This is a genomic window from Bacillus sp. Je.9.29.b (assembly GCF_051129925.1).
Lineage (GTDB): Bacteria > Bacillota > Bacilli > Bacillales > Bacillaceae > Bacillus > Bacillus safensis.
Window position 1 is genome coordinate 1 of record NZ_JBCPSO010000009.1, and the last position, 57,671, is coordinate 57,671.

54 protein-coding genes and 1 other annotated feature (1 of these 55 running past the window's edge) are annotated in these 57,671 nt (G+C 41.1%); of the genes, 37 read left to right on the forward strand and 17 right to left on the reverse strand.

Going from position 1 to position 57,671, the window contains the following annotated elements:
- Positions 1-33 precede the first annotated feature (33 nt).
- From AAZR19_RS16890 to AAZR19_RS16905, 4 genes are all read left to right on the forward strand, one after another.
- A complete protein-coding gene (locus AAZR19_RS16890; protein WP_421727775.1) occupies positions 34-87 on the forward strand; it encodes a hypothetical protein in 54 nt (17 codons plus the stop codon).
- A gap of 412 nt (positions 88-499) precedes the next feature.
- On the forward strand, positions 500-1,186 hold the full coding sequence (ftsE, locus tag AAZR19_RS16895) for a cell division ATP-binding protein FtsE (RefSeq protein WP_024423601.1): 687 nt from the start codon (positions 500-502) through the stop codon (positions 1,184-1,186).
- Entirely contained in the window at positions 1,179-2,069 is an 891-nt protein-coding gene (ftsX, locus tag AAZR19_RS16900; protein WP_024423600.1) for a permease-like cell division protein FtsX, read from the forward strand. Before ftsE ends, ftsX begins: the two co-directional genes overlap by 8 nt.
- 110 nt (positions 2,070-2,179) lie before the next feature.
- Positions 2,180-3,442: a murein hydrolase activator EnvC family protein gene (locus AAZR19_RS16905; RefSeq protein WP_076840145.1), complete on the forward strand. Its 1,263-nt coding sequence runs from the start codon at positions 2,180-2,182 to the stop codon at positions 3,440-3,442.
- A 49-nt stretch (positions 3,443-3,491) separates the two neighbouring features.
- On the opposite strand, the gene AAZR19_RS16910 is transcribed toward AAZR19_RS16905, so the two are convergent.
- Positions 3,492-4,232: a sulfite exporter TauE/SafE family protein gene (locus AAZR19_RS16910; protein WP_024423598.1), complete on the reverse strand. Its 741-nt coding sequence runs from the start codon at positions 4,230-4,232 to the stop codon at positions 3,492-3,494.
- A 153-nt stretch (positions 4,233-4,385) separates the two neighbouring features.
- On the opposite strand from AAZR19_RS16910, the gene ctpB reads away from it, so the two are divergent.
- From ctpB to AAZR19_RS16925, 3 genes are all read left to right on the forward strand, one after another.
- Entirely contained in the window at positions 4,386-5,834 is a 1,449-nt protein-coding gene (gene ctpB / locus AAZR19_RS16915) for a carboxy-terminal processing protease CtpB (RefSeq protein ID WP_434703802.1), read from the forward strand.
- Positions 5,835-6,178: 344 nt separating this feature from the next.
- On the forward strand, positions 6,179-6,532 hold the full coding sequence (locus AAZR19_RS16920) for a swarming motility protein SwrAA (protein WP_007500014.1): 354 nt from the start codon (positions 6,179-6,181) through the stop codon (positions 6,530-6,532).
- 68 nt (positions 6,533-6,600) lie between these two features.
- On the forward strand, positions 6,601-7,788 hold the full coding sequence (locus AAZR19_RS16925) for a PDZ domain-containing protein (protein WP_041107980.1): 1,188 nt from the start codon (positions 6,601-6,603) through the stop codon (positions 7,786-7,788).
- A gap of 10 nt (positions 7,789-7,798) precedes the next feature.
- Here the strand turns inward: AAZR19_RS16925 and AAZR19_RS16930 are convergent, their stop codons facing one another.
- Entirely contained in the window at positions 7,799-8,164 is a 366-nt protein-coding gene (locus AAZR19_RS16930; RefSeq protein ID WP_024423595.1) for a winged helix-turn-helix transcriptional regulator, read from the reverse strand.
- A gap of 227 nt (positions 8,165-8,391) precedes the next feature.
- On the opposite strand from AAZR19_RS16930, the gene AAZR19_RS16935 reads away from it, so the two are divergent.
- A complete protein-coding gene (locus AAZR19_RS16935; protein ID WP_041107976.1) occupies positions 8,392-9,066 on the forward strand; it encodes an NAD(P)H-dependent oxidoreductase in 675 nt (224 codons plus the stop codon).
- A gap of 89 nt (positions 9,067-9,155) precedes the next feature.
- Positions 9,156-9,381 (forward strand) — a binding site (T-box leader).
- Between the two features lie 75 nt (positions 9,382-9,456).
- Positions 9,457-10,806 (forward strand): amino acid permease, encoded by a 1,350-nt coding sequence (locus AAZR19_RS16940; RefSeq protein WP_041107974.1) that lies wholly within the window; start codon positions 9,457-9,459, stop codon positions 10,804-10,806.
- A 44-nt stretch (positions 10,807-10,850) separates the two neighbouring features.
- Here the strand turns inward: AAZR19_RS16940 and AAZR19_RS16945 are convergent, their stop codons facing one another.
- The 8 genes from AAZR19_RS16945 to AAZR19_RS16980 form a co-directional block, all read right to left on the reverse strand.
- Positions 10,851-11,843 carry a glycosyltransferase family 2 protein gene (locus tag AAZR19_RS16945; protein WP_076840141.1) on the reverse strand — a complete coding sequence of 331 codons (993 nt, stop codon included), beginning with the start codon at positions 11,841-11,843 and terminating at the stop codon, positions 10,851-10,853.
- Between the two features lie 31 nt (positions 11,844-11,874).
- Entirely contained in the window at positions 11,875-13,989 is a 2,115-nt protein-coding gene (locus AAZR19_RS16950; RefSeq protein WP_076840139.1) for an ArnT family glycosyltransferase, read from the reverse strand.
- Positions 13,990-14,196: 207 nt separating this feature from the next.
- Positions 14,197-15,612: a HAMP domain-containing sensor histidine kinase gene (locus AAZR19_RS16955; protein ID WP_076840137.1), complete on the reverse strand. Its 1,416-nt coding sequence runs from the start codon at positions 15,610-15,612 to the stop codon at positions 14,197-14,199.
- Positions 15,609-16,295 (reverse strand): response regulator transcription factor, encoded by a 687-nt coding sequence (locus AAZR19_RS16960; RefSeq protein WP_076840136.1) that lies wholly within the window; start codon positions 16,293-16,295, stop codon positions 15,609-15,611. Before AAZR19_RS16960 ends, AAZR19_RS16955 begins: the two co-directional genes overlap by 4 nt.
- Positions 16,292-17,275 carry a surface antigen gene (locus AAZR19_RS16965; RefSeq protein WP_041107964.1) on the reverse strand — a complete coding sequence of 328 codons (984 nt, stop codon included), beginning with the start codon at positions 17,273-17,275 and terminating at the stop codon, positions 16,292-16,294. The genes AAZR19_RS16960 and AAZR19_RS16965 overlap by 4 nt, the downstream gene beginning before the upstream one ends.
- Positions 17,276-17,547: 272 nt before the next feature.
- Positions 17,548-18,882, reverse strand: coding sequence for an MFS transporter (locus AAZR19_RS16970; protein ID WP_076840134.1), 1,335 nt, complete (start codon positions 18,880-18,882; stop codon positions 17,548-17,550).
- A 40-nt stretch (positions 18,883-18,922) separates the two neighbouring features.
- The gene (locus tag AAZR19_RS16975; RefSeq protein ID WP_046313085.1) at positions 18,923-19,495 is read right to left on the reverse strand and encodes a TetR/AcrR family transcriptional regulator; all 573 of its coding nucleotides are present in this window, start codon (positions 19,493-19,495) and stop codon (positions 18,923-18,925) included.
- Positions 19,496-19,585: 90 nt separating this feature from the next.
- Positions 19,586-22,117, reverse strand: a complete 2,532-nt coding sequence (locus tag AAZR19_RS16980) for a PEP/pyruvate-binding domain-containing protein (protein WP_434703807.1) — start codon at positions 22,115-22,117, stop codon at positions 19,586-19,588.
- Between the two features lie 281 nt (positions 22,118-22,398).
- On the opposite strand from AAZR19_RS16980, the gene AAZR19_RS16985 reads away from it, so the two are divergent.
- The 3 genes from AAZR19_RS16985 (at position 22,399) to uvrA (ending at position 27,807) form a co-directional block, all read left to right on the forward strand.
- On the forward strand, positions 22,399-22,644 hold the full coding sequence (locus tag AAZR19_RS16985; protein WP_034281059.1) for a CsbA family protein: 246 nt from the start codon (positions 22,399-22,401) through the stop codon (positions 22,642-22,644).
- Positions 22,645-22,937: 293 nt separating this feature from the next.
- A complete protein-coding gene (gene uvrB / locus AAZR19_RS16990; protein WP_024423583.1) occupies positions 22,938-24,923 on the forward strand; it encodes an excinuclease ABC subunit UvrB in 1,986 nt (661 codons plus the stop codon).
- Between the two features lie 7 nt (positions 24,924-24,930).
- Positions 24,931-27,807, forward strand: a complete 2,877-nt coding sequence (gene uvrA / locus AAZR19_RS16995; protein WP_034623782.1) for an excinuclease ABC subunit UvrA — start codon at positions 24,931-24,933, stop codon at positions 27,805-27,807.
- 31 nt (positions 27,808-27,838) lie between these two features.
- Here uvrA and AAZR19_RS17000 read toward each other — a convergent pair whose 3' ends face one another.
- Positions 27,839-28,069: a hypothetical protein gene (locus AAZR19_RS17000; protein ID WP_024427654.1), complete on the reverse strand. Its 231-nt coding sequence runs from the start codon at positions 28,067-28,069 to the stop codon at positions 27,839-27,841.
- A 197-nt stretch (positions 28,070-28,266) separates the two neighbouring features.
- On the opposite strand from AAZR19_RS17000, the gene AAZR19_RS17005 reads away from it, so the two are divergent.
- From AAZR19_RS17005 to AAZR19_RS17025, 5 genes are all read left to right on the forward strand, one after another.
- A complete protein-coding gene (locus AAZR19_RS17005) occupies positions 28,267-28,602 on the forward strand; it encodes a hypothetical protein (RefSeq protein ID WP_087976098.1) in 336 nt (111 codons plus the stop codon).
- Positions 28,603-28,613: 11 nt separating this feature from the next.
- Positions 28,614-29,705: a DUF4097 family beta strand repeat-containing protein gene (locus AAZR19_RS17010; protein WP_041107952.1), complete on the forward strand. Its 1,092-nt coding sequence runs from the start codon at positions 28,614-28,616 to the stop codon at positions 29,703-29,705.
- Between the two features lie 6 nt (positions 29,706-29,711).
- Entirely contained in the window at positions 29,712-29,906 is a 195-nt protein-coding gene (locus AAZR19_RS17015; RefSeq protein WP_024423578.1) for a PspC domain-containing protein, read from the forward strand.
- Positions 29,907-30,293 carry a phage holin family protein gene (locus tag AAZR19_RS17020; protein ID WP_024423577.1) on the forward strand — a complete coding sequence of 129 codons (387 nt, stop codon included), beginning with the start codon at positions 29,907-29,909 and terminating at the stop codon, positions 30,291-30,293. It abuts the gene before it with no gap.
- 94 nt (positions 30,294-30,387) lie between these two features.
- Positions 30,388-34,242: a metallophosphoesterase gene (locus tag AAZR19_RS17025; protein WP_163115063.1), complete on the forward strand. Its 3,855-nt coding sequence runs from the start codon at positions 30,388-30,390 to the stop codon at positions 34,240-34,242.
- A gap of 30 nt (positions 34,243-34,272) precedes the next feature.
- Here the strand turns inward: AAZR19_RS17025 and AAZR19_RS17030 are convergent, their stop codons facing one another.
- Genes AAZR19_RS17030 through nagA form a run of 3 tightly spaced genes read right to left on the reverse strand, consistent with a single transcriptional unit; the run spans position 34,273 to position 36,932 of the window.
- Positions 34,273-34,998 (reverse strand): GntR family transcriptional regulator, encoded by a 726-nt coding sequence (locus AAZR19_RS17030; protein ID WP_087976100.1) that lies wholly within the window; start codon positions 34,996-34,998, stop codon positions 34,273-34,275.
- Positions 34,999-35,016: 18 nt separating this feature from the next.
- Positions 35,017-35,742, reverse strand: coding sequence for a glucosamine-6-phosphate deaminase (gene nagB, locus AAZR19_RS17035; RefSeq protein ID WP_087976101.1), 726 nt, complete (start codon positions 35,740-35,742; stop codon positions 35,017-35,019).
- On the reverse strand, positions 35,742-36,932 hold the full coding sequence (nagA, locus tag AAZR19_RS17040; protein ID WP_076840125.1) for an N-acetylglucosamine-6-phosphate deacetylase: 1,191 nt from the start codon (positions 36,930-36,932) through the stop codon (positions 35,742-35,744). Before nagA ends, nagB begins: the two co-directional genes overlap by 1 nt.
- Before the next feature lie 177 nt (positions 36,933-37,109).
- On the opposite strand from nagA, the gene hprK reads away from it, so the two are divergent.
- From hprK to AAZR19_RS17070, 6 genes are all read left to right on the forward strand, one after another.
- The gene (gene hprK / locus AAZR19_RS17045; protein ID WP_024423572.1) at positions 37,110-38,042 is read left to right on the forward strand and encodes an HPr(Ser) kinase/phosphatase; all 933 of its coding nucleotides are present in this window, start codon (positions 37,110-37,112) and stop codon (positions 38,040-38,042) included.
- 11 nt (positions 38,043-38,053) lie between these two features.
- Entirely contained in the window at positions 38,054-38,878 is an 825-nt protein-coding gene (gene lgt / locus AAZR19_RS17050) for a prolipoprotein diacylglyceryl transferase (protein WP_041107942.1), read from the forward strand.
- A 20-nt stretch (positions 38,879-38,898) separates the two neighbouring features.
- The gene (locus AAZR19_RS17055; protein WP_041107940.1) at positions 38,899-39,843 is read left to right on the forward strand and encodes a nucleoside recognition domain-containing protein; all 945 of its coding nucleotides are present in this window, start codon (positions 38,899-38,901) and stop codon (positions 39,841-39,843) included.
- Positions 39,840-40,490, forward strand: coding sequence for a pyrophosphatase PpaX (gene ppaX / locus AAZR19_RS17060; RefSeq protein WP_041107938.1), 651 nt, complete (start codon positions 39,840-39,842; stop codon positions 40,488-40,490). The genes AAZR19_RS17055 and ppaX overlap by 4 nt, the downstream gene beginning before the upstream one ends.
- A 1-nt stretch (position 40,491) precedes the next feature.
- A complete protein-coding gene (locus tag AAZR19_RS17065) occupies positions 40,492-41,010 on the forward strand; it encodes an acyltransferase (RefSeq protein ID WP_024423568.1) in 519 nt (172 codons plus the stop codon).
- A 69-nt stretch (positions 41,011-41,079) separates the two neighbouring features.
- Entirely contained in the window at positions 41,080-41,508 is a 429-nt protein-coding gene (locus AAZR19_RS17070; RefSeq protein WP_024423567.1) for an Rrf2 family transcriptional regulator, read from the forward strand.
- Positions 41,509-41,885: 377 nt separating this feature from the next.
- Here the strand turns inward: AAZR19_RS17070 and AAZR19_RS17075 are convergent, their stop codons facing one another.
- The 3 genes from AAZR19_RS17075 to AAZR19_RS17085 all read right to left on the reverse strand — a co-directional run bounded on the left by AAZR19_RS17075 (position 41,886) and on the right by AAZR19_RS17085 (position 44,535).
- A complete protein-coding gene (locus AAZR19_RS17075) occupies positions 41,886-42,914 on the reverse strand; it encodes a serine hydrolase domain-containing protein (RefSeq protein WP_434703814.1) in 1,029 nt (342 codons plus the stop codon).
- A 70-nt stretch (positions 42,915-42,984) separates the two neighbouring features.
- The gene (locus AAZR19_RS17080) at positions 42,985-43,551 is read right to left on the reverse strand and encodes a MarR family winged helix-turn-helix transcriptional regulator (protein ID WP_041107934.1); all 567 of its coding nucleotides are present in this window, start codon (positions 43,549-43,551) and stop codon (positions 42,985-42,987) included.
- Positions 43,552-43,746: 195 nt separating this feature from the next.
- Positions 43,747-44,535 carry a C39 family peptidase gene (locus AAZR19_RS17085; RefSeq protein ID WP_041107932.1) on the reverse strand — a complete coding sequence of 263 codons (789 nt, stop codon included), beginning with the start codon at positions 44,533-44,535 and terminating at the stop codon, positions 43,747-43,749.
- A 233-nt stretch (positions 44,536-44,768) separates the two neighbouring features.
- On the opposite strand from AAZR19_RS17085, the gene AAZR19_RS17090 reads away from it, so the two are divergent.
- The 14 genes from AAZR19_RS17090 to AAZR19_RS17155 form a co-directional block, all read left to right on the forward strand.
- Entirely contained in the window at positions 44,769-45,944 is a 1,176-nt protein-coding gene (locus AAZR19_RS17090) for an ATP phosphoribosyltransferase regulatory subunit (RefSeq protein WP_041107930.1), read from the forward strand.
- Positions 45,937-46,581, forward strand: coding sequence for an ATP phosphoribosyltransferase (gene hisG / locus AAZR19_RS17095; protein ID WP_041107928.1), 645 nt, complete (start codon positions 45,937-45,939; stop codon positions 46,579-46,581). Before AAZR19_RS17090 ends, hisG begins: the two co-directional genes overlap by 8 nt.
- A complete protein-coding gene (hisD, locus tag AAZR19_RS17100; protein ID WP_041107926.1) occupies positions 46,578-47,864 on the forward strand; it encodes a histidinol dehydrogenase in 1,287 nt (428 codons plus the stop codon). Before hisG ends, hisD begins: the two co-directional genes overlap by 4 nt.
- Positions 47,864-48,448 (forward strand): imidazoleglycerol-phosphate dehydratase HisB, encoded by a 585-nt coding sequence (gene hisB / locus AAZR19_RS17105; RefSeq protein WP_024423560.1) that lies wholly within the window; start codon positions 47,864-47,866, stop codon positions 48,446-48,448. The genes hisD and hisB overlap by 1 nt, the downstream gene beginning before the upstream one ends.
- Positions 48,448-49,086, forward strand: coding sequence for an imidazole glycerol phosphate synthase subunit HisH (hisH, locus tag AAZR19_RS17110; RefSeq protein WP_434703818.1), 639 nt, complete (start codon positions 48,448-48,450; stop codon positions 49,084-49,086). Before hisB ends, hisH begins: the two co-directional genes overlap by 1 nt.
- Complete coding sequence (hisA, locus tag AAZR19_RS17115; protein WP_087976109.1) at positions 49,083-49,820, forward strand: 1-(5-phosphoribosyl)-5-[(5-phosphoribosylamino)methylideneamino]imidazole-4-carboxamide isomerase; 738 nt, start codon at positions 49,083-49,085, stop codon at positions 49,818-49,820. The genes hisH and hisA overlap by 4 nt, the downstream gene beginning before the upstream one ends.
- Positions 49,817-50,575, forward strand: a complete 759-nt coding sequence (gene hisF, locus AAZR19_RS17120) for an imidazole glycerol phosphate synthase subunit HisF (RefSeq protein ID WP_434703820.1) — start codon at positions 49,817-49,819, stop codon at positions 50,573-50,575. Before hisA ends, hisF begins: the two co-directional genes overlap by 4 nt.
- Entirely contained in the window at positions 50,572-51,201 is a 630-nt protein-coding gene (gene hisIE, locus AAZR19_RS17125; RefSeq protein ID WP_024423556.1) for a bifunctional phosphoribosyl-AMP cyclohydrolase/phosphoribosyl-ATP diphosphatase HisIE, read from the forward strand. The genes hisF and hisIE overlap by 4 nt, the downstream gene beginning before the upstream one ends.
- Before the next feature lie 131 nt (positions 51,202-51,332).
- On the forward strand, positions 51,333-52,790 hold the full coding sequence (locus AAZR19_RS17130; protein WP_434703823.1) for a tetratricopeptide repeat protein: 1,458 nt from the start codon (positions 51,333-51,335) through the stop codon (positions 52,788-52,790).
- A 364-nt stretch (positions 52,791-53,154) separates the two neighbouring features.
- Complete coding sequence (locus AAZR19_RS17135) at positions 53,155-54,540, forward strand: PcsB-like coiled-coil domain-containing protein (protein ID WP_041107916.1); 1,386 nt, start codon at positions 53,155-53,157, stop codon at positions 54,538-54,540.
- A 234-nt stretch (positions 54,541-54,774) separates the two neighbouring features.
- Positions 54,775-55,725, forward strand: a complete 951-nt coding sequence (gene trxB, locus AAZR19_RS17140; protein ID WP_024427675.1) for a thioredoxin-disulfide reductase — start codon at positions 54,775-54,777, stop codon at positions 55,723-55,725.
- A 357-nt stretch (positions 55,726-56,082) separates the two neighbouring features.
- Entirely contained in the window at positions 56,083-56,547 is a 465-nt protein-coding gene (locus AAZR19_RS17145; RefSeq protein ID WP_024423553.1) for an 8-oxo-dGTP diphosphatase, read from the forward strand.
- A 39-nt stretch (positions 56,548-56,586) separates the two neighbouring features.
- Positions 56,587-57,474, forward strand: coding sequence for an RNase adapter RapZ (gene rapZ / locus AAZR19_RS17150; RefSeq protein ID WP_202738692.1), 888 nt, complete (start codon positions 56,587-56,589; stop codon positions 57,472-57,474).
- Positions 57,475-57,671: the 5' end (the start) of a gluconeogenesis factor YvcK family protein gene (locus AAZR19_RS17155; RefSeq protein ID WP_024423551.1), read on the forward strand. 763 nt of this gene lie beyond the right edge of the window; the window shows 197 of its 960 coding nt (coding positions 1-197); its start codon is at positions 57,475-57,477; its stop codon lies off the right edge, out of view.

A 57,671-nucleotide genomic window follows, 5' to 3' on the forward strand; every position in this document is an offset into this window, starting at 1 on the left:
TATATTGATTATTATAACAATATCCGAATTCAATTGAAATTAAACAGCCAGTCACCAAAAGAGTTTCGGCAACTGGCTGTTTTATAAAGGTGTTTTGATCCCTGTCTCAAAAACGGGGGTCAGTCCCAATCGACAAGGTTTTTTTGTTTTTTTATATGTAGAAAAAGACTTTTGGATAGTATGAAAACGCATTATATTAAATTTTATTTAAAAAATAAGGGTATAAAGGCACGTTTTTCGGTTTTGATTGTTCTATTTACCTTTTATTTATAAGTTTTGAAATATAAATGTAATACCATTGCGTCGATTCATGACGTATAATTGGAGTTGTTGAAATTTAGACGATTCAATTTTTTCATCTTTTTGGATGAAAAGGACATAAATTGTTAGTAAGTATCGAAGGGTATGTGCGTGACCATACATAACGTTTTTTGACGAGAAGTGTCAAAACATCATGATAAGCTGTTAGTCAGCGAATAAGAAAAGATTAGGTGATTACATGATTCAAATGAAGGAAGTCTACAAGATCTATCCTAATGGCGTAAAGGCGATCAATGGAATCAATGTCTCTATCCATCCAGGAGAGTTTGTGTATGTTGTTGGTCCCAGTGGTGCTGGTAAATCCACTTTCATCAAAATGATGTATCGTGAAGAGAAGCCAACCAAAGGGCAAATCTTAATTAATAACAAAGATTTAGGCTCAATGAAGGAAAAAGAAATTCCTTACGTAAGAAGAGAAATTGGCGTAGTATTCCAAGATTTCAAGCTGCTTCCAACTCTTACTGTGTTTGAGAACGTAGCATTTGCGCTTGAAGTGATTGGTGAACAGCCTCATATCATTAAGAAAAAAGTGCTTGATGTTCTCGATCTGGTTCAGCTAAAGCACAGAGCGCGTCAATTTCCTGACCAGCTGTCCGGCGGTGAACAGCAGCGTGTGTCTATTGCCCGCTCGATTGTCAATAGCCCTGAGGTCGTCATTGCAGATGAGCCGACAGGAAACCTTGATCCAGACACTTCTTGGGAAATCATGAAGACGCTCGAAGAGATTAATAACCGCGGGACAACAGTGGTTATGGCGACACACAACAAAGAAATTGTAAACACCATGAAGAAACGCGTCATCGCAATCGAAGATGGAATGATTGTGCGTGACGAAGCAAGAGGGGAGTACGGAATTTATGATTAAAACTCTCTCGCGGCATTTACGTGAGAGCTTCCGTTCACTTGGAAGAAACACGTGGATGACATTTGCATCAATTAGTGCGGTTACTGTCACATTGATTTTAGTTGGGGTTTTCCTTGTGATTATGCTCAACTTGAATAACATGGCATCGAACGCTGAAAAAGAAGTAGAAGTAAAAGTATTAATCGAATTAACGGCGAATCAAAAGCAGCAGGATGAATTAAAAGCAGAAATTGAAAAGATTCCTGAAATCAGTGATGTGAAGTACTCATCTAAGGATGACGAACTGAAAGCACTGATTAAAAGCTTTGGAGAAAATGGACAATCCATGGGGCTTGTTGATCAAGAAAATCCATTAAACGATGCGTTTATTGTGAAAACAACAGATCCTCACGATACACCAAAAGTAGCGAAGAAATTAGAAAAACTAAAGGGTACATATAAAGTAACCTATGGAAAAGAAGAGGTCAGCCGACTCTTTAATGTAGTCGGAGTAGCACGTAATGTCGGTATTGTGCTCATTATTGGGCTGTTATTTACAGCTATGTTCTTAATCTCCAATACGATCAAAATTACGATTTTTGCTAGACGTAAAGAAATTGAGATTATGAAGCTGGTAGGTGCAACGAACTGGTTTATCCGCTGGCCATTCTTCATTGAAGGATTATTGCTTGGTGTATTTGGTTCCATTATACCAATTGCCCTATTGCTTGGCACGTATCAATATGCAGTAGGCTGGGTCGCACCGAGAGTACAAGGCTCATTTATTTCAATGCTTCCATACAACCCGTTTGTCTATCAAGTATCACTGATCCTGCTAGTGATCGGTGCAATCATTGGTGTATGGGGAAGCTTAACGTCTATCCGTAAATTCTTAAAAGTATAAATATATTTTGATGGCAGCATTCGAGGATTCTATAGAAGATGTGACCGGTTGATCTGATTCATCCGGTCGGCTCTTCATGTCGACAGTTGTCATGGGAGGGGAATATCGTTTTGAAAAGAAAGCTGATGATGGCTGGAATGGCAGCGTTTATTGGAACGACGTGGCTATACATTCCAGGGAACGAGAATCGTGCATTCGCATACGAAGACCTAGATCAAAAACGTCAACAAATCGAAGAGAAATCATCGAAGACTGAATCAAGCTTGAAGAAGAAGAAGTCAGAGCTGGCAAAACTTGAAAAGAAAGAATCAAAGCTCAAGAAAGAAATTGAACAAATTGACCAAAAGGTAAGTACTGCAACTGAAAAAGTCGCTGAAAAAGAGAAAGAAGTTAAAAAAACGAAGCAAGAGATCAAGAAGCTAAAAAAAGACATTCAGGTCATCAATGAGCGAATTGAAAAAAGAAAAGCCATTTTCAAAGACCGAATTCGTTCAATGCAAAAAAGCGGCGGGACGATCAACTATTTAGATGTGCTGCTAGGTGCTCGCAGCTTTAGTGATTTTGTCGGTCGTGTTGGGGCTGTCACAACGATTGTCGAAGCAGACAAAGACATGATTACAGAACATGAAAATGATTTAAAGCTGGTGGAGCAAAAAGAAGCAGAGCTAAATAATCAGCTAAGCGGACTTGAAACATCTCTGAAAGAGCTAGAAGCACTGAAAAAAGATTTATCTAAGAAGCACAAAGAAAAAGAACACATTTTAGGTGATGTGACAGATAAAAAGAATCATGCACATGATGAACTAGGCAAGCTTGAGAATGAACAAGAAATCCTAGCGAATCAAAAAGCGGCTGTGAAGTCTGAGGAAGCACATCGACAAAAGGAAGAAGCGAAGAAAGCTAAACAAGCAGCTGAAAAAAATGCACCTGCACCTCACAGCGGCGGCTCAGATCAAGTATCTGATACACCAGCAAGCAGCTCAGGCTTTATTAAACCAGCTGCAGGGCGTTTCTCATCTGGCTTTGGCGGACGTTCTGGCGGAAACCACTTCGGATTAGATATTGCAGCAAAGGGCACAGTTCCTGTCTATGCAGCAGCATCTGGAACCGTCACAAACTCAAGCTACTCATCGAGCTATGGAAATGTTGTGTTCATTACGCACAATATCAATGGACAGACGTATCAAACTGTATATGCCCATCTGTCTACAAGAAGTGTGTCAACAGGACAGAGAGTCGAACAAGGACAATTCCTTGGCTATATGGGAAATACCGGCCAATCGCATGGTCAGCATCTTCATTTTGAAATTCATAAAGGATTATGGAATGGCGCAAAATCAAATGCAGTCAATCCAGCGCAATATATCCGCTAATCAAAAAGCCGATAACATGATGTTATCGGCTTTTTTGGTCTAGATAGCATTAAAACAGCAGCAGTAATCCGGCAATAATAGGTGTTAATAAAACAGCTGATTTCAATAAGAGCTTCGGTGCAAGGCGTGTGAATTTCGCGCCGATAAATGCGCCTAATACGGTTCCAATTAATATTTGGATCAGCAAGATAAAATCAACATAGCCCTCTGAAATATATCCAATTCCACCGCCGATGGAAATCGGAATAATGACAAGCATGGTCGTGCCAACGGCTTGCCTAATCGACAGCTTCAGTAAAATCAAAAGTCCTACTTGAATGAATGGTGCAGACCCGATACCAAACATGCCTGACAGCATCCCAGACACAAGGCCTAAAATAATGCCTCTTGTCATCAGCTGACGTGAAGAAAGCGGCTGCTGTTCAGCCTCTTCATTAAGAACAAATAGTTTGATCATCATAAAAACAGCGGATAAAAAAAGCATCCCTGCTGTTAAATAGTGCAGACTCTCTTCTGGAATAAAAGGAGCAACCTTAGCCCCAGCAAAAGAAGCGATACAAGCAAGAGCCCCGACAATCAAACCAGATTTCAGCTGAATGTTCCCTTCTCGGTAGTGGCTGTATGCACCTGATAGTGTCGTAAATGCCATAGCGGCTAATGATGTCCCGAGTGCGGTATGGATAGGGATATCAAAAATTAATGTAAGCAATGCGATGACAAATCCCGCCCCGCCTGCTCCTACAAAACCTAATAAAATTCCTAATAAAAGCATCGTCAAGATAATATACATAGCGAAGACTCCTTCTCAATCATAACAAAATAAAAATTACACCTAATAAAATGATTCGTCAAGCCTTCACGGGAGAATGTCATTACATGAAATCCCTTCTTCTGGCATATAATAACTCAGGTCATCAGGAAGAGTTGAAGAAGGAGGCCAAATATGAAAAAACAAATCGCATCTATTATGGCAAGTGTCGTTCTCTTAATAAGTGCAGGTGTGATGACGCATAAAGAGGGAACTCATGCGGAGTCACCGCAAGCAGCCGCTGCAATGGCTGGACAAGCTCAATCAAGTGATAAGGCGAAAGAGAATGGGATGGAAAAGATCGAGAAAGCCTATGACCTTATTTCAAATGAATATGTAGAGGAAGTGGATCGGCAAAAGCTGCTTGAAGGCGCGATCCAAGGAATGCTTTCGACGTTAAACGATCCGTATTCAGTATACATGGACAAGCAGACCGCAAAGCAATTTTCTGATTCGCTTGATTCTTCCTTTGAGGGAATTGGGGCAGAAGTGGGGATGGATGAAGGAAAGATCATTATCGTCTCCGCCTTTAAAAAATCCCCTGCGGCAAAAGCAGGTCTAAAGCCAAAGGATGAGGTCATCAGCATTGACGGTGAGCCGATGAAAGAAAAAAGCTTAAACGATGCTGTACTGAAAATAAGAGGAAAAAAAGGAACGTCTGTCGCCTTAACAATCAAACGAAACGGGATTGAAAAAGAGCTGACGTTCCATATCAAACGAGAAGAAATCCCGCTTGAAACAGTGACTTCCTCTGTAAAAGAGGTCAATGGTCATAAAACAGGCTATATTGCGATCTCCAGCTTCTCTGAAGATACGGCGAAGGATTTCACGTCAAGCCTGAAACAGCTTGAGAAAAAGGGCATAAAAGGTCTTGTACTGGATGTGAGAGGAAACCCTGGCGGCTATCTGCAAAGTGTGGAAGATATTTTGAAACATTTTATTACGAAGGATCAGCCTTATATTCAAATCGCAGAACGAAATGGCGACCGGAAACGATATTTTTCAAAACTGAAAGAACAAAAGCCTTACCCAGTCAACGTCTTAATTGATAAAGGCAGTGCTTCCGCTTCGGAAATACTTGCTGGAGCCATGAAAGAAGCTGGAAAGTATGAAGTCGTCGGTGATGTCTCCTTTGGAAAAGGAACTGTGCAGCAGGCGGTTCCAATGGGAGATGGAAGTAATATTAAATTAACGCTGTATAAATGGCTCACGCCAAAAGGCAATTGGATTCACAAAAAAGGCGTCGTACCGACAATTGCGATTCATCAGCCGGATTACTTTACCGCAGGTCCGCTTCAGCTGAAAGAACCCCTTCAGCTTGATATGAACAATGAAGAAGTGAGACAAGCGCAGACGCTGTTAAAGGGATTGTCATTTGACCCTGGCAGAGTAGATGGATACTTTGATGAAGAAACGAAAAAGACCGTACTTGCCTTCCAAAGCACATACAATCTCGATAAATCAGGTGTCATTGATTTGAAAACAGCGGAAATGATGAACAAAATGGTGGATGAAGTGAAATCTTACGAAAAAAATGACCTTCAATTACAGACTGCACTAAAAGCACTATATCTTAAAAAATAAAGAGGCGAATAATAGCCTCTTTTTTTTGGTTCATAAGTGTCATGAACATGTAATAATTTATGATTAAAAATAAATTATATCGAGAAATATATTCATTTATTTTACAAAAAACATAACATTCCTTCAATTTTACCCGATAACATATGTATATAAGAGACTTTCTGTTGATTTAAACATGTCATGAAAATGAAACTTTTGAAAGTTGTATGTTACATAAATAATTCTTACAATAAAAAGTAGCACTCATTTTAAATATTTTATTTTTTGCGGATATTCAGCTTGAGCATTAAGCTGTACCGAGGTTTGCGCTTTTCTTAAAAGAACTAGTAAATGGGGGTACACAATTGAAAAGGGCAAGTATTGTGAGAGAGAAAAAATATTACGAGTTGGTAGAGGAACTTAAGAGTCGTACGAAAGATGTGACGTTTTCCGCTACAAAGGCATTAAGTCTGCTCATGCTGTTAAGCAGGTACTTGGTCAATTACACAACGGTAGAATCAGTCGACGAAATCGATGAAGACTGTGCTGAGATATACTTCAATTATTTAATGGATAATCATAAGAGACTTGGTATAAACTTAACCGACATCAAGAGGTCGATGCAGCTGCTCGGCGGCATACTAGATGTAGATGTCAATCACTACTTAAAAGATTTTTCACTGTCGAATGTCACACTTTGGATGAATCAGGAGAAATAAACCTGATGTCAAGCATCGATTTATTTGATAGAATAAGAGAAAATGCTTGACTTGGGCGGTGAACGATAATGAGCTCGGAGTGGATGGGAGCCGGATTAAAAGCGGTCGGTCTGTTTTTAATCCATCCTCTTTTTTATTTCATGATATTAATCAGCCTATTGCATGGCTACATCCGCGTAAAGCGGGAGAGAAAAGCGTTTCAAACAAGAATAGAAGATGTATACGATGAACTTAAATTTACATATTCAAAGGGATGGATTCTAGGGATTTGCCTATCCGTTATTTCAGTAGGCTTAGGGATTGCCCTCCCCCCTGGATTCATCGTGCTGATTGCAGCGATGACCATCGTTTTCTCTTTATTCTTTAAGGCGAGTGCGCTTTCGTCTGCATACACACTCGGTTTCAGTTTTATTGCGGCACTTGGACTAATTCATTTCCAAGTGAGTCATTCTTGGCTGCCGCAGCTCTCAATGATGAATGCATCAGCCGTTGTCATTCTGCTAGGACTTCTATTAATGACCGAGGGAATTCTAGCCTATCGAACGGCGCATTTACGTACATCGCCTGCTATGGTGATGAGTGCGAGAGGACTTTTAATTGGTCAGCAGCGGGCAAACCGTCTGTGGCTTTTACCGCTTGTTTTGCTGATGCCGGCAGGTGAATTCACTTCTTCTCTGCCATGGTGGCCGGTGCTTCAAGTGCATGATCAAAGCTTTTCATTTATTTTGATTCCATATATCATCGGATTCGGTCAGAGAATTCAAGGCTCACTGCCAATTGTTAGTATTCAAATTACAGCGCGGCGTATTCTCATGCTCGGACTCGCTGTCGCCTTATTAGGTGCTGCAAGTATTTGGTTTGAACCGATTGCTTGGGGAGCTGTATTGATTGCGGTGATAGGAAGAGCCTTTCTCTCATGGAAGCAGAGGGTCAATGACAATGCTGCCCCGTTCTACTTCTCTAAGCGTAATCAAGGGCTGATGGTGCTGGGGATTATTCCAAATACACCAGCGGCTGATTTAAAGCTTGAGATCGGAGAAGTCATCACAAAAGTGAATGGAATTGAAGTCAAAACCGTTTCGGAATTTTATGAAGCCCTTCAAACCAATCGTGCTCTAACAAAACTCGAGATCATTGGCTTAAATGGTCAGACAAGATTTGAGAAACGTGCTTCTTACGAAGGGGAGCATCATCAGCTTGGCATCCTGTTTGTGAAGGATGATCCACAGCAAGAACCAACGGCAATTTCATCTTAAAAAAAAGCTGCTAGAGATGGCAGCTTTTTTCTTTTGGGCGCGCTTCTTTCCCGTAGGATTCGCCCCATTCACGCATGGCGAAGATGATAGGCTTTAATGTATTTCCGAGAGAAGTGAGGGAATATTCGACACGAGGGGGGACCTCCTCATAGACTTCTCTATGGACAACGCCGTCTTGTTCAAGCTCACGCAATTGCAGTGTGAGGACACGCTGAGAAATTCTTGGCAGCAGCCGGCGCAATTCATTGTAGCGTTTTGGTCCGCAAGTCAAATGATAAAGGATCACTCCTTTCCATTTCCCTCCGATGACACTTGTCGTCACTGAAACGGGACAGCCATGATTGACAATACTGACTGGATTGGATGGTGCACTCATCTTAACACTCCTTTCTAAGACAAATTTGGTGATACACGAACAAGATGGTAACTAACGAACAAAAATGTGCGTACTTGAATCACTCGAAGCTTTTCTTATACCATAGAGATATCACATCACACATTCGGGCTGTTGTTTTTTTATCATAACAATTTCTATATGGGAATGGAAAGAAATTGGATTGATGAAACTAACGCCCTAATTGGTTAATAGAAAGGATGAATACAATGCGAGACAAAGAGCAATTAAAAAAAGAAATCATTGAGGCGTATGAGTTCCGCCATGCGACAAAAGAGTTCGACCCAACGAAAAAAATATCAGAGGATGATTTTGCATTTATTTTAGAAACAGGAAGACTTTCCCCAAGCTCTGTAGGGTTTGAGCCTTGGAAGTTCCTCGTTGTTCAAAATGAAGCATTTAGAGAAAAATTAAAAGAGTATACATGGGGAGCGCAAAAGCAGCTTCCTACTGCCAGCCATTTTGTGATCATCTTGGCAAGAACAGACGCCCGTTATGATTCAGCATATGCAGAATACATCAACAAGCAAATCAAAGGAATGTCAGACGAAACGTTCGAGATGGTGAAGGGACGCTACCAAGAATTCCAAGAGAATGATCTTCATCTGTTAGAAAATGAACGTACGCTCTTTGATTGGGCTTCAAAACAAACGTATATTGCCCTTGGAAACATGATGACAGCCGCTGCACAAATTGGCATTGATTCATGCCCGGTCGAGGGATTCAGCTACGATGAGATTCATCGCATTCTAGATGAAGAAGGGCTGCTTGAGGATGGTCAGTATGATATTTCTGTCATGGCAGCCTTTGGTTATCGTGTCACCGAGCCGAAGCGCGGCAAAACGCGCCGTCCGATGGATGAAGTAGCTGTTTGGATTCGTTAAAAGAGAATGTCTGAAAAAGGATGTTGACAATTGCGTGGTTAGTCAGTATATTTAAAAAATAAAATCTTTGATAAATATACAAATTGACTATAAACGCTTTGACTTGAGAATAGTAGATGAACATCCGTTTTTTTAAGAGAGCTGCGGGTTGGTGCAACGCAGTAAAACGAATCATTGAACTCGCTCAAAGAGCGGTAAGACTGAATGAATAGTAAGTCTTTACGTGTGACCTCCGTTAACGGGTTTTAAGTTGGATTCAGCTATGGCTGAATCAATTAGAGTGGTAACGCGGTTGCAAGGTCAGTCGTCTCTTCAAGGAGATGACTGGCCTTTTTATATGCTTTTATCCTATATTTGTCTGAAGATTCAAATTTAAAGGAGCTATAGAAAATGGAAAAGGAACATGTGCAGTTAAAACGAACAATGACGTCAAGGCATATTATGATGCTCGCACTTGGCGGAGCAATTGGTGCTGGTCTGTTTAAAGGAAGCAGCTCTGCTATTGATATCGCAGGTCCTGCTGTCATTTTGGCATATATGATTGGTGGTCTTATTTTATTATTTATTATGCAAGGACTTGCCGAAATGACGGTTGCACGACCTGGCGCAAGAACATTCCGTGATTTAATTGAACCGGTGTTAGGCAAATATCCGGCTTATTTCTTAGACTGGATATACTGGAAAATGTGGGTGCTGAACATTGCAGCAGAAGCAATCGTATCTGCGATCTTTATTCAGTACTGGTTCCCACAAGTGCCGATTTGGATACTTGTGTTAATCATTTCACTTGTTGTGACATTGATCAATGTTTGTTCTGTTAAAATGTTTGCTGAGACGGAGTACTGGTTAGCTTCTATTAAAATTGCTGTCATTCTTTTATTTATTATCATTGGGTTAACCATGTTGTTTGTCTCATTTGGTCAGCATGCAGCACCGGGATTATCCAACTTAACAGACCACGGAGGATTTTTCCCGAATGGAACAGGCGGCTTAATTGCGGCCATGCTTGTGGTGGTGTATTCATATGGCGGGACTGAAATGATCGGGGTCACATTAGCAGAAACAAAAAACCCTGAAAAAGTCATCCCAAAGGCCATTCAAAGTACATTTGTACGAATCATCGGCTTCTATGTACTGCCGTTCTTTATCATCGTCAGCTTGATTCCTTGGAATCAAGTAAACAATGAGCAAGTGAGTCCATTCGTCACCGTGTTTGCAACGATTGGCGTGCCATATGCAAGTGACATCATGAACGGTATCATTTTACTAGCAATCTTGTCTTCTATGAACTCTGGGCTGTACGCATCCTCAAGGGTACTTTATACGCAAGCGATGGATGGGCGTGTATGGAAGGGCTTCTCAAAGCTATCAAAACAGCAGGTGCCTGTTAGAGCGATCCTAGTGTGTACATCTACATTGTATGCTGCTGTATTGATTTCTCTTTTTGTAGGAAGTCAAACCTTTAATTATTTAATGGGATCTTTAAGCTATACGGTCTTATTCATCTGGTTTATTATTGCTGTCGGGCATTTAAAATCTCGAAGTGTAGCAGAACCAGGAGGATATCGCGTGAAGCTGTATCCTTTCACAACATGGTTTTCTGTGATTGCGATCATTGCCATTTTCATCGGCGTTGTGTCAACAACTCCAATTGTCCAAACGATGGTCACGATGGGCATTTATCTGATTATTACTCTTTCTTTCTTCATCAACAGAAAGCGGTTTGAAACAGCCGCTTAATACAAAAAGCGTGCGGGACCTTTAAAGAGGTCTCACACGCTTTTTTAATGCTGTTTGTATTGCTTGAAATGAACAGGGGGTTGAACAGGATGTGGCTTTGACTGAAGCCCGTAACTCTCTCTTACGATGTAAAGTGGTCGATCTTTTGCCTCGTCGTAGATTCGGCCGATGTATTCCCCGATCATTCCTAGCATAAAGAGGATGATACCACTAAAGAACAGCTGTATGACAATTAACGAACTCCATCCTGTAATGGTGCTGTTTGTAAAAAGCTTTAAGTAAAGTACAAGAAACATTGAAATGAATCCGATAGCGGAAAGGGCAATTCCTGCTATACTCGCTAGCTTCAAAGGTTTATAGGAAAAGGAAGTGATTCCATCCATCGAGAGCTTGAGCATCTTTTTGAGCGGGTATTTTGTTTCTCCTGCTAGACGTTCATCTCGAACGTACTCTACTGCAATTTGTTTGAAACCTACCCAGCTGACTAGGCCGCGAACAAATGGATTTTTTTCTCGTATTTTTCTCATTTCATGGCACACTCTACGATCCATTAACCTGAAGTCACCGGTGTCGATTGGGATATCTACTTCGGTGATTTGACGTAAAACGCGATAGAAAAGGGAAGCGGTTTGCTTTTTGAAAAAAGTCTCGCCTTTTCGTTTGGTGCGCACGGCGTATACGACTTCATAGCCTTCTTTCCATTTTGCGATCATCTCTAATATCAATTCAGGTGGATCTTGTAGGTCTGCATCTATCACGATGACCGCTTCTCCCTTTGCATAATCCATCCCAGCTGTAATGGCAATTTGGTGTCCGAAGTTACGTGAGAAATCAATGAGTCTTACATTCGGATCGTTTTGGGAATACCCTTTAATTAGTTCAGCTGTTCGATCCATACTACCGTCATTGACGAAGAGAAGCTCGTATGCTTCTCCCGTCGAAGCCATGACTGTTTTCAGTCGCTGATAGGATTCATGAATCACAAGTTCTTCATTATAGACTGGGACTACAATAGAATATCGTATGTTCTTTTCCATCAGTCATTCTTCCTCCCTTTTAATAGATGAATTAATCAACGGATAGTTCATAAAGAGTGCCGCTCTCCATTCCGCCCATTCTTCTATTTGACTGATCATTTTGTTCTGATTGTTGGCTGTCTGTTTGCTGGTTCGTTTTGGATGTAGAGCTGTTCTGCCATTTAGAAGCAGGTACTTCTTTGCCATTTTTTCGAATCCAAGTGAGAATGTCAGAGCTGCCGCCTCTCATACCAGAAAGATAGAAGTATTTGATTTTGCCGTCTTTGAGGAGCTGTTTGAATTCACTAAGCGTGAGAATGTTATCAGATCCACTAAATCCACCTAATGCCATAACAGCTTTTCCTGTTTTAATAATGTAAGGTGAAGCAGTGGTTGCATCTGTTGTTCCGAATAGGAATTCTTCTCCCGTATTATTTTTCTCAAGATAGCTGATCAACTTTTCATTGACTTGTGAACTCATGCTGCCACTTGAAGTTGCAAGCTGAGGGCCAGCCTCTGGAAGCATACTGTTTCCCCCATAAAGAAGAGGTGTGCTTGCCCAGTATAGTGGTGCAATCAGCATGCCAAGGATGGCGATAAGAGACACGAATTGTTTTAGTTTTTCTTTTCCTGTTATCAAAAGCAGAGAAAGGATTGTTCCAACACCAATGATACCGACTGCAATGCTTAGTCCAAGACCGATCGTGCTTGTAAAAGTAGATAGGATAAAGATTTCAAATGCTGTTGTGACGAATATCGCAATTGGAAGCAGCCATTTTTTAAACCCAGTTCCTGTTTGGAACAATTGTGTCATAGAAACCCATCCGGCTCCTGCTAATACAGCAATTGGCGGTGCCAGCATGATCAAATAATAATGATGGAAAAATCCTGCTACACTGAAAAATGCAGCAACAGGAATAAGCCATGCTAACCAAAATAGTGTTTCTTTTTGTTTTGTATTGAGACGTCTTCTTTCAAAGGCAGTCGAGAAGAAGATACCAATCGCACCGAAGATTGCAAATGGAAGCAGCCAGCTGATTTGATCGGACAGTTCAGATTGGAACAGACGTAACGGTCCCTTGGTTCCTGTACCAAACATGCCGGAGCCATTTCCCATTTTTCCGCCCCCGCCAGTTGGAGGTCCATCACCATTACCGCCTGAAGGCATATCAGGTGGTGTTGTGCTGTCTGCACTGCTTGGTGGTCTTTGCATTGAAGGCTGTTCCTGACTGGGTGATTGGTTTGAATTGTCTGAGTTGTTTTGATTTCCATGAGATGGCGGCTGAGGCATGGTGGATGAATCATTGTCATTTTGCTGATCACCCTGCTGTGAAGGTGGCTGCCCCTTACCCTGATTTGTGCCGCCTCCCCCGCCAGACTGTTGACCAGTCAGCCGCTGGAGACCGTTGTAACCAAAGGCTAATTCTAATGCAGAATTCGATTCACTTGATCCGATATAAGGACGATTCTCTTTGGCAGTGAGATCAATCGCTATTGACCATGAAGCAGATACACCTAAAAGGACAATCATTGAAACGATCAGCGAGAGTAATTTTTTCTTCCATGTCGATCGGTAAGCAAGGATGTAAAAAAGAATGAGTGCTGGCACGATCATATAGGCTTGTAGCATTTTTGTATTAAAGCCGACGCCAATCATCGCAAACGAAGCAATCGCCCAAAGAACCTTTTGCTGTTTTACAGCCTTGAACATCATTCCTGTTGCTAGTAAAAGTATAAAGACAAGTAAGCTGTCAATATTATTTGTGCGAGATACAGCAACCGCAATAGGTGTACACGCCATGATAAGTGCCGCTAATCTTGCCGCTGCTTGACCAAAAGTTGGTTTGACAAGACGATAGATCAGATAAACAGATCCAATACCCGCTAAAGCTTGAGGCAAGATGACGCTCCATCCATGGAGACCAAAAATTTTGGCACTGATCGTTTGCAGCCAGAAAGTGAGCGGGGGTTTATCCACCGTGACATACCCTGCTGGATCAAATGAAGCAAAGAAGAAATGATGCCAGCTTTGCATCATACTTGTGACAGCCGCAGTATAATACGCATTCACCGTATCATCTTCCCAAATGTTATAAATGTTTAAGATGGCAGATAAGATCAATATGAAAAATAAATAAATATCAAATTTCTGAAAACGTCTGATCAAAAGCATGTCACTCCTTTTTCTTCACTTGAAAAAAGTGTAACAAGCAAATATGAATAAAATGTTAATAAAAAAAGACCATTTTTTTATTTTTTAGAAATAAAAACAGCTCTTGATGAAAAGAGCTGTTCTAGTTGTAGAAAATCCTATGGATGCAGAATTTATTGATAAAGTAGTAATTCCAAATGATATTTTAAAATATGTGAGTAGCTATAGAGTAGGTGAGCTCTCATTGAATGGAGCATTGGGAAGTTGAATAATGGCTGTCGTACCAAAGTCAGGTTCAGATTGAATGTCGAATGTTCCATGATGTTTTTTAATGATTTGATAGACAATGGCTAGTCCAAGGCCAGAGCCGCCATCCTTTCTTGTTCGTGCTTTATTTACACGATAAAATCGCTCAGAAACATGTGGGAGATCTTCTTTTGGAATACCGCTGCCTTCGTCGGTCACTTTCAATTCAGCCACACCTTGGTGAACTTGTAATTCAATCGATATTGATTTTTCAGATGGCGTGTAATGAATGGCATTGTCCAGTAAATTACGTATTACTTGTTGGAGACGGTCGCTATCACCATAAACAATACAATCCTCTTCAAGCGTTCGTTTGAAAGTAATGCTTTTTTTGTCAGCGATGAATGCCATTTGATCAAGAACATCGTGGATGAGCTGTGCAAAGACGATTGGCTCCATTGTAAGTGGATAAGAGTCACCTTCTAACTGTGCAAGATCTAAAAGATCGTGCACAAGCCGGCTTAAACGTGTGGCCTCATCTTGGATGATTTGCATGCCTTTTTTTTGATCAATGATCCCTTCTTCAATTCCTTCTGCATAGCCTTTCATATAACTTAAAGGCGTTCTAAGTTCGTGAGAGACATTCGCAAGAAATTCCCTGCGGTGCTGTTCAACTTTTTCGAGGGTTGAAGACAGTTTATTAAAGGAGCGGCTAAGCTGGTTTAACTCATCTCCTTTTTTGGTTACGGCCATTCGTTTTGAGAAATCACCAGATTCCATTTCCATTGCAATTTCTTTCATTTTATTTATTGTCTGCACAATGTGATTGGAGCTCTTATATCCGATCAAGAATATCAGGAGCAGAATCAATAAGATGGATATACCAAGCGTCAATCTAATTTGGACAAAGGGTTCATATACATCTGATAAAGGCACGGAGAGGAAAATAGTTCCTGATAGATCATCATTGCTTGAGAAAACAGGGATGGCAATGCCAAGAATATCTTGGTGAAACTGTGGGTGTTCTCTAATTAACACGACGGTTTCACCTTGAAGGAGCTTTTGGCGTTCCTTGAACGTAATGAGATTATCATTTGTGTTCGTATCAAAAGGAAGACCACTTGAAAGCTCCATTGGATCATCTGTAAAAATGACGTTCGCCTGACTTGAGTCATTTGCCCATTTCATTCTATCGGTAAAATACTTGTCTTTCCCATGTGTGTGATAGATTTCTGCCAGCTTCTTACCTTGCAAACTTAAGGAATCAATTTGTTTATCAATATATAAGTGCTGGTATAAGTAAAAGGTAAGGGCAAGCGCTGAGGCTGCAACGATTCCGATCACTGCAAGAATTAAGAAGAGTACTTTCTTTTTAATCGATAATGGCTTCATTCTTCCTCCTCAAACTTATAGCCGACACCCCAAACGGTTTTAATATATCGTTCTGCTTCCTTTAATTTCAGTCGCAGCGTTTTGATATGTGTATCGACTGTTCTTAAAGAGCCGCTCGTTGAATGTGATTCCCACAATTTTTGATAAAGGTGTTCTCTTGAAAACACTTGTCCTTGGTTGAGCAAAAGAAACATGAGTAAATCAAATTCTCTTCTTGTTAAATTAACGGGCTGTTGATGGAGGTAAACTTGTCTGCCATCTTGTTCAATCTCCATGTCACCAATCTGTATTCGGCTGCGCTTTAGCGAAAGACCTCTAATTCGCCTCAGGGTTGTTTCAATTCTTGCTGCAAGCTCACGCAGACTGAAAGGCTTCATGATGTAGTCATCCGCTCCAATTTCAAGTCCTCTAATTCGGTCCTCTTCATAACTCCTCGCTGTTAAAAATAAAATCGGTATTTGAGATGTTTGTCGAATACGCTGACAAACTTCAAATCCATCCATGTCAGGCATCATGATATCTAATACAACAAGATCAACAGATTCCTTTTCAAGCTGATGCAAGGCATCTTTTCCATTATTCGCAGTGATAATGTGAAAGCCATGTCTCTTTAAAAAAGACCCGATTAACTCAAGCATATCAAACTCATCATCTACGATTAAAATACGCATTTGTTCCTTCATTTCTTTTCCTCCAACACGATAGCATAAGGTCCTGATGGGACATTCAGTTGATTTTTCATGATAAGTGAGTGTTTATCGATGATGGATACTGAGTTGTCATCCAAGTTACTCACATAAATTGATGTCGTATCAGCGGTGATATAATTCGGATTTTGACCAGTTTCAACAGAAGCAAGCTGTTTATTTGTTTTGGTATCTACTTTGTATAGCGTATGATCTCCATGACATAGTACATATAAAGTAGAAGAATTTTTCTCTGGAAAAAATGCAACAGGCATAACGCCTAGCTTTATTTCTCGCTGTTTTTTTCCAGTTTTAGGGTCATAAGCAAAAATACTCTTATTTAAGGTGCCTTGTTTACCATGGCCGCCGATCCAAATGGACCGTCCATCAAAATGAATCCCAGAAGGCCGTTCAAGTACAGAAAACGTACGTATATTTTTTTCCTTTTCAATATCTATGACGGAGACAGTATGACTTTCTGCATTTAAAACAAATAAAATACCTGATGAAGAAAGAGTCATAGAAGAAGGTAATTTTCCAGTTTTCACAGTCGATTTTATTTTTTTGCGCTCCGTATCAATAAAATAAACGACATTTTTCTGTGAGTTGGCAGCGATTAATGTATGAGAAGCTGCATCATATGTAAGGGAAGTCAGTCCTTTATCCACATTCATATAATCAGTTGCTGTACCGTGTTTTAGATTAATTTCGATAAGGGATTCTCCCTCTTTACTTGTAGCGATGATGACGTCTTTATTGATTTGAATAAGATCAGTGAGTGGGTGTTTTAAATCCACAGAAGAGAGCATTTTATTTTTTTGTATATCAACTATTGAAAAGGAGGCTTTTTTTAATTGAGAGATGACAGCGATGGATTGAGAGCTGCCTGGCGGCGTAAATTGCTGTTCTTTTCCACAGCCTGTCAGGAATAAAAGTAGAGCTGATAAACAGATCAAAATATATTTCATACGTTCCATTCTTCCGCTCCTTTGCGTTCTCTATTTTCAAAATCATACCACAAAAATTGTGAAAAAAAATTGAAGTTATCTATGCTGAAAGAATGAAAAAAAGCTTTTAGGTAAGTGAGGAAGACCATTTGTACCTGAAGTTCCTTTTTTGTCTGGACATATGCCATTTTTTCTTCTTTAAAAGATGATTTTCAGGATTTGATGGATGCACTCGCTATAGTTTACAGTGATACAAATGATGAAAACTCCCCGCTCTAACTAAACATAGAGCAAGGGAGTCATTAGGCGGAATGTTCAGATGATGGGGAGGTTGATTTGGTTTTTACACGTTGAGATAAAAGGAAACCAAGAATGCCTGCACCCATTAATACAATAAATAAAGATTGAAAACCACTCATGATCCCAATCAATGTAGACGAAATGATACTGCCAAAATATCGAAAGGTAGAGAAAATACCAGATGCTGAACCAGATAAGTTTTGATCAACAGACGTTAAAGAAGCCATCTGCATACTGGTCATTCCAATACCTGATGAAATTCCACCTGTAACAAGTGTCACGATAAGCAGTGGTAAGGTAGGGAACTGACTGAGTGTGATTAACATGATGCCTGATAAAGTCAGACAGAGAAATGAAAAGCCAATCATTTTTTTCGCGCCTTTTTTCGGATGGAGTCTTGCCCCTAACAAGCCGCTAATAGACATGCAAAGAGAAAATACTGATAGAATAATACCGCTTTGTGTATGAGAAAGTGCAAGTTGTTGTTCCATAAACAGCGGCATAATTAGAAGAATGGCATACATCACAAAATTACTTAGCATGATCGACAGGTTTGCGTTTGTAAATGAACTGTTTTTAAAAAGCGACAAATCGATGATCGGATTCTTTACTTTTCGTACATGTTTAAAGAATAAAGGAATGACGATCAACGCTAGAATTCCATAGATCAAGTATTCATTTAGCAATTGGCTTTTAGTGCATAGAATGAGTGTGGCAATCCCGATGGTTAAGTATAGTGAACCAGTGATGTCTACATTTGCTTGTAAGCGTGTATGCTTTGTTTTTGGAATGAGTAATACGCCGGTAACAAGTGTAAGGAACAAGAATGGGATATTGACAAAGAATATAGAATGCCAATCAAAACTCTGAATAAGAATCGAACCAATAAAAGGTCCAAGTGCGGCACCAATACCGGCTCCAAACCCAAAATACCCCATTGTTTTAGACAGTTTTTCGGGGGATACTGTTGCACGAATCAATGCAATGCTATTCGGTGTTAAAATAGCACCGCCAGCTGCTTGAATGGAACGAAAAGTGATGAGAAAAGCTAGATTAGGAGCTAAAGCACATCCAATTGAGCCAATTAAAAAGAGCATGACCCCAATTAAATACATTCGCCGATGTCCGTATATATCTCCTAACTTACCAGCGATAGGCTGAGTGACTGCCATGACAATAAGATAAATTGTGACAACCCAAGTGATGTTTGCAAGGGATTGATCATAATACGTTGATATGGATGATAGAGCGACAGCGATCATCGTTGAATTGACTGGAACTAATATAGCTCCAAGTAACAAGGAATAGATGACGAAACTCTCTTTTTTTAATCTCAATGTGTATACCACCTTTTGTAAAAAAGAAGAATTCCACCCTTTAAGCGGGAGAAATTCCTCTCATGAAAATGTGTGTGCATGTTTCAATAAAATCTTCTTTTTGTGTGAGAACGAGTTGAAAATCTTGCTCTAGCTGCTGAATAAAAAATCCGAAATACGTACTAATGAAAATGTCTGCATAAATGTCTTCATTTCCTTTTAATACATGATGCTGGGCACCCATCTTTTTGAAATATTGTATGAGCATTTCTCTTAGTTCTTGAGGGTAAATCTTTTCATGACTGGTTAAATCCTTAAACATAGCCGGTTCTCGCATGCTGATATAAATAAATTCTTTTTTGGAAGTCAAATCCTCAAGGAAATAGGTACCGAGAAACTTCAAATCGGTGTATAAATCGCCTTTGAATTCTGCTTCTAGGGTTTTTGTCGGTGTTGATTTCATTTTCATAATGGCAGCAATGACGCCGCGTTTGTTTTTAAAGTTGCGAAAAATAGTTGCTTCACTCACATTCGCTTTTGTTGCTATTTCTTTGGTTGTTGTTTTTTGATAGCCCTTTTCAGTTAATAAATCCATTGTTGCGCGAATGATTCGTTGATTTGTAGATTTTAACAAGCATACTCACCTCAGGTTATGAATGTGTTTGCAACAAAGTAAGTATACCGATAAAACCTATGACCGCCAATATCATCCAAAATGATAAGTTTATGCACGCGAATGCTGCTTTAATATCTGAATGCGTCCATTGCTGCCATCTACTGTCACAAGGTCACCGGATTGAAGTGTTTCAGTTGCTATTCTAGTACCTAAGACAGCGGGCATCATATACTCTCTTGCGATAATAGCTGAATGAGATAAAATGCCTCCAGCATCGGTGATGACTGCTTTCGCATCTCTAAATAAGCTCGTCCATAAAGGTGTGGTCGTTTTACAAACTAAAATATCATCCTTTTGAAATTGTGAGAATTCGTCAGCACATGTAATGACTTTTACTCTTCCAGAAACAATACCGCTGGATGCGCCAATTCCATGGATCACATCCTGTGTGTTGTTTTCATTTTCTCTTAATGAACCAAGCATTCTTTCTACTTGCTGCAGTTCCGCTTCAGTTGGTGTGCCAATGTAAGCCGGTGGTTGAATGTCTTCATTTTCCTTCATTTCTATCTTTCTTTGCTGGATAACCGAATCAAATGAGATAGACGTTGTGAGCGCTTTTTGTACCTCTTCATCGTAGAGATACCAAAGATCTTCTTGATGAGGAATGGCTCCTTTTTTTGCAAGAAGTTCACCAATTTTTAATAGATATACCCGGGCCTTTGCATCTAACATGGCATCAATATAGAAGTGGTGGTCATCTCGGATATTCGCTGCTTGAAGGGCAAATTGATACAGCGTCTCAAATTTTGTTTTAAACGATTCATCCTTCACTTGACTCATAAAATGTTTATATGTCTCTTGTCTTTTGATCACTGCTTTTGCAAATTCTTCATCAAAATCACAATGGCAATGGATGTTATTTCTGATGATATCTAATATAAACTTCGGGTTTTCTGCCCAAGTCTCATCTGTAAGGTCATGACTTTTAACAGATCGCCAGCCGTAAACTTGGAGAAAATCCTCCAATTTCGAAATGAAATGCCTTCCTTTTTCCGAGTGATTGAGTGCATGTAACAGCTCCGAGTTCTTTTCATGTTGAATAAATGCTTGATGAAGTTCTGGATCTTGAAGGACATCCTTTGCGATATCAGATAGCACCTTGTCTGTTTCAAGAGATTTGTTCATCACGCCTATCATCATTTCGTGCAGCAAGACGACTTGGGTTTGATCACCAGTATACGTGACAAGCATGTCTTCAATGATGGCTGATAGAATGACTTGTGGTATGACGATATCAAAATGATCATCATATGCTTGAATATAAAAATCCTTTAATTCTTCAAAACCAATGATGGCCTTTTCAATGGTCATAGGTTCCTTCATTTGGCGATCGAGTTTTTCGTAAAATGGAAAGAAATTTTTCTCTAAAATCTCATACATCCGTTCACTTAAATGAGGAAATAACTCAAATATACTTTCATCAAAAACGGGTGCAGCTCCTTCTTGCGCTTCTGGCAGATCCGGTGCTGAGTATAGGTGGCCTCTGTAAAGTTTAATATCTTTGATGTTCATATCAGGTACTTGATACTTTTCTCCATTTTTCTTCATCCCGCTTTTTAAGGCTGGTATGATTAGGCTTGAGAAAAGAGGGCTCGTTGGACCAGGCATATGATCATCCATTGAAATCCAGAAATCCTGCAGCTCTTCTGGCTTCATTTGAAAAGAAGCACCTGCTGTTTCATTTACTGCTTTTGGAAGAGCTGTAGTAATCGGCCTTGCTTGAAGTAAATAAAACGACCCATCTGCTATGCCAAATTCGATATCGACTCCATGTCCGTAAAGTTCTTCTACTTGTTTCGTGATTTGTGTGATTTCTTTCAATTGATCATCGTTCAGGCAAAACTGGCCAGCCAATTTCTCCGCCACTGGCTGTTCGATGACACCCTCTTGGAAAGGAACAATTTGCAGCTCTTTCGCCCCAAGTGTTTTTTCAATCAAAAAGTTTTCTTTATCTACAATAAACGTGTCCGGTGTCACAAGACCGGAGACAATTGCTTCTCCCAAGCCGTAGCTTGCGGTCAGCATCATTTCATTTGTTTTCCCCGATACTGGATTCTCACTAAAGATGACACCGGAGACGTCAGAATGGATTAACCCTTGAACAACAACGGCCATGAGCGGCATCTCTTCCTCATTTTCATTCATCTCTTCCTTATATTCTGTGACTCTCGCGGCAAAATAAGAAGACCAGCATTCTTTGACTGCCTGTAAAAACTCTTCATTTGTTTTGATATTTAAATAGGTCTCGTACTGTCCTGCAAATGAGGCACCTTCGAGATCTTCAGCAACAGAAGAGGACCTGACTGCAACAGAGGGGTAAGTCTTCCGCAAGGATTGAAAGGACGAAAGTAGCTCTGCTTCCATTTGTAAAGGAAACGATGCTTCTTTGATTTTTTGAGAAAGGTTTTGTTCTGCTGGCTGCAGATTGTGATATGAAAGAAAGCTTGCAAAGCTGTTGGTTTTGATAATAAATCCATCTGGGACTGGCAGGCCGTGATTGTTTAATTTGATTAAATTCAGGCCTTTTGCCCCTGCGAGTGATGCGGATTCTTCAGCCGCATTAAATAAAACTGAATACATGGGAATGCCCCCTTATCCAAATAGCCAATGGTTTGTATGTCTCTCTATTTTTCAAAATGATAGTGCGCACTATCATTTTAATCATAGGATTGATTGGATGTTATTGTCAAAGACGGAAAGACCTATCTTTACAAAGGGGACAATCTCACTAATTTCCTTCTATTTCTAAAACAAAAGTCTCCGAACATGAAGAAAAAAGGCGAAATTGAAAACTGTGAATTGTTCAATATGCCAATCTTTACTATAATCAAGGAAGTAGACCATGAAGAGGGAGGGTTTTTGTGATTACAAAAGCCATATTTGCACTAGTTTTTCCTTTCCTGCTCGTTATTTTATTTTCAAAGGTTACTTACAATCATTACGTGGGCATTGCGTTAACAGCAGCGCTTTTATTTGCTTCGTACATGAAGGGCTATACAGAAACCTACTTTATTGTGGGATTAGATATTATTTCTTTAGTAGCTGGGGCTTTGTTTATGGCTAAGAAAGAAATCGAAAAAAGAGAAAAAGCTGAAAAAAATCAATGATGTCACCGCCATCAAGAGCATGATGGCTGAAAACTGACATGTTTTAAACAAGAGCTGTGCTTACGATTTCTAGTAAGCGCAGCTTTCTTTTTCTGCTCATCGAATATCTCACTCCAAAATGTTCCATACTGAAAGGAAGGTTTTATTAAGAGGGTTATTTGCCATGGGAGAGAGGGTATGACTGTATTGGAAATAAAAATCAAGTAAGAGCCGAACTTTAGTTCGTATTTTTGTGTTCTTTTATGATAATATATTCATTAGATAGATTTCGTAAACGAAACGGAGGCTTTGATGTGAGTGACCGCTTTGAATTAGTTTCTAACTATCAGCCCCAAGGAGATCAGCCAAAGGCGATTGAAAAGCTTGTTGAGGGGATCCATCAGGGGAAACAGCATCAAACGCTGTTAGGTGCTACAGGTACGGGAAAGACCTTTACTGTCTCCAACCTGATCAAAGAAGTGAACAAACCGACACTTGTCATTGCGCATAATAAGACACTTGCCGGTCAGTTATACAGCGAATTCAAGGAATTTTTCCCGAATAACGCTGTTGAATATTTTGTGAGTTACTATGATTATTATCAGCCAGAGGCATATGTACCTCAGACCGATACATTTATTGAAAAGGATGCCAGCATTAATGATGAGATTGATAAGCTGAGACACTCGGCTACGTCCTCGTTATTTGAGAGAAGAGATGTCATCATCATTGCCAGTGTGTCCTGTATTTATGGCTTAGGTTCGCCAGAGGAATACAGAGAGCTTGTGCTGTCTTTGCGTACTGAAATGGAGATTGAACGCAATCAGCTTCTTCGTAAGCTGGTGGATATTCAGTATTCTCGTAATGATATAGATTTTCAGCGCGGAACCTTCCGAGTCAGAGGAGACGTTGTTGAGATTTTTCCTGCTTCACGAGATGAGCATTGTATCAGAGTGGAGTTTTTCGGTGATGAAATTGAACGTATTCGTGAAGTGGATGCGCTGACTGGAGAAATACTTGGTGATCGTGATCATGTGGCGATTTTCCCAGCATCTCACTTCGTCACAAGAGAAGAAAAAATGGAAAAAGCAATTATAAATATTGAACAAGAGCTAGAAGAACAGCTTGAAAAGCTTCGTGAAAATGGAAAATTGCTTGAAGCGCAGCGCCTTGAGCAGCGGACAAGATATGACCTTGAGATGATGAGAGAGATGGGCTTTTGTTCAGGAATCGAGAACTATTCAAGACATCTGACCTTGCGTCCTCCTGGTTCAACACCGTACACACTGCTTGATTATTTCCCAGATGATTTTATGATTGTTGTCGATGAGTCGCATGTGACGATTCCGCAAATCCGCGCCATGTACAACGGGGACCAAGCTAGAAAGCAAGTGTTGGTTGATCACGGATTCCGCCTGCCATCAGCACTTGATAACAGACCGCTCACCTTTGATGAGTTTGAAAAGCATATCAATCATATTGTGCATGTATCAGCAACGCCTGGTCCATACGAGCTTGAGAAAACACCAGAGGTTGTGGAACAAATTATCCGTCCAACAGGATTACTTGATCCAATCATTGAAGTCCGTCCGATTGAAGGACAAATTGATGACTTAATTGGAGAAATTCATGCACGAGTTGAGAAAAATGAGCGTGTGCTTGTGACCACACTGACGAAGAAAATGTCTGAGGATCTCACAGATTACTTAAAAGAAATCGGAATCAAGGTGAATTACCTGCATTCAGAGATTAAGACCCTTGAGCGGATTGAGATTATCCGTGATCTGCGTCTCGGTAAATATGATGTGCTTGTTGGAATCAACCTTCTTCGTGAAGGACTGGATATTCCAGAAGTGTCGCTCGTGGCCATTTTAGATGCGGATAAAGAAGGCTTTTTGCGCTCTGAAAGATCCCTCATCCAGACGATTGGCCGTGCAGCGAGAAATGCAGAAGGCCGGGTCATTATGTATGCAGACAATATGACGAAATCGATGGACATTGCGATTCAAGAAACGAAGCGAAGACGAGAACAGCAAGAAGCATATAACGAGAAATTCGGGATTACACCGCAAACGATCCATAAGAAAATTCGAGATGTCATTAAGGCAACAAAGATACATGAGGATTCAGAAGAATACGAAACAAAAGCAGCACCAAAGCTGTCGAAAATGAGCAAAAAAGAACGAGAAAAAGTGATCGAAAAAGTCGAGATGGAAATGAAAGATGCAGCAAAAGCGCTTGATTTTGAAAAAGCAGCAGAATTAAGAGATTTATTGCTAGAGCTAAAAGCGGAAGGATGATTGCCTGATGGCTATGGAACGAATAGAGGTGAAAGGTGCTAGAGCCCACAACCTTAAAAATATTGATGTCAATATCCCGCGTGACCAGCTAGTGGTCATTACGGGATTATCTGGTTCAGGAAAATCGTCGCTTGCCTTTGATACGATTTATGCAGAAGGTCAGCGCAGATACGTTGAATCTCTTTCAGCGTATGCACGCCAATTTCTTGGGCAAATGGATAAACCGGATGTAGATGCCATTGAAGGTCTTTCTCCGGCGATTAGTATTGACCAGAAAACGACGAGCCGAAACCCTAGATCAACAGTTGGTACTGTCACTGAAATTTATGATTACTTGCGTCTCTTGTATGCTCGAGTCGGAAAACCTATTTGTCCTATACATGGGATTGAAATTACGTCACAAACGATTGAGCAGATGACAGATCGTATTTTAGAGTATCCTGAAAGAACGAAATTACAAGTGCTTGCTCCAGTTGTATCCGGCCGCAAAGGAACACATGTGAAAGTACTTGATCAAATTCGGAAGCAAGGCTATGTACGAGTGAGAGTCGATGGAGAGATGGAAGATCTTTCAGAAGATATCGAGCTTGAAAAGAACAAGAAGCATTCCATTGAAGTAGTCATTGATCGAATTGTCGTGAAGGAAGGCGTTGCTGCTCGGCTGTCTGACTCTCTTGAAACGGCGCTGCGGCTGGGCGAAGGCCGAGTGATGATTGATGTGATTGGACAAGAAGAGCTGTTATTCAGCGAACATCATGCTTGTCCGCATTGCGGGTTCTCTATTGGTGAACTTGAGCCGAGAATGTTTTCGTTTAATAGTCCTTTTGGTGCCTGCCCGAGCTGTGATGGGCTCGGTTCAAAACTGGAAGTGGACCCTGAGCTTGTCATTCCTAATAAGGATCTGACTTTACGGCAGCATGCCATTGCACCATGGGAGCCGCAAAGCTCGCAATACTATCCGCAGCTTCTTGAGGCTGTTTGTACACATTACGGCATTGACATGGACATTCCAGTGAAAGATATCCCATCGCATTTATTTGATAAAATTTTATATGGAAGCGGATCTGAACGGATTTATTTTAAATATGAAAATGATTTTGGTCAGGTACGTGAAAATGAAATTGAGTTTGAAGGTGTTCTTCGTAATATTGAACGGCGTTATAAGGAAACCAGCTCTGATTATATTCGTGAACAAATGGAAAAATATATGGCCAATCAGCCATGTCCGACATGTAAAGGATATCGTCTGAAAAAAGAAACGCTGGCGGTTCTCATCAATGGCAAGCATATCGGAGAAATCACCGATTTGTCTGTCTCTGATGCCCTTGATTTCTATGAAAAAATTGAGTTGTCTGAGAAAGATTTGCAGATTGCCCAGCTCATTTTACGTGAAATCAAAGAGCGTTTGTCCTTCTTAAATAATGTGGGCTTAGATTATTTGAATTTGAGCCGATCCGCTGGCACACTATCAGGCGGAGAGGCGCAGCGGATTCGCCTGGCAACTCAAATCGGCTCAAGGCTGACAGGTGTTCTTTATATATTAGATGAACCATCCATTGGTCTGCATCAGCGCGATAATGACCGGTTGATCGGGACGTTGAAAAATATGCGTGACATCGGGAACACACTGATTGTCGTGGAGCATGATGAAGATACCATGCTAGCCGCTGATTATTTAATAGATATTGGACCTGGAGCAGGAGTTCATGGAGGAGAAGTGATTTCAGCTGGAACGCCAGAAGAAGTCATGAAGGACCCGAAATCCTTAACAGGACAATATTTATCTGGCGAGAAATTTATTCCGCTGCCAATTGAGAGAAGAAAGCCTGATGGCCGCTATATTGAGATAAAAGGTGCAAAAGAAAACAACTTGAAAAACGTGAATGCGAAGTTTCCTCTGGGCGTCTTTACAGCTGTGACCGGAGTATCCGGCTCAGGAAAAAGTACGCTTGTGAATGAAATTCTATTAAAATCACTTTCACAAAAATTGCACAGAGCGAAGGCGAAGCCAGGGCAGCACAAAGAAATCAAAGGAATGGATCATTTGGATAAGGTCATTGATATTGATCAATCTCCAATTGGCCGTACACCAAGATCCAACCCTGCCACGTATACAGGTGTCTTTGATGATGTGCGGGATGTGTTTGCACAAACCAACGAAGCAAAGGTAAGAGGCTATAAAAAAGGCAGATTCAGCTTTAACGTCAAAGGCGGCCGCTGTGAGGCGTGCCGCGGGGATGGCATCATTAAAATTGAAATGCACTTTTTGCCAGATGTGTATGTGCCTTGTGAAGTGTGTCACGGGAAACGTTATAACCGCGAAACACTCGAGGTCACATATAAAGGGAAAAACATTGCTGATGTGCTTGAAATGACTGTGGAGGACGCACTCCAATTTTTCGAGAATATCCCAAAAATTAAGCGGAAGCTTCAAACGATTTATGATGTGGGGCTTGGATACATTACACTTGGACAGCCTGCAACGACATTGTCCGGAGGAGAGGCGCAGCGCGTGAAATTGGCATCTGAGCTTCACCGCCGTTCAAACGGAAGGTCCCTTTATATTTTGGACGAGCCGACAACAGGACTGCATGTGGATGATATTGCCCGTTTATTAAAGGTGCTTCAGCGTTTGGTTGAAAACGGAGATACGGTGTTGGTCATTGAGCACAACCTTGATATTATCAAGGCTGCTGATTATCTCGTTGATCTCGGACCAGAAGGTGGTGCAGGCGGCGGAACGATCATTGCCTCTGGCACTCCTGAGCACATTGCAAAAGAAGAAGCATCTTACACAGGCCAATACTTGAAGCCTATTTTAGAGCGTGACCGTAAACGCATGAAACAACTGGTTAAAGAAACGGAAAGTGTGACTTCTTCATAAAGAAAACCCCTCGATAAGAGGGGTTTTTCTTTTACTGCACATCTTCCTTCGGCATTAAATTACTGAGGTGCGTTAAATCCTTTAAAATATGGGTGCTGCTGCTGTCGAGCAGTACCTTTAAATAACGGATATCACCATACTTTGGATGAGACGGATGAATGGTCTCAAGCTCCTTGATCATATCGCTGTTCATGCTTTTCTGTTTCTGTATAAGGTCTAAAAGCGTTTGAGCCGTGTGTTTTGAATTATGATGATCTGTCAAAATAATTACCCCCTATAATGATAATCACCATCTTTTCAACATATTTTAAAGGGTAATCTGTGAAGAATCTACTCTTAGGTGCAAAAAGAAATAATTTGTGTCTAAGGTCATATGTAAATCGAATGATTTTGAAACTTTTTATACGCAATAAACGTATGAGTTAGAAAGGGATTTTCGTTATGAAGGAGCGAATATATATGAATAGAGATCAGTCGATTATTGCTTCTATTTGTTATTTTAGTGTATTATTTATGCCGTTTATCGTACCGATCGTGGCGTTTTTTGTAGTAGATCAAAAGGAAACGAAGCGGCACGCATTGCGGGCATTATGGTCACATCTTTTGCCGGTCGCAGCGTGCATTCTGTTGATTTTTGGGTCTATCCCATTTTTATTGACGACACAGGCAGGTGACTCGCTCATTCCAGTCATGACGGTGTTCATCTTGTCTTTTTTAGTAGTCATTGGCTTTTTGATCTCTGTCATTTGGAATATCATTCAAGGGATTAAAGTACTTCAAACCATCAAATCTTAGGAGGGCTTTGTATGAATGAAAAAGAACGAATTTTAAAATTAGTAGAAGACGGAGTATTATCAGCAAAAGAAGCAATTACGCTGCTGGAAAAACTAGAAGAAGGTCAGTCAGTCTCATTAGAAAAGTCTACGGCTGATCACAGCTTTCATGAAGAAAAAGCTGGAGCAGAGAGCAAAGGAAACGGCACCGAAAATCTTGGGGCAAAGCTGTTTGGCTGGTTAGACTCTGCGGTGAAAAAGGTAAAAGACGTGGATCTTGATTTGAACTTTGGACAGTCCGTTGATGTTGAGCATATTTTTCAGTTCAAGGACGCATCGCTTTCCCATTTAGATATTCAATTGGCGAACGGCAGCCTCAACGTGATGCCTTGGGACGATCGAGATATTCGAGCAGAGTGTCATGCGAAAATTTACCGTGCAGAGGATGGAGAGCAGGCAAGACAGCAATTTCTCAATCAATTGGACTGCGGGCTTGAAGGAGATAAATTTTTTATTCGAACCGAAAAGAAGACGATGAAAGTCAATGTTACATTATACGTACCGCGTATCCAATACGATAAGATCAAGGTCAAGCTGTTTAATGGACCGATTCGCGGGGAAAAGCTAAAGACAAAAGAACTTGCCGCAAAAACGACAAATGGTGTTGTCTCTTTTGCTTCGTTACAAGCAGAAAAAGTCGGAATAGAAACAGCAAACGGACAAATCAAACTGGCAGATCACGAGTGTGGTATGATTGAAGTAGAAACCATCAATGGGCTCATAGACCTGCGCGGGAAAAGTGAATCAATTGATGCTCAAAGCTTTAATGGAAATATTGCTGTTCAGCTGTCAGATGAAAAGTGCCGTTCCATCTATGCGAAAACGACAACAGGCAGTGTGGACGTTCAGGTTCCGCGTGCATGTGCAGTGACCGCTGAGCTGAAAAGCAATCTTGGGTCTATCTCTCATGATTTACTTGATGCAGAGATGATTAAAGAAAAAAATGAAACATTACAAAAAGAGAAAATGATCAAAGCCAATCAACAAGCGGTGCACAGTATATCCATTTTTGCAGAAACAAAAACAGGCTCAATACAAGTAAAGCACCAATCAGACAAGGAGTGATTCTACATGAAGAAGCTTTATCGTTCAGCAACAGATAAAAAAATAGCGGGTGTTGTTGGTGGACTTGCGGAATATTTAAGTGTGGATGCATCCCTGCTTCGCATTTTAACCGTCATCATCGGATTTTTGACAGCATTTATGCCGATCTTCCTGATCTACTTCATCTGGTATTTTGTTGTTCCGGAAGAAGGCACTAAATAAATGCTTAGATGGATCGTCAGTATATTAGTAAATGCATTACTTTTAATCGTCATTGCTGGATATTTTGATTCGGGCATTCTGCCTGGGCTCGGGAGCGTGTATATTGAAGGTTTTGGCGCAGCCATTGTGGCAAGTATCATTTTGTCCTTGCTCAATATTTTAGTGAAGCCGTTTTTGATCATTTTAACGCTTCCAGTGACCGTTCTTTCACTAGGATTGTTCTTATTTGTCATCAATGCGATTACACTCATGATGACATCGAGCTTTATGGGAGATAGCTTTAACATTGATGGATTCGGAACGGCCATTTGGATGGCTGTCATTTTATCCATTTTCCATCTGTTGATACAAAAAGGAATTGTAGAGCCGTTAGCGAAAAAAAGCTAACGGTTTTTTTGTGCAAATTTTCATCGTTTCTCCGTTCCATCTGACATAAAAACGACCTTCAGGAGACACAATATCCGAAGGGAGGCGGTGCAAGATGGTGAACGTGAGCAGACAAATCATGCTTTTATTTGTTTTTATCATTCTTTTTTGTTTCAGTCAGCCTGCTTCAGCAGGACCTTTTCTTCAAACAGAAGTGAATGTACCGGACAAGCCTTTTTCGCCTTTTATCTTTGACCAATTTCATGTGGACGTCCGCCCGGTTCTAGGAAAAAGCCATGATCTACAGTTTCGTGCGTCCATTAGTGACCAAGAACAGATTTTGTCTGCGAACTTGTATTATAAACAAAGTGATGAACTGGGGTACCGCTTGATTCCAATGGAACGGCTGCCAGGGATGAAGCCAGAATTTACAGCGAAAATTCCGCCAGATCAATTATGGAATCCAACCGTTCGTTACTATACAGAGTTCCTTACGCAAAAATCAGTCATCAAAACGGCAGAGAAATCGGTTCATTTAAATGGATTTGAAGAAGATCTTTCACATATTCCGGACTTATTCATCACAGAAATTGTCGTCAATTCAAAAAACCGAAAAGGCAAAGATGCTTTTGAGTTTATCGAAGTGTATAACACGACACATGCGCCTATCTCTCTTAAACATTATCAGCTCCGCTACCGCAATCCTGCACAGGGCATTGAAATGGATGATGTATATTCCTTTCACACAAATCCAGTCATCATTTCACCTGGAAAACCTTATGTATTCTGGCTGAGAAAAAAAGGGCAGGAGCATTTAACGACAGCGGACTTTAATGCCATGTACAAAAGCCAATTAAAAGAGGGCGAGCATCTATCCATTATCGAGAGTAAAGGGCTGTCCAACTCTAAATCTCGTCTTGTTTCGATCACAACAAATATAGGTGAAGAGATTTCTTCTGCTGCATTTCGTTTGAAGCCATCATGGTTTAGCGAGCATAAATCCTTGCTGTTTAAGTATCCAATGGATGGTACGACGCAGACGAAGCTGATTTCGAAAATTGAGGAAGAACCCACTCCAGGTAAAGTGCTAAAAGCACAAATTCCATCTGAAAAAAAGGAAATTTCTCAAGATATCCATAAACCTGTGATTGAAGATATGACGGTAAGAAAACCGGTGAAACCAACTGAAAGTGTAGAGATTAAAGCAGATGTCCAAGATGATCAGGCCGTAAAAACCGTCAAGCTGCGCTATCGAACGAATCGAAAAGATCCGTTTAAGGAAATACTGCTGCAAAAAGACCATAATGACCGGTTATTTCATCATATTATTTATTCACCTGAGTTGATTGGGAAAGAACAATTGGAATATCAGCTTGAAGCGTCAGACGGCGAAAATGAAGCCAAGACGTTGAAAAAAACGATTGATGTGGAGCAGGTCAGCAAAGCCCACGGTCTACGATTCAATGTAGAAGAGGGAGATACGGTATCAGGTTTATTTTCATTAAAGGCAACGTCTGATCAGAAAAAAAGCATCGAATTGCGGATAGATGGAAAACGGAATCAGCAAGTATCCTCTGCCCTTGAAGCAGATCCATATATCGCATTTGATGTCAAAGGAACAAATTTATATTTTAAAAATGGTGTGTCTATAGGTAGGCGTTTACTTTCTATTTTTGATGATTCGACAAAAGTGTACCGTACCTATACAATGCCAATACCCGAAGAAGAGATAAAAAAGGCAGGTCTCCAAACGATCTCTTTCCACGCTGGCACAAAGTCTTCTCCGATGGACCGGCTGCCTGGAGAGAATCATGATGATTTTGAATTGAAAAACGTCAGGATGATCTTATCAAATGGAACACAAATTCCGCCAATCAATGCGAAGCCGCTAAAAGAATGGAGAATGGGAGACAGCGGGAACGCAAAAAAGGTGAGAACGTTTCAATTTGAGATTCCAAAAGAGGCGTATGTCTCAACCTATATAAAGTGGGACACAAAAAGGCTGAAAGAAGGGCCGCACCTGATTGAGGCCAAAACCTCAGACGAGCACGCTTCAGTACGTGTAAAAGTTGATAACACTGGGCCGAGAATTAAGACCAACGTACAAGCAAAGGATCAATATAAAGGCGCCTTTACATTAAAAGCAAAAGTAACGGATCGCTGGAGTGACATAGAGGAGTTGAAGGCATATGTAGATGGCAAACCAGTTTCTTTGCCATATCAGACGTCCTCTAGTGAATTAAAGCCTGGGAAGCACACGTTTACGATCAAAGCAAAAGACGCAGCTGGTAACATGTCGACGTTAAAAAAAGAGTTCAAGACGGTACATGAGCATCCTGAAACACCAGAGCGGGTGGCAGATAAGACAAAAATGAAATCATCAAAACAAACTGTGCTAACCAAGGATCCAACGAATGATAAGTTAGATTACTCTTTTTATCGTGCCTATCAATATACATCGCTGCATCCTTCAATGAAGATTTTTAAGTATGCAGCAGAGACAGAACCGCCTAAGAGTTATCTCCAAAAAGGAGAAATGATTTTTTCTGATCAAGAAAGGAACCGTATTGCATTTGTTGATGGGAAGTCAGTTGAAACGAAAGATTTACAGCGTTTTCCTTATCATCGTTTTCAAATTAAGGTTCATCATGATGTACGTGAAAAGGATGTCGTCGAAGCTGTATGGAAAGGGAGTTCATTGTCAGGGAGAAAGGTGACAATGTACGCGTGGAATCACCAGCAGGAAAAGTGGGATAAAATCACTCATCACTTTGCCAAGGATCAAAAGGAATTTTACCTGAAAGGGCTGCTGTCAGTGAGACAGTACATGAAGAATCAAACGTTTGATTTGCTAGTACAGGATGAAATCAGCAAATCGCAAAAGCCATATAAGATGGTATGGATGTCTGACACTCAATATTATGCAAAGAGCTACCCTCATATCTTTAAACAAATGGTCGAATGGATCAGAGATCAAAGGGAAAAATTAAACATTCAATATGTGTTCCATACAGGCGATATTGTGGATGATTCAAAGGATAAGCAATGGCACCGTGCTGATACATTTATGCGTGTATTGGATCAGAATCACATTCCCTATGGTGTTTTAGCAGGAAATCATGATGTTAGACACAAGGACGGTTTATATGCGGAATACGGGAAATATTTCGGGGAAAAACGCTTTGCTGATAAGCCTTACTATGGTGAATCCTATCGAAACAATAAAGGTCATTATGATCTCATCTCTGCCGGCGGCAATGATTATATGATGGTGTACATGGGCTGGGGGATTAAGCAAGATGAAATTGATTGGTTAAACCGTGTAATTTCTGAGCATCCAGATCGTATCGTCATTTTAAATTTCCATGAGTATTTGTTAGTGAGCGGCAACCGGAGCCCGATTGGCGACCTCATCTTCCACCAAGTGGTGAAACGCCATCCTAATATTGTGGCCGTATTTAGCGGCCATTACCATGGAGCAAGCAGGAAAGTAGATGAGCTTGATGATGACCATGATGGAAAAGTCGACAGGAAAGTATATCAAATACTCGCCGATTATCAGTCAGGACCTGAAGGTGGTCAAGGGTTTATGAGGGTCATAACAGCCGATCAAGAAAAAAATCAACTTCATTTTACGACATACTCTCCTTACTTGAATCAAGAGCATTTTTATGATCCTAAAACGTATGGAGATCAGGATGAATTTTCAATCGATGTAGATTTGACACCGAAAATGAAATCTGTCAAAACCAATTATTTTGAACTCAATGTGTATACGAATGTTCTTCTAGGAGAAGCGCGCGGCGTAAAAAGCGGCAAAAAAGCAAGCTTTGAGTGGAAGGGCTTAAAGCCAAATGAAGATTATTATTGGTACACTGTAGCAAAAGATCGTTTTCAAGGAAAAGCTATTTCACCAATATGGAAAATTCATACAAAAAATGATGACGAAATAAAATTTCTTAGGAAATAAAAAAACAGTGCTCCGTTTCAGGGGCACTGTTTATCTTTCCATTGTATGAATGAGCTTGTAACGATCCCCTCTATAAACGGAAACAACATACTCAAATGGAATGTCTTGTTGAAAAAAAGTTGTTCTTGTTATGGACAGCACAGGGTCTCCTGCTGAAATAGACAGCAAGTGTGCTTCTTCCTTTGAGGCAACATTGGCTTCAAGCTCCTGTTTGGCATGAGCAATGACATGGCCAGTGTGAGTTTCTATATATTCATATAAAGAGCCAGTTAAATGTTCCTTTGTTAAATCTCCTGCAAATCTTTCAGGTATATAGCTCGTTTCAATCGCCATCGGTTCATCATTTGCAAGGCGTATGCGTTTTAGTTCAAATACAGCATCACTATTAGACAGCTGTAAGACTGGCAGCAAGTGCTCTGGACATGCGGTTTTTTTAAAGTCAATCAGCTGGCTTGATGCTTTGAGCCCTCGCTGGCGCATATCCTCTGAAAAGCTTGTTAAGCCTTGAAGCGGCTGTTCAAATTTTTTTCGGCTAACAAAGGTGCCTTTTCCTTTTTGTCGATACAAATATCCTTCGTTCACAAGATTCGATAAGGCTTGTCTGACAGTCATTCGACTAATACCAAAGCGTTCGGCATATTCTCTTTCAGAAGGAATGAGTGTATCAGGTGCTAATGTTCCATCCTCAATCTGCTTTTTCAAGTTCTCCATAATCTGATGGTACATCGGAATAGGTGACTGCTTATCAATAAACATGTGAAAATCCTCTCGTTTTTAGCGTAGTGATCCAGCTTCTCGATCAATCAAAACCGTTACATCTTTATGAAGTTTCAGTGCAGACGCTGGGAAGTCCGGATGAATCTCTGCCTGTTCTAAATATTGTATCACTTTCGCTTTTGATTTTCCCGAAGCAAGAAGGAGAATCTTTTTACTTGAAAGAATGCTCGCGATTCCCATTGTGATGGCATGTGTAGGTACCTCATCAATAGAAGAAAAGTATCTTGCGTTAGCCTGTCTCGTGTTTTCATCTAACTGCACGACATGAGTCTTTGAGTTGAAAGGGGTACCTGGTTCGTTAAAACCGATATGCCCATTTTGACCGATTCCAAGGAGCTGAAGATCGATGCCGCCTACATCCTCAATGAGCTGGTCATATCTTAAGCATTCCTTTTCTAAATGAGCTGCATTGCCATTTGGAAGAAAATATTGATCGTGAGGGAGATCAATATGGTCAAATAAATGACGTTTCATGTAGGTCATATAACTATTTTCGTGTTCTGGATTGAGTCCTGCATATTCATCTAAATTGATTGTTTTTGTTTGCTTGAAAGACAGTTGATTCGCTTGATGAAGTTGAATTAACTCTTTGTAAGTTTCAATAGGTGTACCGCCCGTTGCTAGGCCGAGTACGGCATCGGGTTTAGCAGCTATTGTCCTTGAAATAACGGCAGCTGCTTCTTTTCCTAATTGATCTTTGCTTTCAAATTCGATGATGTTCATTAGTGGTTGGCCTCCTTTTTTTCAAAGACGATTTGTCCACGGCAGATCGTCATCATCAGTTCACCAGATTCATCCCATATCACCAAATCTGCTAGTTTTCCAACTTCGATGGAACCGAGCTGTTGATCAAGTTCCAGTTGAGCGGCTGCATTGGTTGAGGTCATCTTCGCAATCTCTGTCCACTCACAATTTGTGAGCTGTTTTATCCTTTTGACGCCGTCTTTCATTCGCAAAATCGATCCCGCAAGTGTACCATCGTCCAGCAATGCTTTTTCGCCGCTGACTGTGACCGTCTGACCGCCAAATTCGTATGTTCCATTCCCAAGCCCTTTTGCACGCATCGAGTCTGTGATCATGATTAAACGATCACTTCCTTTTGCCAAATACGCAAGCTTGATGGAAAGAGGATGAGAGTGAATCCCATCTGTGATCAGCTCAGTATGAAGATTCTCGTTCGTAAGAGCAGCACCTACAGCGTTCGGTTCACGGTGCTGAAACGAACTTATTGCGTTATAAAGGTGCGTTACATGGCGTGCACCATGCTTAGCTGCTAAATTGATCATGTCATGATGGGCATTCGTATGTCCAATAGAAGGGATGATGTTCTTTTCCTGTAATAGAGAAAGAAATGCAAAATCTCTGTCTTCCTCAGGCGCAAACGTGACAATTCGAATGAGTTGATCAGAAGCATCCAGCCATTTTTTAAAAAGCGGGATGTCCGGCTGTTTAATCCATTGAACAGGCTGTGCCCCTGCCTTATCTTTAGAAATAAATGGACCTTCTAGGTGGATTCCTATACATTGTGCCTGACTTCCTGCTTGTTCTTCATTACTTTGTTTCCACTGAGCGACATTTTTAAGTGCCCGCTCAATCTCATGATGGTTTTGTGTGATGGTTGTCGCTAAAAAACTTGTCGTTCCTTCGGACGGAAGGTTGTCAGCGAGTGTATTCATTGCTTCTGCTGTCGCATCCATCATGTCTGCACCATATCCGCCATGGATGTGAATATCAATCATTCCAGGGAGTAAATAAAAGTTTTCCCGGGAAATATATACTTTTTCATAATTTCCTGTCGGTGGTGATGTTGAAATATAGTCAATCTTGCCATCGCGTAAACCGACAAAACCGTTTTCAATGATCTTTGTCTTTGTCACAATATGAATATTGGAGAGCAATAAAGAACCGCTCATGTTTGAGCCCCCTTATTCGTTATCTTTCATTTAAGTTTACTCTTTTTAAGTATAGTTGTCTATACCAGTTAGGGTGGTGAAACAGGAACAGGATAAAATACTGTTTTGGGTTCATCATTGAAAGTGATAAAATAGAGCTGTATTTCTGAATCGCCTGTGATAAAAGGAGGAAGAAACGTGCCGAAAGTTCGTACGAAGGACATAATGGAACAATTTCATCTTGAACTGGTAAGTGGGGAAGAAGGGATTAATCGTCCCATTACAATCAGTGATCTTTCCAGACCAGGTATTGAAATGGCTGGTTATTTTACATATTACCCAAAAGAAAGAGTTCAACTTTTAGGGAAAACAGAGCTTTCTTTTTTTGAACAGCTCCCAGAACGCGAACGAAAGCAGAGAATGATGTCTCTTTGTACAGATATTACCCCTGCCATTATTTTGTCACGCGATCGTGATGTCCCGAAGGAATTAATCGAAGCATCAAATGAAAATGGCGTGCCCGTTTTACGATCTAGCCTAAAAACGACAAGACTTTCGAGTCGATTGACCAACTTTTTAGAAAGTAAGCTTGCACCAACGACTGCCATTCATGGTGTGCTCGTAGATGTATATGGTGTAGGTGTGTTGTTAATTGGGAAAAGCGGAGTAGGAAAAAGTGAAACAGCCTTAGAATTAGTGAAGAGGGGACATCGGCTGGTCGCAGACGATTGCGTTGAAATCCGTCAAGAGGATCAGGATACGTTAGTCGGAAGTGCACCAGAGCTGATTGAACATCTTTTAGAAATCCGCGGGTTAGGCATTATTAATGTGATGACCTTATTTGGAGCAGGCGCTGTCAGAAGCTATAAGAGAATTACGATTGTAATGAACCTTGAGCTTTGGGAACAAGGCAAACAGTATGATCGTTTAGGACTTGAAGAAGAGAAAATGCGAATCATCGATACTGATGTGCCGAAGCTGACGATCCCTGTGCGGCCAGGTCGAAACTTAGCGGTCATCATTGAGGTGGCTGCGATGAACTTCAGGCTGAAACGTATGGGACATAATGCAGCAGAACAATTTACAAGTAAACTTGCCGATGTCATTGAAGACAATGGCCAAGATGAATAGGAGTTGACTATATGAACGAAGCAATTCAGCCAATTGATCCGATTGCTTTTCACCTCGGACCTATTTCGGTTCATTGGTATGGTGTGATTATTGGGGTCGGGGCCTTGCTTGGACTTTGGCTCGCCCTGAGAGAATGTGAAAAAAGAGGAATCAATAAAGATACGTTCATTGACTTAATCTTATTTGCCATTCCAATAGCGATTATTTGTGCCCGAATTTATTATGTATCCTTCGAATGGGATTACTATCAGCAGCACCCAAACGAAATCATTAAGATTTGGAATGGTGGAATTGCGATTCACGGCGGGCTGATCGGTGCCGTGCTGACAGCCATCATTTTTACAAAAGTGAGAAAGGTATCCTTTTGGAAAATAGCTGACGTCGCAGCACCTAGTATTTTACTAGGGCAGGCAATTGGACGCTGGGGGAACTTTATTAACCAAGAAGCGCACGGTGAGGCGGTTTCAAGAACCTTTTTAGAAAATTTGCATCTGCCTGAGTTTATCATTAATCAAATGTATATTGATGGTACCTATTATCACCCGACGTTCTTATACGAATCATTATGGAATCTTGTTGGTGTTGTCATCTTGATTTTATTACGCAGAACTTCGCTGCGCAGAGGCGAAATCTTCTTGTCTTATTTAATTTGGTATTCAATCGGCCGTTTTTTCATTGAAGGGATGAGAACAGACAGCTTAATGCTGACAGAGCATCTTCGAATCGCACAGATGATTTCGATTGCGATATTCGCAGTGGCTATTCTACTGATTTTCTTTAGAAGAATGAAAGGATACGCATCGATTCCGTATAAAGAGAACAACTCATCGAATTAAGCAGGGGGGATCAGAAGAAGATGGGAGAGACATGGAAAAACGGCTTGAAAGCAGGGCTATCGACAACTTGGACACTTGGTAAAGTCATCTTTCCAGTGACCATTCTCGTCAGTATCTTGCAGCATACGCCTGTCATGGATTGGATCATCCGATTCATTCAGCCATTTATGGGGCTGTTTGGTCTTTCGGGGGAAGCGGCTATTCCGCTTGTATTAGGAAATATGCTGAATTTGTATGCGGGGATTGCTGCCATTTTGACATTAGAGCTTCCTGTGAAGGAAGTGTTTATTTTGGCAGTGATGCTGTCCTTTTGCCATAACTTGATCATCGAATCAACAGTGGCAGCAAAGGTTGGACTGAGGGTATCTGTGATTTTGTTGGTCAGAATCAGTCTTGCTGTTATTTCTGCTATTGTCATTCATCTCGTTTGGCAGGGAGGCGAGGAGCCGGCGCAATATGGACTGCTTAGTGCAGCTCAGGCGGCTGATGTGCCTTCTAGCTGGTACATGATCGTCCTTCTTGCTTTACAAAAAGCTGTACTCGGTGTGCTCCAGCTCGCATGTATTGTTATCCCGCTCATGATCATCATTCAATTCATGAGAGATTTAGGGTGGCTCCATACACTGTCTAAGTGGCTGTCACCTTTTACTAGAATGCTTGGAATGAAAGAAAATACGTCTATGACGATGGTGGCTGGATTAACGATTGGTCTCGCTTATGGAGCCGGTGTGATGATGAAGGCAGTGGAAGAGGACGGTGTGAGTAAAAAGGACTTAACCCTCGCCTTTATTTTCCTTGTTGCCTGCCATGCGGTGGTCGAAGATACGCTGGTTTTTATTCCACTTGGTATTCCAGTATGGCCGCTTCTTGTGATCCGCCTGTTTTCTGCAATTTTATTGACAGCTGCTATTAGCTATATTTGGCGGAAGCGGGAACTTGCAGCTGTTAGAAAGGAAGCCATATGAACGAATCGACGATCAACACAGTGCTATTTGATTTAGATGGCACATTAATCAATACAAATGAATTAATTATTGCTTCATTTCAGCATACGCTGGATCATTATTACCCTGGTCAGTACAGCCGTGAGGATATTCTTCATTTCATTGGTCCGTCCTTGTTTGATACATTCTCTGCGATGGACCCTGATTTGACGAATGATATGATTCAGATGTACCGCACGTTTAATCATAAGCAGCATGATCTGCTTGTGACTGAATATGAGACCGTTATCGACACATTGAAAGTTCTGCAGGATCGAGGATTTAAGCTCGGTATTGTCACAACGAAGATACGGGATACGGTTTTAATGGGATTGAAGCTGACCGGTTTAGAGCCGTTCTTTGAGGTCATTGTGACGCTTGATGATGTGCAAAATGAGAAGCCGCATCCGGAGCCTGTTCAGCTGGCATTATCAAAGCTTGGCAGTGATCCGCATGAAGCGGTGATGGTCGGTGATAATTATCACGACATTTTGTCTGGTCAAGCGGCAGGGACAAAAACGGCAGGTGTTGCTTGGTCGATTAAGGGAGAAGAGGCCCTTTTAAAGCATCGCCCTGATTTCATGCTGAAGAAAATGAGTGATCTCCTGGCGATTGTTGGAGCTGATTAAGTTGAGAAAAACAGATCGTTATCCTGTAAAAGGGGTCAATTCGCTGCGGCAAGTCTATCGGACAGTTCCCTTTTTCAAAGTGGTGAAAAACTTCATTTTTATTCAAATGGCAAGGTACACGCCTTTTATGGGAATGAAAAATTGGATATACCGAACCTTTCTTCGTATGAAGGTCGGCGAGGATACGGCGTTCGCCTTAATGGTGATGGTTGACCTGATGTTTCCTGAGAAAATCACTGTCGGTCGAAATAGTGTGATCGGCTATAACACGACCATTTTGTCCCATGAGTATTTGATTAAAGAGTACAGACTTGGGGAAGTCTATATTGGTGATGAAGTCTTAATTGGAGCTAATTCAACTATTTTACCTGGTGTGACCATTGGGGATGGAGCGATCGTATCGGCTGGTACACTTGTTCATAAGGATGTGCCAGCAGGCTCATTTGTTGGAGGAAATCCAATGCGCATGATTTATACGAAAGAAGAAATGGAAGCACGTCAATCTACGTCTGCTGAGTAGCTCGGCAGACTTTTTTGTTGACAATGTGACATGGTGTAACTATAATGATTACAACAGAGGTGAGAAAACATGAAAATCAGCAGCAGATTTACTGTCGCTGTCCATATTCTGGCCTTGCTATCACTTGAAAAAGGATCATTACAGACATCGGAGGATATCGCGGGAAGTGTGAATACAAACCCAGTGGTCATCCGCCGCATTATGAGTAAATTAAAAAAAGCAGGCCTAATCTCAACGAGTCTTGGCAAAGGTGGTTCTCAGCTGAACCGCAGTGAAGACGACATCACACTGCTCGATGTGTATAAAGCGGTTGAAGTCGTGGATGAGGGAGAATTGTTTCAAATTCATGAAAGCCCAAATCCTGACTGTCCGATCGGTGCAAATATTCAAGCGGTGCTTGAATTAATTTTATGCCGCGCTCAAAGTGCGATGGAGCAAGTACTTGCTGAGATCAAATTAAGTGAACTAACGCATGTGCTAATCAAAAAAATTGGATGATCAATTCAATTTTTTTTACTCTTGTTGTAACTATATTGATTACAACAAGGGGGGCATTTTAAAATAGCTATCTGAGACTCCTTTAATCGTAGTTGGCGGAGCAGGCAATCTATTGGTTAATGAGGCAAAAACAACAAGGCTTGTGGAACACCAGTGTTACCTAAGGAGTCTGCTGCTATGGCTTTACAGCAAGGAGAATTGATGGTTTCAAATGGACCTTCTTAGTCCAATTGCATTCTTTGATCTAGTTAGCAAAAGTACAGGTTCTTACGGGGGAATCACAATGTTAAGGAAATATAAAAAGCCGAAATTCCCGAGTGTTATAAGTGAGAAATTAGGCTTTCGTTACTTCAGAAGAGCGTCATTTTATGGAGTAATTAAGAAATGACTGATTTTTGTAGACTTTCTAATAAGGACATTCCTATATTTTCATCGTCATTTCTACCTAATCTATAATTGGCTAAAACTACGGAGGCAACTTTCTTTTCTTTATCAATCCCTAAAAATGAACTAAAACAACCTGTTCCACCACCATGAAAAATAACATGATTGTTTTTCTTTAAAAGGAACCATCCAAGGCCCATATCATATTTTTTTGTTCCATTTCCATGTTTTTTATGACAAAGCGACAAATATGGATGATCTTCGTAAATGTTGACTTTTGCATATTTGAGTAAATCATCAGCAGTGGAACTGATTGCACCCGCAGGTGATATAAGATTCTCTTTGTTCCATTTCCAGTTACCGTACTCATTATTTTTTCTGTCGTAACCATGTAAATTATTATTTGATGTGCCTAAATAAGTATCGTTTAGTCCAAGCTCATTATGAAGAAAGTCATTCATAGTGTCCCAATATCCCTTGCCTGATGCAATCCCCAACGCATACCCAATAAGTGATATACCAAAATTTGAATATTTCCATGAATAATCCATGTCCTTTAATGTATGATTTTTAATGAGCATTTTCATTTTGTTAAAATCCATATTTAATGGATTATTCATATTCAAATCCCCACTGCCAAAAATCAAACCTAAAATTAAGTTAGAATATTCCCGTCTATTTAATGGCAGTCTTGCTGAATATCCAGAAGAGTGGGTAGCAAGGCGGAGCAATGTAGGATAATAATTGTCTCCTTTAACTTCTTCTGTGAATTTTTGTATTGAATCGTTTATTGATAGTTTTTTTTCAAATACATATTTAGATAGCAAAGATGAAGTAAAAGTCTTTGTAATAGAACCAATTTCATAATGGTATTTTTTTGATGAATCAAGTTCACCGTGTTCATTATAAATTGTTATTACAGAATGATTGTCTGTTAAATAGCCAACCGTTAATTTTAAATGTTTTTTTCCTCTACAGGCTCTTTTAATTAATCGTAATGTTTCATCACTGATTTCAAACATAATTGATCTTCCTTTCTTTGGTTGTGGGAATATTTAGAAAAGTTCATTTATTATTCAAAAAATAAATTTTTCACATTTTATTTCTCTTATTAATTGTTTGAATTCTTCGTTTCTCAAACTCCTTCATTACTTTTATTTGTAATTCACTATGATCTTCATCCATTTGTAAGTGACCATCTTTTTCAAATCCATCTTGTTCTTCACCGTCAAAACTATAAAGTTTCTTTAAAAGGTTCCACATTGTTTCTAATTCTTCAGTTGATAACTTGTTAAATAGTTCTTCCAAAAAAAAGATTCCTTTTTCTGAAACGACTAGCAATACTTCTTTTCCAGTTTGAGTTATTTTTACATTAATCGCACGTTTATCTTTCTTACTAGGAACTACGTGGACAAACCCCTTGTTTTCCATAATTGTGATTAACTGTTTTACGCTCTGTTTTGTGGTACCTAGTTTTCTAGCTATATTATTTAAAGTTGTTTCATCTTCAGGTAAATGCGCAATTGCTATCATTGCCATATACTGCCTGGATGTCAAAAGTTCAAGGAACTTGTCACCTCTCATCTGAATTTTATTTGCTAGAGAAAATAAAGTACCGTACGTTTGCTGCATTAAAAAAAGTTCTCTGTAAATATCCATAATTAACCTCCAATTTAGTCAATATACTGTCTAAATTAAGTGTATCACATTAGTCAATATACTGTCTATTTTATTTAGAATCGAAAAATCTCTTAAGAAGAAGACTCCAGTTTGCAACCGGATATTTCAAGTTGAATTTTTATAATTAATGGAGAATTAAAAACAACCTCTATGCATACTAATAGAGGTTGTTTTTTACGCTTTAATGATAATCGCTTGACTACCCATCTGTTCCCAAGAATCTTCAAACTGATCGCGATCGACTTTTTGATTCTTTTCTCCGTATGGGTTATTTAAGTAGACATGCTCCTTGTCATAGCCTGTGATGACCACGCTATGCATATTAAAGCTTACATCGATTTTGCCATTGGGTGTATTCCATGTTTCGATTTTATCTATTTTGTCAAAGGTGGATGTGGTAATCACCCAAACAGGATACCCTTTTTCAAGTGATTGATAAATGGCTTTTTTGACAGGTTTTCCGCTTAAATCGACGACTTGAGCGCCTGCATATTTTTTCGCAAGCTGATAAATAGGTTTATGGTATACACCGAGACCGGGTCCATTCTCCATATCTCCTACAAACCCGTCACGTGGGTCTCCTTTTAAACCATTTTCATAATTGAGCGGAACACGTTTGATTTCATTTGCCAATGCGTTTTTCGTTACTTGCTCATAGCCGCTGTAATGAAGCAGCATCGCTAAGCTCGTGACTTCGCATCCGTTATAAAGCTTTGGCGCATCCATTTGATTGTAGAGAATGACGTCCATGGCTTTTTTGCTTCCTTTTAATGAATGATGTGTGGTTTCTGCTTTTTTCGTTGAACGAGTTTCTTCAGCTGCAAGTGCCGTATCGTTTTCTTTTGCTGCTTTTTGCGGCGAAGCTGTTTTCTTGACTTGATCGATTTGTGAAACGTATATAAAGCCGAAATAAACAAGACATGCGCACAACAAAGTTAAGATGAATGTATGGATGAACTTCACTGTTAATCTCCTGTGTTATTCAATATTTTTAAGTATTATAGCACGTTCCTTCATCGAACATACAGAAAAGGCACAGGTGTCACTTGAATGTAATAATTCCAGAATATGTTGATGAAAATAGGGAGAAATAAAAATGATTGATTTAATCACTTTATTTTGTTAGCATATTATCATATTAGCGAACTAAAGGATTCGGAATTTTTTGTTTTAATGTGTTGGAGGTGCGGAAGAACATGTTTATGTTTGAGAAACCATATGGTATGCGGGATTCATTACCTGGATTGTATGAGACGAAGAAGAAAGTGAGACATTCTTTAACAGAGGTCATGAACGGTTGGGGTTTCCGTTTGATGGAGACACCAACACTTGAATTTTACGATACGGTCGGTGTGCAATCGGCGATTACTGATACACAGCTTTTTAAGCTTCTTGATCAAAACGGGCAAACTCTAGTGCTGAGACCTGATATGACAGGTCCGATTGCAAGGGTGGCGGCTTCTAAGCTTCACAAGCAGGCGTATCCGCTTCGTGTTGGGTATGCAGCGAGTGTGTTCCGTGCCCAGGAAAGAGAAGGCGGAAGGCCGTCAGAATTTGAGCAGGTCGGAATTGAATTGATTGGTGATGGTTCAATTAGTGCAGATGCTGAAGTCATCGCGCTTGCCGTATTTGCCTTAAAAAATGCCGGGCTAAGGTCCTTCAAAATTGCGATCGGGCATGTCGCTTTAGCAGAGACGTTATTTGTAGATGTACTCGGAAATACAGAGCGTGCAAATGTCCTTCGGCGCTTCTTATATGAAAAGAATTATGTGGGATACCGTCAGCATGTGAAACAATTACCGCTCTCCTCCATCGATAAAACGAGGCTGTTACAGCTTTTAGAGTTAAGAGGCGGCCAAGAGGTTATAGAGCGGGCAGAGGAAATCGTCGTTTCACAAGAAGGAAAAGAGGTGCTCGCACAGTTAAAGTCGCTTTGGGAGACACTTGAAGATTACGGCTGTACAGAATATATCCGTTTAGATTTAAGCATGGTGAGTCATATGAGCTATTATACGGGTATTTTGTTTGAAGTATTTGCAGATCATGTTGGGTCGGTCATCGGAAGCGGCGGGAGATATGATCAATTGCTTGCTCATTTTGATGCACCTGCACCAGCTACAGGGTTCGGACTTCGACTAGACCGTCTTCTTGAAGCGCTCGATGCAAAAGAAATCATTGAGCCGCAGGAGGCTGTGATTTTTAGTAAAGAACAAAGACTGGAAGCCTTTGCATTTGCAGAAAAGGAGCGGTCAAAAGGGAAGAAGATCGTCCTGCAAGACTTAGCGGGGATTGAAAATATTGACGCGATGACCAAGGCATTTGAACAGGTGACTTATTTTATCGGCGCTAGAAAGGAAGAGCGAAATGGGTAAAGTGTTGACGATGGCGATGCCAAAGGGCCGGATATTTGAAGAAGCAGTAGGGCTGTTAAGACAGGCGGGGTACCAGCTGCCAGAGGAATTCGAGGATTCAAGAAAATTAATCATTGATGTACCAGAAGAAAACCTCCGCTTTATTTTAGCCAAGCCAATGGATGTGACCACCTACGTAGAGCATGGTGTGGCGGATGTTGGCATTGCAGGGAAGGATGTCATGCTTGAAGAAGCTCGTGATGTGTACGAAGTGCTCGATTTAAACATCAGTAAATGTCATTTAGCTGTTGCTGGCTTGCCAGGAACGAGCTGGGGTGGTGTCGCACCGCGTGTGGCAACAAAGTACCCAAATGTCGCATCGTCCTATTTTAGAGAGCAAGGGGAGCAGGTGGAGATCATTAAGCTGAATGGTTCCATAGAATTAGCACCGCTCATTGGGCTTGCCGATCGCATTGTAGACATTGTCTCTACAGGTCAAACACTAAAAGAAAATGGACTTGTGGAAACGGAACATATTTGTGATATCACGTCACGTTTTATTGTCAATCCTGTGAGCTACAGGATGAAGGATACGGTGATTGATGAAATGGCGCAGCGTCTTGCAAGAATCATTGGAGAAGGGGAGGAAACATCATGAACATCACCTGCATACAAGAAGGTGAGACAGATACTCTCTCACTCAAACGGTCCTTAGATACAGGAACAGAAGAGCAGCGTCAGGCTGTTCAGCGCATTATACAAGAAGTGAGAACAAATGGTGATGAAGCTGTACGGTCTTTTACAAAGCAATTTGACGGAGTGTTGATTGAAGATCCACTTGTCACGGAGGATGAAATGGCAAAAGCCTGTGACCGCTTGGATAAAGAGATGGTTCAGATTATCCAAACGGCTATCAAGCATATTCGCACATACCACGAGCGGCAGCTCACGTCCTCTTGGTTTTATCACCAAAAGGACGGTTCAATGCTTGGTCAAAAGGTGACACCGCTTGATGCGGTAGGTGTGTATGTCCCCGGTGGAACAGCTGCCTATCCATCATCTGTATTAATGAATGTGATCCCTGCGCTAGTCGCTGGCGTTGAACGAATCGTACTTGTGACTCCCCCTGGGAAAGATGGCCGTCTCTCTGACGCTGTCTTGGCTGCGGCGAAGGAGCTTGGTATTTCTGAAATGTATAAAATGGGCGGTGCACAGGCGGTTGCGGCACTTGCCTATGGAACGGAAGGCATCAAGCCTGTTGATAAAATCACAGGTCCAGGCAACATTTATGTCGCACTGGCAAAGCGGGAAGTATTTGGTCAGGTAGATATTGATATGATTGCAGGTCCAAGTGAAATTGCAGTTCTAGCAGACGAAACAGCAGTCGCGCATGAGGTAGCGGCGGATTTACTTTCGCAGGCAGAGCATGATGCGCTGGCATCTAGTATTTTGGTGACACCGTCTAAGACACTTGCTGAAAGCGTGCAGGCTGAAGTAAGAAAGCAGCTTGATACTTTGCCTAGAAAATCAATCGCAGCAAAATCTATACAAGATCATGGCCGTATTTACGTGACAGAATCAATTGATCGTGCAGTAGACGTCATCAATCAATTAGCACCAGAGCACTTAGAGGTGCTGACAGCATACCCAGAATCACTTCTTGGTCAAATCAAGCATGCTGGCGCAATTTTCTTGGGACGCTATAGTCCAGAGCCGGTGGGCGATTATTTTGCAGGGCCGAATCATGTGCTGCCAACAAACGGAACAGCTCGATTCTCCAGCCCGCTTGGTGTGACTGATTTTCAAAAGAAAACGAGCATTATTTCATATAGTCAAGAAGCCTTTGAAACACACCGGGAAAGCATTGCGGCTTTTGCCAGATTAGAAGGGCTTGAAGCACATGCAAGGTCGATTGAAGCGAGAAAGCGGGAGGAATCGTAATGAGACAGGCGAAAACAGCGAGAAAAACAAATGAAACGAACATTTCATTAGCGCTAGAAATTGATGGAGAAGGAAAAGCGGATATTCAAACAGATGTCCCTTTCATGACGCACATGCTTGATTTATTTACGAAGCATGGACACTTTAATTTGACCGTCGATGCGAAAGGAGATACGGATGTTGATGATCACCACACAACAGAAGATATCGGCATTGTACTTGGGCAAATGTTTAAGGAAGCGTTAGGCGATAAAAAAGGGATTAAGCGGTATGGCTCCAGCTTTGTTCCGATGGATGAAACACTTGCCCAGGTCGTGGTCGACTTAAGCAACCGTCCTCATTTGGAAATGAGAGCGGCCTTTCCTAGTCAAAAGGTTGGTACCTTTGATACAGAGCTAGTACATGAGTTTCTGTGGAAATTTGCACTTGAAGCCCGGATCAACCTTCATGTCATTGTTCACTACGGAACCAATACACACCATATGATTGAAGCCATTTTTAAAGCGATGGCACGTGCCTTAGATGAAGCAACAACCATTGATCCACGTGTGAAAGGAATTCCTTCAACAAAGGGGATGCTCTAATGATCGGAGTCATTGATTACGGAATGGGAAATTTGTTCAGCGTATCAAAAGCACTGGAACGAGCAGGTGCCCGCTATATCGTCTCCTCTGATGTGGAGGAGCTGAAAAAAGCAGATGCTTATATATTGCCCGGAGTAGGTTCGTTTCGTGATGCAATGCAGCTGTTAAAAGAGACTGGACTTGAGGCGTTTATTAACCAAGTTGTGCAGGAAGGAAAGCTGTTATTCGGCATTTGCCTTGGCATGCAGCTGTTGTTTGAAGAAAGCGAAGAGGCAGGCCTCACAAAAGGATTGGGGCTGTTAAAAGGGCGTGTCGTTCTTTTAAAGGATCGTGATCAGGACGGGCAAAGGCTGAAGGTACCTCATATGGGGTGGAATGAGCTCACGTTTCATCAGCCTTCCCCATTGTTTGACGGTGTACCAGAAGGATTTGCATACTTTGTCCACTCTTATTATGTGAGCGATATGAATCCAGATGAGCAATTAGCAAGCGCAGACTATGGTGTTCAAGTACCAGCTGTTGTTGGCAAGGGAAATGTGCTTGGAGCACAGTTTCACCCTGAAAAAAGCAGTACAACGGGAATGGCGCTGCTCAAACAATTTATTCAATTAGCAAACGAACAGAGGGTGAGCAAATGAGTGAGTTTACATTATATCCGGCGATTGATATGAGAAATGGCAAATGTGTACGTCTTGTGCAAGGAGATTATGATCAAGAAACCATTTATGGAGATTCACCGCTCGAAATGGCTGCGCAATTTGCGAAGGATGGAGCAGCATGGATTCATCTTGTGGATCTAGATGGTGCAAAAGCAGGGAAACGTGTCAATCATGAGCATGTGCTGGCGATTGCTTCTTCCTTAGATGTGAAGGTACAAATCGGCGGCGGTATTCGGACGGAAGAAGACGTTGCCTTTTATTTAAAGAGCGGCGTAGATAGAGTGATTCTCGGCAGCTCAGCTGTTTCGAACCCAGCCTTTGTGAAAAAAATGCTGGCGCAATATGGAGAGAAAATCGCAATTGGGATTGATGCGCGAAATGGCTTTGTATCGACTGAAGGATGGCTTGAAACATCTAAAGTAAAGGCAGAGGAACTCGGCAGGGAATTGGCAAAGGAAGGCGCAGAGGTCTTTATTTTCACCGATATTCAAATGGATGGTATGCTGTCTGGTCCCAATGTAGAAAGCACGGTTCGCTTAGCAGAAGCAACCGGCAAACAAGTGATTGCTTCAGGTGGTGTCAGCGCAGTAGCTGATCTTCAAAAGCTGTCAGCGCAAAAACAGTCTGGTGTGTCTGGTGCGATCGTTGGAAAAGCACTTTACACAAAGCAGTTTACTTTAGCAGAAGCATTTGAAGGGCTTGACCGCATATGATGACAAAACGAATCATTCCATGTCTTGATGTGAAGGAAGGGCGTGTTGTCAAAGGGGTGCAGTTCCTAGGCTTAAAGGATGCTGGTGATCCGGTTGAATTGGCGCAGATCTATGATGAGGAAGGGGCGGATGAACTCGTCTTTCTTGATATTTCTGCTTCTCATGAAGGCCGGAAAACGATGGTGGATGTGGTCAAACAAGTCGCGTCCACTCTTGCGATACCATTTACGGTGGGAGGCGGGATTAACCACCTTGATGACATGAAGCGTATATTAAGAGCGGGTGCAGACAAAGTATCTGTCAACACAGCAGCTGTGTTAAGGCCGGAACTGATTTCAGAAGGTGCTGACTTTTTTGGCTCCCAGTGTATCGTTGTTGCAATTGATGCAAAATACGATGAAGAGAAAAAAGCATACATGGTCTATACACACGGAGGACGCCGTCAAACAGATTTAGAGGTCAGCGACTGGGCGAAGGAAGCTCTGCAGAGAGGGGCAGGAGAGATTTTGCTGACAAGTATGGATGCTGATGGTGAAAAGACAGGCTTTGATCATCGATTGACAAAGCTTGTATCAGAGGCAGTCACTGTGCCAGTGATCGCTTCTGGCGGTGCTGGCAATGCCCAGCATATGCTCGAGGCCTTTACAAAAGGAGAAGCTGATGCAGCATTAGCAGCCTCCATTTTCCATTATAAAGAAACCTCCATTCATGAGGTGAAGACATATTTGAGAGAACACGGGGTGAAGGTCAGATGAAACAGGCAAATGAATTAACCTTTAATGAAGCAGGCCTGATTCCTGCGATTGTACAGGATGCTCAAAGTAAGGAAGTATTGACGCTTGCATATATGAATCAAGAATCCTATGAAAAAACGCTGGAGACAGGTGAAACATGGTTTTATAGCCGGTCGAGAAACGAGCTTTGGCACAAAGGCGCCACCTCTGGACATACCCAGCAAGTGATTTCTATTCGATATGACTGTGACAAGGACGCTCTGCTTGTCCTTGTCGCACCAAGCGGCCCAGCCTGCCATACTGGCAGCTATAGCTGTTTTTCGGAAGAAGGGGTAAAACGCCTTAGCGAAGAGCAGGAACGTTTTGCGATATTAAATGAACTTGAACAGGTCATTGCAAAGCGTCAGGCGGAAATGCCAGAAGGGGCTTATACAACCTATCTATTTGAAAAAGGGGTCGATAAAATCCTGAAAAAGGTAGGGGAAGAGGCGTCTGAGGTGATTATTGCAGCGAAAAACCGGGATCAAGAAGAATTGAAATGGGAAACGGCTGACCTCCTCTATCATCTTCTTGTATTATTACGCGAACAGCAATTGCCGCTTGATGATGTATTAAAGGTATTAAAAAAACGTCATCAAGGTGAATGAAAAGCCGGGGGATATCCCAGGCTTTTTATGCTTAAATGAAAAACAAATCCTTCCTTTCCTTTTGTTCTATGTGACGACTGGTGAAGTATGTTATACTACACACGGTACACTGTTCGAAATGGAGGGTATCGGTGAGTAAATACACTTCTCATAATAATCACACACAAGTCGTCCAGCTATTTCAAGATGGGCATTACTTTTTTCATAAAGGTCTTAAAGCATATAGAGAAAGAAATCTGTCTAGGGCAAGTAAGCTGATACAGCGGGCCATCGTACTTGAGCCTGAAAATGTAGAAATGCTGTCACAGCTTGCCATTATTTATACTGAAATGGGTCATTACCAGCAATCAAACGAACTGCTTGATTTTATCCTTGAACACATCGATGAAAACATGTCTGAGTGCCACTATTTTAAAGCCAATAATTATGCGAATCTCGGACTGTTTCAAGAGGCATATAAATCAGCTACTGCTTATGCCGCGCTGGAAGAGAACGGGGAATTTGCGGATGAAAATGACGACCTTCTTGACCTGCTCGATATGAGCGACGAAGAGGACGAAGATTTTCCTTATGATCAGGATGACCTGATTGTGAAGCAGGATCAAGCAAACCATTTGCTAGAAAGCGGCAGACTCGATGAAGCCATAGAGATGCTGGAACAGATGATTGTTGAGTATCCAGAATTTTGGTCGGCGTATAATAATCTCGCTTTGGCCTATTTTTATTCTGGCCGAATCCATCAGGCGAAAGAAATGTTGAACCGGGTCCTTCATGAAAATCCCGGTAATCTGCATGCCCTTTGCAATCAGCTAGTCTTCTACCATTATGAAAAAGAAGAAGAAAAGGTCAACGTGTTAGCAAAGCAGTTAACGCACGTGTATCCAATACTAAGTGAACAGCGTTATAAGCTTGGTGCAACATTTGCCCTTGTGGGAGAATTTGAATGGGCCTTTAAATGGCTTTATTCTTTGTACAAAACAGGTTTTCAAGGAGATAGTACATTTTTATACTGGCTTGCAAGCGCAGCCTATCATACAGGCCACAAGACGCTCGCCCAAACGGTTTGGGATAAGATGGTGGAAGAAGATATCGATGCAGATGAAATCAAGCCGTGGCAGGATAAACCTGAGGTGACTGAGCCAATGGTCTCGATTGAGGAGCGGCTGACTGCGTACTATGTCAGTAAACAAAAAGGGGAACGTGACGTTCTGCAGTCTGTCCTTGATGCACGCGCAGCGAAAACGGCCTTTGAACAGCAATTCATAGAACTGCTTTTATATGAAGATGAAATGAAAGAAAAGTCTTTTTCAGAAGATGCAGTTTTTGCAAAACAAGCGGCATCCAGTCTGGAGGAAGCGGTTCAGCCTGACAGCCATATGCCTTATTTTTGGTTATTCCATATTATTCAGCAGGCACGTGCTTCTGGTATTGATAAGAAAAATGCACCTGCCTGGGCAGCAGCATCTTATTATCTATGGATGAATGAACAAGAAGCAGCTCTCAGCAAAAAAGATGTTGCGTCCGCTTTTCAGATCAGTGTTCAAACACTGTCTAAATACGAACGAGAGATCTGTACGTTAATCGATTAAATTAGGTAAATAGATTCAGAACATCCCAGCATGGCCGAAAAGGTCATGCTTTTTTCTTGGATAAAAAGGTGGGATTTGCAAGGAATTGGCGAAGTATGACAATCACGACATGTTTTTGAAACATAAATGTAATAAAAATATTAGCTCATTTTGTCGATGTCTCATGTATAATGAAACTCGTGGATAAAACAAAGATAGATATTTAAATATTTTACTATACATAATGAAACACCTAGTGATAGAAACAATCTGGTCAACATCTGACTGAACAATCAGGAAGAAAGACATAGAGAGCACAGATTGGTCGCAGAGAATTTGCTGCTTTCTAATGTCGCTTGGGAAATTTTCAAAGGAGGAACTATTCGTGAAAAAGTTTATTACTTTCGGTTTAGCTTCGGTGATCGGAGCGAGCGGTTTATTTATTCCATTTACGCATGAAGCAAACGCACAGAACTTTGAACAAAAGAAACAAGAACTAGACAGCAAGCAATCTGAGGTAAACAAGAATCTTCAAAAGAAAAAAGAAGAGCTTTCAAAGCTTGAAGCAAAACAAGAGGCACTTGCACAAAAGCTTAAAGATATTGATGAGAAAGCTTTAAAAACAAGTGATCAAATCGAAGAAAAACAAAAAGAAAATGAAAAAACAAAAAAAGAAATCAAAGCACTGAAAAAAGAAATTGCTGATACGGAAAAACGTATTGAAGAAAGAAACGAGTTCTTGAAAAAGCGTGTACGTGCCCTTCAAGAGAGCGGCGGTTCTACGAAATACATAGATGTATTACTAGGAGCAAAAAGCTTTAGCGATTTCATCAGCCGTGCAGGTGCAGTATCTACACTGATCAACGCAGACAGTGAAATCATTAAAGAGCAGGAAAAAGACAAAGCAGAACTTCAAAAGTCTGAAAACGAATTAAACACAAAGCTTGAAAATGTGCAAAACACACTTGCAAAGCTTGAAACGCTTCAATCAGACTTGAATAAACAGCTTGATGAAAAAGACAAGCTATTCAAGCAAGTGAAAAAGCAAAAAGGAAGTGCTTTTTCTGAAATCAGCGAGTTAAACAGTGAGGCTAACAGCATTGCATCTGAAAAAGACGCAACAATCGCTGCACAAAAACAAGCTGAAAAAGAAGCAAGAGAAGCAGCTCAAAAAGCAAAAGAAGAAAAAGCGCAAAGACAACAGCAGCAGCGTCAAGCTAGTGTTCAAGCGGAAGACAACAGCTCAAGTAACGATAGCAGCCCGTCTTCAAGTAACAGTGGATCATCTAATGACAACAATAACAGCAACAGCAGTGCACCAAGCAAGAAGCCATCTTCTGGCGGCGGATCACCTGTCAGCAGTAACGTAGGCGGAATTGAAGGTGCGATCAGCACAGGTTCTACGATTGTTGGACAATCTCCATATAAATGGGGCGGCGGCAGATCACAAGCCGATATTGACGCACGTCGTTTTGACTGTTCTTCATTCGTTCGCTGGGCATTTGCATCAGCAGGCATCAACCTTGGACCAGTTGGCGGTACAACAACAGATACGCTTGTAGGTAAAGGAAGAGCTGTAAGTGCATCTGACATGAAACGCGGAGACCTTGTGTTCTTTGATACGTATAAAGTAAATGGACACGTTGGTATTTACTTAGGAAACGGTTCATTCTTGAACGATAACAGCTCTCGCGGTGTTTCAGTTGACTCAATGAACAACGTATACTGGAAAAAAGCTTTCAATGGCGTTGTAAGAAGAGTCGTTGAATAAATCATTACTTTTTATATAACCGTAAACAGGCTTCCTTAAACAGCAGTTTAAGGAAGCTTTTTCTTTTATTGAAGATATGAGCAAATGATTCGCTTATTCCCCGCAGATTTAATAGGATATGGGTAAGGAATAAAAGCTAAGAGTGGAAATGATGCTCTCTGTCATGAATGGAAGCATCACCCAAGGGCATTCTAATAAGAAATGCGAGCAGCAATTGAAGAGGGAGTGACAGTTGTGTCAGAAGAAAAAATCTACGATACGATCATCATTGGAGCGGGTCCTGCCGGAATGACAGCCGCTGTTTATACATCACGGGGAAATCTTTCAACATTAATGATTGAAAGAGGAATTCCAGGCGGACAAATGGCGAATACGGAAGATGTCGAGAACTATCCTGGCTTTGAAAGCATTTTAGGGCCGGAACTTTCAAATAAAATGTTTGAGCATGCGAAGAAATTCGGTGCAGAGTATGCATATGGCGATATTAAAGAAATCGTGAACGGTGAAGAATATAAAATCGTCAAAGCCGGCTCAAAAGAATACAAAGGACGCTCTGTCATTATCGCGGCAGGGGCTGAATACAAAAAAATCGGTGCACCAGGTGAAAAAGAACTTGGCGGCCGTGGCGTATCATATTGTGCAGTATGTGACGGGGCATTCTTTAAAAACAAAGAGCTTGTCGTCATCGGCGGCGGTGATTCTGCGGTAGAAGAGGGTGTGTATCTCACACGCTTCGCTTCTAAAGTAACAATTATTCATAGACGCGATAAACTTCGTGCACAAAGCATTTTACAAGCACGTGCCTTTGATAATGAAAAAATTGACTTCAAGTGGAACAAAACCGTCAAACAGATCAATGAAGAAAACGGGAAAGTCGGCAGTGTGACATTGGTTGATACGGTGACTGGTGAAGAAGAAGACTTTAAAACAGACGGCGCCTTTATCTATATCGGCATGCTGCCACTGTCTAAACCATTTGAAAATCTCGGCATTACAAATAAAGAAGGCTACATTGAGACAAACGAAAGAATGGAAACAAGAGTGGAAGGTATTTTCGCCGCTGGTGACATTCGAGAAAAAACACTTCGTCAAATTGTGACAGCAACAGGTGACGGAAGTATTGCAGCACAAAGCGCACAGCATTATGTAGAAGAGCTTGCTGAAAAACTCAAAGCAACGAAATAAAAGGCTGTCGTAAATCCTTAATATAGCGTCATGGGCTTTTAACTGGAATGTAACACGGGTGAAATAATTTTCCGTTATGATAAAACTAGTAATTGACCCCCTTTTATAAGGAATACATGTTTGGCACGGATGTGAATCCGTGTCCTTTTTTTTGCCTGAAATCAGAAATTCACGAGATGTTCACAAATGACGCATGGAGAACCGTTAGATGCTGTAAAATAAAGAGTAGAGAAATTGCCCGTTACATCATTCAAACGAAAACCGGTCTGTTTTCGGGGAAGAACGGGCATGTTCATTGTGGGAGTCAGGTTGAACCTGTATAATAAGTTAAAGACATAAAAGAGTAGGTGACAGCTGATGCAACGAGTAACCAATTGTGTGCTGCATCACGAAGATCAAGTTCTCTTGCTGCAAAAGCCAAGACGGGGCTGGTGGGTAGCACCGGGCGGCAAAATGGAAAGCGGAGAATCGGTCAAGGATTCAGTCGTTCGAGAATATAGAGAAGAAACAGGTATTTATATTTTAAATCCGCAGCTGAAAGGTGTTTTTACCTTTATCATAAAAGAAGGCGATCAAATCGTTCAAGAGTGGATGATGTTCACCTTTATGGCAGATTCATTTACTGGAAAAAACGTTACAGAGTCAGAGGAAGGCATTTTAAAATGGCATGACGTAAAGGATGTGCCTCATTTGCCGATGGCCCCAGGAGATTCCCATATTCTTGATTTCATGCTTAAAGGAAAAGGGCTTCTGCACGGCACTTTTACGTATACACCCGATTTTGAGCTGATTGCTTATCGGTTAGATCCTCAGGGAGAATAATACATGAACCGTTTTCATAAAGAAGGAGAGGAAGCAGGCATGAATACACACAAACAAGAAGATATTCAGCTTGTGATTATTACAGGAATGTCAGGTGCGGGGAAAACCGTCGCCATTCAAAGCTTTGAAGATTTAGGCTACTTTTGTGTTGATAACCTGCCGCCATCACTTTTACCAAAATTCCTAGAGCTCATGAAGGAATCGAATTCCAAGATGAGCAAGGTCGCTCTTGTGATGGATTTGCGCGGACGCGAATTTTTTGACAGCTTAATTGCCGCCTTAGATGAAATGGGTGATCTTGACTGGATCACGCCAAGAATTCTATTTTTAGATGCAAATGATAAGGTGCTTGTCTCAAGATACAAAGAAACGAGACGTTCGCATCCACTTGCGACAACAGGTTTGCCGCTCGAAGGAATTGAAATGGAGCGCGAGCTGTTAGAGGAGTTAAAAGGCCGGTCTCAAATGATTTTTGATACATCGGATTTAAAACCGAAACAGCTGCGAGAAAAAATTGTCACGCACTTTGCCACGAATCAAGGACAGGTGTTTACAGTAAACGTGATGTCCTTTGGCTTTAAATACGGACTGCCGATTGATGCTGATCTTGTCTTTGACGTGAGATTCCTGCCGAATCCTTATTATATTGAGAGCATGCGTCCACAGACTGGAAACGATGAAGAAGTGCGCTCCTATGTGATGAAATGGACTGAAACACAAAAATTCACAGAGAAATTAATCGATCTCCTCAGCTTTATGCTTCCGTCCTATAAACGAGAAGGAAAAAGCCAGCTTGTAATCGCCATCGGCTGTACAGGCGGACAGCATCGATCTGTGACGCTGGCCAACTATTTATCGGAGTATTTTAAAAACGATTACTATACACATGTCACTCACCGGGACATTGAAAAGAGAAGCAGAAAATAGATGACGACACTACCAAAGGTGGTCATTCTTGGCGGCGGCACTGGCTTATCTGTTTTGCTCAGAGGGCTTAAAACGAAGCCAGTGGACATTACCGCTATTGTAACAGTTGCTGATGACGGAGGCAGCTCAGGCAGACTGCGGCATGATTTGAATATTCCCCCTCCAGGTGATATTCGAAATGTTCTTGCGGCTCTCTC

What these genes read in the sequence shown, in the direction of transcription:
- ftsE (WP_024423601.1), top strand. Translation starts at nt 500, where the DNA reads ATGATTCAAATGAAGGAAGTCTACAAGATCTATCCTAATGGCGTAAAG.
- ftsX (WP_024423600.1), top strand. Translation starts at nt 1,179, where the DNA reads ATGATTAAAACTCTCTCGCGGCATTTACGTGAGAGCTTCCGTTCACTT.
- AAZR19_RS16910 (WP_024423598.1), bottom strand. Translation starts at nt 4,232, where the DNA reads ATGTATATTATCTTGACGATGCTTTTATTAGGAATTTTATTAGGTTTT.
- ctpB (WP_434703802.1), top strand. Translation starts at nt 4,386, where the DNA reads ATGAAAAAACAAATCGCATCTATTATGGCAAGTGTCGTTCTCTTAATA.
- AAZR19_RS16925 (WP_041107980.1), top strand. Translation starts at nt 6,601, where the DNA reads ATGAGCTCGGAGTGGATGGGAGCCGGATTAAAAGCGGTCGGTCTGTTT.
- AAZR19_RS16930 (WP_024423595.1), bottom strand. Translation starts at nt 8,164, where the DNA reads ATGAGTGCACCATCCAATCCAGTCAGTATTGTCAATCATGGCTGTCCC.
- AAZR19_RS16935 (WP_041107976.1), top strand. Translation starts at nt 8,392, where the DNA reads ATGCGAGACAAAGAGCAATTAAAAAAAGAAATCATTGAGGCGTATGAG.
- AAZR19_RS16940 (WP_041107974.1), top strand. Translation starts at nt 9,457, where the DNA reads ATGGAAAAGGAACATGTGCAGTTAAAACGAACAATGACGTCAAGGCAT.
- AAZR19_RS16945 (WP_076840141.1), bottom strand. Translation starts at nt 11,843, where the DNA reads ATGGAAAAGAACATACGATATTCTATTGTAGTCCCAGTCTATAATGAA.
- AAZR19_RS16955 (WP_076840137.1), bottom strand. Translation starts at nt 15,612, where the DNA reads ATGAAGCCATTATCGATTAAAAAGAAAGTACTCTTCTTAATTCTTGCA.
- AAZR19_RS16960 (WP_076840136.1), bottom strand. Translation starts at nt 16,295, where the DNA reads ATGAAGGAACAAATGCGTATTTTAATCGTAGATGATGAGTTTGATATG.
- AAZR19_RS16965 (WP_041107964.1), bottom strand. Translation starts at nt 17,275, where the DNA reads ATGGAACGTATGAAATATATTTTGATCTGTTTATCAGCTCTACTTTTA.
- AAZR19_RS16980 (WP_434703807.1), bottom strand. Translation starts at nt 22,117, where the DNA reads ATGTATTCAGTTTTATTTAATGCGGCTGAAGAATCCGCATCACTCGCA.
- uvrA (WP_034623782.1), top strand. Translation starts at nt 24,931, where the DNA reads ATGGCTATGGAACGAATAGAGGTGAAAGGTGCTAGAGCCCACAACCTT.
- AAZR19_RS17005 (WP_087976098.1), top strand. Translation starts at nt 28,267, where the DNA reads ATGAATAGAGATCAGTCGATTATTGCTTCTATTTGTTATTTTAGTGTA.
- AAZR19_RS17010 (WP_041107952.1), top strand. Translation starts at nt 28,614, where the DNA reads ATGAATGAAAAAGAACGAATTTTAAAATTAGTAGAAGACGGAGTATTA.
- AAZR19_RS17015 (WP_024423578.1), top strand. Translation starts at nt 29,712, where the DNA reads ATGAAGAAGCTTTATCGTTCAGCAACAGATAAAAAAATAGCGGGTGTT.
- AAZR19_RS17020 (WP_024423577.1), top strand. Translation starts at nt 29,907, where the DNA reads ATGCTTAGATGGATCGTCAGTATATTAGTAAATGCATTACTTTTAATC.
- AAZR19_RS17025 (WP_163115063.1), top strand. Translation starts at nt 30,388, where the DNA reads ATGGTGAACGTGAGCAGACAAATCATGCTTTTATTTGTTTTTATCATT.
- AAZR19_RS17030 (WP_087976100.1), bottom strand. Translation starts at nt 34,998, where the DNA reads ATGTTTATTGATAAGCAGTCACCTATTCCGATGTACCATCAGATTATG.
- nagB (WP_087976101.1), bottom strand. Translation starts at nt 35,742, where the DNA reads ATGAACATCATCGAATTTGAAAGCAAAGATCAATTAGGAAAAGAAGCA.
- nagA (WP_076840125.1), bottom strand. Translation starts at nt 36,932, where the DNA reads ATGAGCGGTTCTTTATTGCTCTCCAATATTCATATTGTGACAAAGACA.
- lgt (WP_041107942.1), top strand. Translation starts at nt 38,054, where the DNA reads ATGAACGAAGCAATTCAGCCAATTGATCCGATTGCTTTTCACCTCGGA.
- AAZR19_RS17055 (WP_041107940.1), top strand. Translation starts at nt 38,899, where the DNA reads ATGGGAGAGACATGGAAAAACGGCTTGAAAGCAGGGCTATCGACAACT.
- ppaX (WP_041107938.1), top strand. Translation starts at nt 39,840, where the DNA reads ATGAACGAATCGACGATCAACACAGTGCTATTTGATTTAGATGGCACA.
- AAZR19_RS17070 (WP_024423567.1), top strand. Translation starts at nt 41,080, where the DNA reads ATGAAAATCAGCAGCAGATTTACTGTCGCTGTCCATATTCTGGCCTTG.
- AAZR19_RS17075 (WP_434703814.1), bottom strand. Translation starts at nt 42,914, where the DNA reads ATGTTTGAAATCAGTGATGAAACATTACGATTAATTAAAAGAGCCTGT.
- AAZR19_RS17080 (WP_041107934.1), bottom strand. Translation starts at nt 43,551, where the DNA reads ATGGATATTTACAGAGAACTTTTTTTAATGCAGCAAACGTACGGTACT.
- AAZR19_RS17090 (WP_041107930.1), top strand. Translation starts at nt 44,769, where the DNA reads ATGTTTATGTTTGAGAAACCATATGGTATGCGGGATTCATTACCTGGA.
- hisG (WP_041107928.1), top strand. Translation starts at nt 45,937, where the DNA reads ATGGGTAAAGTGTTGACGATGGCGATGCCAAAGGGCCGGATATTTGAA.
- hisD (WP_041107926.1), top strand. Translation starts at nt 46,578, where the DNA reads ATGAACATCACCTGCATACAAGAAGGTGAGACAGATACTCTCTCACTC.
- hisB (WP_024423560.1), top strand. Translation starts at nt 47,864, where the DNA reads ATGAGACAGGCGAAAACAGCGAGAAAAACAAATGAAACGAACATTTCA.
- hisH (WP_434703818.1), top strand. Translation starts at nt 48,448, where the DNA reads ATGATCGGAGTCATTGATTACGGAATGGGAAATTTGTTCAGCGTATCA.
- hisA (WP_087976109.1), top strand. Translation starts at nt 49,083, where the DNA reads ATGAGTGAGTTTACATTATATCCGGCGATTGATATGAGAAATGGCAAA.
- hisF (WP_434703820.1), top strand. Translation starts at nt 49,817, where the DNA reads ATGATGACAAAACGAATCATTCCATGTCTTGATGTGAAGGAAGGGCGT.
- hisIE (WP_024423556.1), top strand. Translation starts at nt 50,572, where the DNA reads ATGAAACAGGCAAATGAATTAACCTTTAATGAAGCAGGCCTGATTCCT.
- AAZR19_RS17145 (WP_024423553.1), top strand. Translation starts at nt 56,083, where the DNA reads ATGCAACGAGTAACCAATTGTGTGCTGCATCACGAAGATCAAGTTCTC.
- rapZ (WP_202738692.1), top strand. Translation starts at nt 56,587, where the DNA reads ATGAATACACACAAACAAGAAGATATTCAGCTTGTGATTATTACAGGA.